Annotated in this window: 41 protein-coding genes and 2 tRNA genes (2 of these 43 cut by a window edge); 20 read left to right on the forward strand and 23 right to left on the reverse strand. The window is 68.5% G+C overall.

Annotation, left to right across the window (positions count from 1 at the left end; genetic code table 11):
* Both NAM01S_RS14895 and NAM01S_RS14900 read left to right on the forward strand, forming a co-directional pair.
* A protein-coding gene (locus NAM01S_RS14895) for a nitronate monooxygenase (protein WP_084482948.1) crosses the window boundary here: on the forward strand, nucleotides 1-12 show its 3' portion. The gene continues 1053 nt to the left of window position 1, outside the view; 12 of the gene's 1065 nt are visible here — the last part of the coding sequence; the start codon falls outside the window, past its left edge; the stop codon is at nucleotides 10-12.
* A gap of 68 nt (nucleotides 13-80) precedes the next feature.
* The gene (locus NAM01S_RS14900; RefSeq protein ID WP_067785391.1) at nucleotides 81-473 is read left to right on the forward strand and encodes an SCO5389 family protein; all 393 of its coding nucleotides are present in this window, start codon (nucleotides 81-83) and stop codon (nucleotides 471-473) included.
* 167 nt (nucleotides 474-640) lie between these two features.
* On the opposite strand, the gene NAM01S_RS14905 is transcribed toward NAM01S_RS14900, so the two are convergent.
* Nucleotides 641-2104 carry a flavin-containing monooxygenase gene (locus NAM01S_RS14905; RefSeq protein WP_067785394.1) on the reverse strand — a complete coding sequence of 488 codons (1464 nt, stop codon included), beginning with the start codon at nucleotides 2102-2104 and terminating at the stop codon, nucleotides 641-643.
* A gap of 114 nt (nucleotides 2105-2218) precedes the next feature.
* Here NAM01S_RS14905 and NAM01S_RS14910 point away from each other — a divergent pair, with 114 nt between their 5' ends.
* The 3 genes from NAM01S_RS14910 to NAM01S_RS14920 all read left to right on the forward strand — a co-directional run bounded on the left by NAM01S_RS14910 (nucleotide 2219) and on the right by NAM01S_RS14920 (nucleotide 5620).
* Nucleotides 2219-2611 (forward strand): ArsR/SmtB family transcription factor, encoded by a 393-nt coding sequence (locus NAM01S_RS14910; protein ID WP_067785484.1) that lies wholly within the window; start codon nucleotides 2219-2221, stop codon nucleotides 2609-2611.
* Between the two features lie 278 nt (nucleotides 2612-2889).
* Nucleotides 2890-3825: a cation diffusion facilitator family transporter gene (locus NAM01S_RS14915; RefSeq protein WP_067785487.1), complete on the forward strand. Its 936-nt coding sequence runs from the start codon at nucleotides 2890-2892 to the stop codon at nucleotides 3823-3825.
* 157 nt (nucleotides 3826-3982) lie between these two features.
* Nucleotides 3983-5620, forward strand: coding sequence for a long-chain fatty acid--CoA ligase (locus tag NAM01S_RS14920; protein ID WP_067785490.1), 1638 nt, complete (start codon nucleotides 3983-3985; stop codon nucleotides 5618-5620).
* A gap of 342 nt (nucleotides 5621-5962) precedes the next feature.
* Here the strand turns inward: NAM01S_RS14920 and NAM01S_RS14925 are convergent, their stop codons facing one another.
* Entirely contained in the window at nucleotides 5963-7204 is a 1242-nt protein-coding gene (locus NAM01S_RS14925; RefSeq protein ID WP_253798651.1) for an AI-2E family transporter, read from the reverse strand.
* A gap of 228 nt (nucleotides 7205-7432) precedes the next feature.
* Nucleotides 7433-8278, reverse strand: coding sequence for an alpha/beta fold hydrolase (locus NAM01S_RS14930; RefSeq protein ID WP_067785399.1), 846 nt, complete (start codon nucleotides 8276-8278; stop codon nucleotides 7433-7435).
* A gap of 53 nt (nucleotides 8279-8331) precedes the next feature.
* Between NAM01S_RS14930 and NAM01S_RS14935 the strand changes: the two genes are divergently transcribed.
* A complete protein-coding gene (locus tag NAM01S_RS14935; RefSeq protein ID WP_253798648.1) occupies nucleotides 8332-8943 on the forward strand; it encodes a TetR/AcrR family transcriptional regulator in 612 nt (203 codons plus the stop codon).
* A 56-nt stretch (nucleotides 8944-8999) separates the two neighbouring features.
* Here NAM01S_RS14935 and NAM01S_RS14940 read toward each other — a convergent pair whose 3' ends face one another.
* The 4 genes from NAM01S_RS14940 to NAM01S_RS35960 all read right to left on the reverse strand — a co-directional run bounded on the left by NAM01S_RS14940 (nucleotide 9000) and on the right by NAM01S_RS35960 (nucleotide 12740).
* Nucleotides 9000-9473 carry an ASCH domain-containing protein gene (locus NAM01S_RS14940; protein ID WP_084482950.1) on the reverse strand — a complete coding sequence of 158 codons (474 nt, stop codon included), beginning with the start codon at nucleotides 9471-9473 and terminating at the stop codon, nucleotides 9000-9002.
* A 58-nt stretch (nucleotides 9474-9531) separates the two neighbouring features.
* Entirely contained in the window at nucleotides 9532-11601 is a 2070-nt protein-coding gene (locus NAM01S_RS14945) for a GNAT family N-acetyltransferase (protein WP_067785402.1), read from the reverse strand.
* Nucleotides 11602-11817: 216 nt separating this feature from the next.
* Nucleotides 11818-12342, reverse strand: coding sequence for a Uma2 family endonuclease (locus NAM01S_RS14950; protein WP_253798703.1), 525 nt, complete (start codon nucleotides 12340-12342; stop codon nucleotides 11818-11820).
* A gap of 236 nt (nucleotides 12343-12578) precedes the next feature.
* Nucleotides 12579-12740, reverse strand: coding sequence for a hypothetical protein (locus tag NAM01S_RS35960; protein ID WP_174554808.1), 162 nt, complete (start codon nucleotides 12738-12740; stop codon nucleotides 12579-12581).
* Between the two features lie 140 nt (nucleotides 12741-12880).
* On the opposite strand from NAM01S_RS35960, the gene NAM01S_RS14955 reads away from it, so the two are divergent.
* A complete protein-coding gene (locus NAM01S_RS14955; RefSeq protein ID WP_253798646.1) occupies nucleotides 12881-13264 on the forward strand; it encodes a hypothetical protein in 384 nt (127 codons plus the stop codon).
* 13 nt (nucleotides 13265-13277) lie between these two features.
* Here the strand turns inward: NAM01S_RS14955 and NAM01S_RS14960 are convergent.
* The 7 genes from NAM01S_RS14960 to NAM01S_RS14990 all read right to left on the reverse strand — a co-directional run bounded on the left by NAM01S_RS14960 (nucleotide 13278) and on the right by NAM01S_RS14990 (nucleotide 33440).
* Nucleotides 13278-13353: transfer RNA gene (locus tag NAM01S_RS14960), tRNA-Arg, on the reverse strand.
* A gap of 195 nt (nucleotides 13354-13548) precedes the next feature.
* A complete protein-coding gene (locus NAM01S_RS14965) occupies nucleotides 13549-28968 on the reverse strand; it encodes a non-ribosomal peptide synthetase (RefSeq protein ID WP_084482952.1) in 15420 nt (5139 codons plus the stop codon).
* A 468-nt stretch (nucleotides 28969-29436) separates the two neighbouring features.
* A tRNA-Arg gene (locus tag NAM01S_RS14970) sits at nucleotides 29437-29509 on the reverse strand.
* A 69-nt stretch (nucleotides 29510-29578) separates the two neighbouring features.
* A complete protein-coding gene (locus NAM01S_RS14975) occupies nucleotides 29579-30367 on the reverse strand; it encodes a hypothetical protein (RefSeq protein ID WP_067785411.1) in 789 nt (262 codons plus the stop codon).
* Nucleotides 30368-30484: 117 nt separating this feature from the next.
* Nucleotides 30485-31102, reverse strand: a complete 618-nt coding sequence (locus NAM01S_RS14980) for a C40 family peptidase (RefSeq protein WP_084482960.1) — start codon at nucleotides 31100-31102, stop codon at nucleotides 30485-30487.
* A gap of 608 nt (nucleotides 31103-31710) precedes the next feature.
* A complete protein-coding gene (locus NAM01S_RS14985; RefSeq protein ID WP_067785414.1) occupies nucleotides 31711-32718 on the reverse strand; it encodes a hypothetical protein in 1008 nt (335 codons plus the stop codon).
* Nucleotides 32718-33440: a ParA family protein gene (locus tag NAM01S_RS14990; protein WP_067785417.1), complete on the reverse strand. Its 723-nt coding sequence runs from the start codon at nucleotides 33438-33440 to the stop codon at nucleotides 32718-32720. Before NAM01S_RS14990 ends, NAM01S_RS14985 begins: the two co-directional genes overlap by 1 nt.
* A gap of 268 nt (nucleotides 33441-33708) precedes the next feature.
* Here NAM01S_RS14990 and NAM01S_RS14995 point away from each other — a divergent pair, with 268 nt between their 5' ends.
* The 3 genes from NAM01S_RS14995 to NAM01S_RS15005 all read left to right on the forward strand — a co-directional run bounded on the left by NAM01S_RS14995 (nucleotide 33709) and on the right by NAM01S_RS15005 (nucleotide 37236).
* Nucleotides 33709-35169 carry an aminotransferase class I/II-fold pyridoxal phosphate-dependent enzyme gene (locus tag NAM01S_RS14995; protein ID WP_067785420.1) on the forward strand — a complete coding sequence of 487 codons (1461 nt, stop codon included), beginning with the start codon at nucleotides 33709-33711 and terminating at the stop codon, nucleotides 35167-35169.
* A 108-nt stretch (nucleotides 35170-35277) separates the two neighbouring features.
* Nucleotides 35278-36279, forward strand: coding sequence for an adenylate/guanylate cyclase domain-containing protein (locus NAM01S_RS15000; RefSeq protein WP_174554809.1), 1002 nt, complete (start codon nucleotides 35278-35280; stop codon nucleotides 36277-36279).
* Between the two features lie 189 nt (nucleotides 36280-36468).
* The gene (locus NAM01S_RS15005) at nucleotides 36469-37236 is read left to right on the forward strand and encodes an RluA family pseudouridine synthase (RefSeq protein ID WP_067785423.1); all 768 of its coding nucleotides are present in this window, start codon (nucleotides 36469-36471) and stop codon (nucleotides 37234-37236) included.
* A gap of 204 nt (nucleotides 37237-37440) precedes the next feature.
* Here the strand turns inward: NAM01S_RS15005 and NAM01S_RS15010 are convergent, their stop codons facing one another.
* A complete protein-coding gene (locus NAM01S_RS15010; protein WP_067785426.1) occupies nucleotides 37441-38076 on the reverse strand; it encodes a TIGR03086 family metal-binding protein in 636 nt (211 codons plus the stop codon).
* A gap of 51 nt (nucleotides 38077-38127) precedes the next feature.
* Between NAM01S_RS15010 and NAM01S_RS15015 the strand changes: the two genes are divergently transcribed.
* Entirely contained in the window at nucleotides 38128-38568 is a 441-nt protein-coding gene (locus NAM01S_RS15015; protein ID WP_067785429.1) for a MarR family winged helix-turn-helix transcriptional regulator, read from the forward strand.
* Between the two features lie 167 nt (nucleotides 38569-38735).
* A complete protein-coding gene (locus NAM01S_RS15020) occupies nucleotides 38736-39515 on the forward strand; it encodes a metallophosphoesterase (protein ID WP_084482954.1) in 780 nt (259 codons plus the stop codon).
* Here NAM01S_RS15020 and NAM01S_RS15025 read toward each other — a convergent pair whose 3' ends face one another.
* A complete protein-coding gene (locus NAM01S_RS15025) occupies nucleotides 39516-40571 on the reverse strand; it encodes an AraC family transcriptional regulator (RefSeq protein ID WP_255284311.1) in 1056 nt (351 codons plus the stop codon).
* An 85-nt stretch (nucleotides 40572-40656) separates the two neighbouring features.
* Here NAM01S_RS15025 and NAM01S_RS15030 point away from each other — a divergent pair, with 85 nt between their 5' ends.
* The 6 genes from NAM01S_RS15030 to NAM01S_RS15055 all read left to right on the forward strand — a co-directional run bounded on the left by NAM01S_RS15030 (nucleotide 40657) and on the right by NAM01S_RS15055 (nucleotide 47227).
* Nucleotides 40657-42123: a flavin-containing monooxygenase gene (locus tag NAM01S_RS15030; RefSeq protein WP_067785435.1), complete on the forward strand. Its 1467-nt coding sequence runs from the start codon at nucleotides 40657-40659 to the stop codon at nucleotides 42121-42123.
* Between the two features lie 45 nt (nucleotides 42124-42168).
* Nucleotides 42169-44307: an ABC transporter ATP-binding protein gene (locus NAM01S_RS15035; protein WP_067785438.1), complete on the forward strand. Its 2139-nt coding sequence runs from the start codon at nucleotides 42169-42171 to the stop codon at nucleotides 44305-44307.
* Nucleotides 44304-45041: an energy-coupling factor transporter transmembrane component T family protein gene (locus tag NAM01S_RS15040; protein ID WP_067785441.1), complete on the forward strand. Its 738-nt coding sequence runs from the start codon at nucleotides 44304-44306 to the stop codon at nucleotides 45039-45041. The genes NAM01S_RS15035 and NAM01S_RS15040 overlap by 4 nt, the downstream gene beginning before the upstream one ends.
* A gap of 405 nt (nucleotides 45042-45446) precedes the next feature.
* Nucleotides 45447-45959: a YbaB/EbfC family nucleoid-associated protein gene (locus tag NAM01S_RS15045; protein WP_067785444.1), complete on the forward strand. Its 513-nt coding sequence runs from the start codon at nucleotides 45447-45449 to the stop codon at nucleotides 45957-45959.
* A complete protein-coding gene (locus tag NAM01S_RS15050; protein WP_067785447.1) occupies nucleotides 45956-46279 on the forward strand; it encodes a DUF2563 family protein in 324 nt (107 codons plus the stop codon). The genes NAM01S_RS15045 and NAM01S_RS15050 overlap by 4 nt, the downstream gene beginning before the upstream one ends.
* Nucleotides 46280-46591: 312 nt before the next feature.
* Nucleotides 46592-47227 (forward strand): DUF8020 domain-containing protein, encoded by a 636-nt coding sequence (locus NAM01S_RS15055; RefSeq protein ID WP_067785450.1) that lies wholly within the window; start codon nucleotides 46592-46594, stop codon nucleotides 47225-47227.
* Between the two features lie 309 nt (nucleotides 47228-47536).
* Here the strand turns inward: NAM01S_RS15055 and NAM01S_RS15060 are convergent, their stop codons facing one another.
* Nucleotides 47537-48781: a lipase family protein gene (locus tag NAM01S_RS15060; protein ID WP_169810857.1), complete on the reverse strand. Its 1245-nt coding sequence runs from the start codon at nucleotides 48779-48781 to the stop codon at nucleotides 47537-47539.
* Between the two features lie 183 nt (nucleotides 48782-48964).
* Here NAM01S_RS15060 and NAM01S_RS15065 point away from each other — a divergent pair, with 183 nt between their 5' ends.
* Nucleotides 48965-49612: a cysteine hydrolase family protein gene (locus NAM01S_RS15065; RefSeq protein ID WP_067785454.1), complete on the forward strand. Its 648-nt coding sequence runs from the start codon at nucleotides 48965-48967 to the stop codon at nucleotides 49610-49612.
* Between the two features lie 173 nt (nucleotides 49613-49785).
* Here the strand turns inward: NAM01S_RS15065 and NAM01S_RS15070 are convergent, their stop codons facing one another.
* Genes NAM01S_RS15070 through NAM01S_RS15085 form a run of 4 tightly spaced genes read right to left on the reverse strand, consistent with a single transcriptional unit; the run spans nucleotide 49786 to nucleotide 54374 of the window.
* Nucleotides 49786-52152 carry an ATP-dependent DNA ligase gene (locus NAM01S_RS15070; RefSeq protein ID WP_067785457.1) on the reverse strand — a complete coding sequence of 789 codons (2367 nt, stop codon included), beginning with the start codon at nucleotides 52150-52152 and terminating at the stop codon, nucleotides 49786-49788.
* A gap of 54 nt (nucleotides 52153-52206) precedes the next feature.
* Entirely contained in the window at nucleotides 52207-52452 is a 246-nt protein-coding gene (locus NAM01S_RS15075) for an antitoxin (protein WP_067785460.1), read from the reverse strand.
* A 51-nt stretch (nucleotides 52453-52503) separates the two neighbouring features.
* Nucleotides 52504-53646, reverse strand: coding sequence for an MBL fold metallo-hydrolase (locus NAM01S_RS15080; protein WP_067785514.1), 1143 nt, complete (start codon nucleotides 53644-53646; stop codon nucleotides 52504-52506).
* Nucleotides 53646-54374, reverse strand: a complete 729-nt coding sequence (locus tag NAM01S_RS15085; RefSeq protein ID WP_067785463.1) for an enoyl-CoA hydratase — start codon at nucleotides 54372-54374, stop codon at nucleotides 53646-53648. The genes NAM01S_RS15080 and NAM01S_RS15085 overlap by 1 nt, the downstream gene beginning before the upstream one ends.
* A gap of 90 nt (nucleotides 54375-54464) precedes the next feature.
* Between NAM01S_RS15085 and NAM01S_RS15090 the strand changes: the two genes are divergently transcribed.
* Nucleotides 54465-55580, forward strand: a complete 1116-nt coding sequence (locus NAM01S_RS15090; RefSeq protein ID WP_067785466.1) for an NAD(P)-binding domain-containing protein — start codon at nucleotides 54465-54467, stop codon at nucleotides 55578-55580.
* 290 nt (nucleotides 55581-55870) lie between these two features.
* Here the strand turns inward: NAM01S_RS15090 and NAM01S_RS15095 are convergent, their stop codons facing one another.
* Nucleotides 55871-56722, reverse strand: coding sequence for an aldo/keto reductase (locus NAM01S_RS15095; protein WP_067785469.1), 852 nt, complete (start codon nucleotides 56720-56722; stop codon nucleotides 55871-55873).
* A 136-nt stretch (nucleotides 56723-56858) separates the two neighbouring features.
* On the reverse strand, nucleotides 56859-57671 hold the end of the coding sequence (locus tag NAM01S_RS15100; RefSeq protein WP_067785472.1) for an acetyl-coenzyme A carboxylase carboxyl transferase subunits beta/alpha. It continues 837 nt past the right edge of the window; only the last 813 of its 1650 coding nucleotides appear in the window; its start codon lies beyond the right edge, outside the window; the stop codon is at nucleotides 56859-56861.

A 57671-nucleotide genomic window follows, 5' to 3' on the forward strand; every position in this document is an offset into this window, starting at 1 on the left:
CAGGATTGTTGACAACCACTTTCGATTAGACTTCAGGGGCATCGCACCGCCATCCACCCCTTCCCAAGGAGGAGAGCGCCATGTCTCTCGATGTTCCCGCCGCACTGCTCGAACGCGCCGAGCGTGGCGAAATCGACGACGCCGAATTCGTCGAATGTGTCCGGAACTCGCTGCCCTACGCCTGGGAGGTCGTGAGCCGGGTGGCCGGTGAATTGAAGTCGGGCACGGCCGAATTCGCCGACAACGTGGTCCCGCCGCCGGACGAGGTGGCCCGTGGCCAGCTGCTGCGCGCCCTGGCCTCGGACGCCATCCGCGGCGGCCTGGAGCGGCACTTCGGCGTGAAGCTCGCCTTCCAGAACTGCCACCGGGTGGCGGCCTTCCCGATCGCGGCGGTCGGCGGCGAGACCTACCGCACCTTCATCGGCCCACGGGCTCAGCTACTCAACCAGAGCCCGGAGCTGCGCAACTGCTGATGGGCTCCGCCGGATGCACTGGCGCACGGCCGCAGCGGTCGTACGTATAGTCGTTCGGCACGCACGGGGGCTGTCGGCGGTTGGGGCCGACAGCGCCCGTAGGGCAAGCAGATTCGCCCCCGTTCGGTCGGTGCAGGAGGACGACCGAACGGGGGCGTTTCGCGCGTTCAGACGCCGACGCGGGCCTCGTCGTAGTCGGACGGGTCGAAAGTCCTTGTCTTCCAGCGATAGAGGACCGTGGCGCCCGGCCAGTTGTTGGTGATGCGCCCCGCCGCGTTGCGGTACCAGCTGGAGCAGAAGTTCCACGGGGTGTCCTTCAGCCGCCGTTGCAGCCAGTCGTCCCACTGCTGTTCGACGTTCACGCGGGCGGCGAGGAAGCGGCCAGGGTGCTCGGCCAGGTACTCCACCACCTGCCGGATGTAGCGGGCCTGCGATTCCAGCATGTAGATGATCGAGCCCGAGCCGACATTGGTGTTCGGTCCGTACATCATGAACAGATTCGGGAAGTTCGGAACCGAAAGGCCCAGGTAGGCACGGGCTCCCGCGTCACCCCAGACATCGGCGAGCTTGCGGCCGCCGAGGCCGTAGATGTTCATCGGAGCGAGGAACTCGGTGCCCTTGAATCCGGTGCCGTAGACGATCACGTCGACCGGGTGCTCGACACCGTCCACGGTGCGGATGCCGGTCGGCGTGACCGCCTCGATCGCCGTCGTCTCCACCGTGACGTTGGGCTGGGCCAGCGCCGGAAAGTACTCGTTGGAGAACAGGCCGCGCTTGCAGCCCGCCGCGTAATCGGGGGTCAGCTTCGCGCGCAATTCCGGGTCGGGGACCTGCTTTTCGCGGTGCCGGTCGGCCAGCGCGATCACCGGGGACTTGATGGCCGGGATGTCGGTCAGCGCGAGCGCGAGCACCTCGAAGAACGACCAGATCGCGAACCGCTCGGCCCACCGACTCGGCGGAAAGTACTTGAACAGTGCGTGGTGCAGCGCGCTGTACTCGACATCCGGCTTGGGCAACACCCAGGCCGCCGAACGCTGAAAGAGGGTGAGGTGCTCGACCTTCGGCTGGATGCGCGGAATGTATTGGATCGCACTGGCTCCGGTGCCGATGCAGGCCACCCGCTTGCCGGTCAGGTCGACGTCGTGGTTCCACTCGGCGGAGTGGAAGGCCACGCCGGTGAAGGTGTCGATGCCGGGCAGGTTCGGCAGCGCGGGCCTGGACAGCTGGCCGACCGCGGGGATGAGGATGTCGGCGTCGAGCTGCGCGCCGTCGGCCGTGCTGACCCGCCAGCGGCCGGTGCTCTCGTCGAATTCGGCGTCGGTGACCTCCGTGCCGAAGCGGATGTAGCGGGCAAGGTCGTGCTTGCGCGCGACGCCACGCATGTAGTCGTGGATGTCGCGCTGCTCGGAAAAGCGCCGCGGCCAATCGGATTTCGGCTCGGCGGACCACGAGTACAGCGGTGAGGGCACATCGCAGGCGGCGCCCGGATAGGTGTTCTCCCGCCAGACCCCACCGAGATCGGCGGCCCGTTCCAGGATGGTGAAATTCTCCAGCCCGGCGCGCCGCAGCTCGAGCGCCATGCCGAGCCCCGCGAACCCGGCCCCGATGATGATGATGGACGGCGTTGACATGGTTCGAGCGTAAAGCGGGCGACGTCCGTCACCGAGGCATCAGCGGTCACCTAATCGACATTTTCGGCCACATTGTCCATGGCTCAGCCGAGTTTCCTGTTCTATTATCTGCGTATGAATGCAGATAGCGAGCAACCGCGGTTGCCGCTCGCCGAGGATCAGGTCGGGCTGGTCGTCGAGGTGTTCAGGATGCTGGCCGAGCCGACCCGCGTGCAGCTGCTGTGGGCGCTGGTCGATCGCGAGCTGTCGGTGAACGACCTGGCCGGCGCGGTCGGCAAGCCCGCGCCGTCGGTCTCGCAGCACCTTGCGAAGCTGCGGATGGCCCGGCTGGTGCGGCCGAGGCGGGCGGGCACCACGATTTTCTACAGCTTGGAGAACGAGCACGTCCGCCAGCTGGTGGTGGACGCGGTGTACAACGCCGAGCACGCCGGACCCGGCGTCCCGCCGCACCACCGCGGCGACGGCGCGGTGGTCGAACTGCCGAATCGGAATCGAGCGACGCGGTGAGTCATACGAAACGGCATGCGGGACAGGGGTTGTCGTCGCCGACCGATGCGGGGCGCGAGGCAGAGCACGGCCGTGTCCACCGAGTCGGCCACGACCGCGCGCACGACGACCACTTGCGCGGCAACGATCACAGCCACCAACTCGGCGATGAGCACGAACACGGCGACGACCATGAGCACGGCCGCGTCTCTGCGGACGAGCAGAGCCGGGGCAAGGGCGAGGGCCACGGGCACGGACACGGGCACGGGCACAGCCACGACCACGATCACCCCGGCGGTCTGCGCGGCGCGCTCCGCGAGATCTTCGTCCCGCACAGCCACGACGCCGCCGACAGCATCGATGACGCGCTCGAGGCCAGCGCGATCGGCATCCGCGCCGTCAAGCTCAGCCTCGCCGTCCTCGGCATCACCGCCGTCCTTCAGGCGCTCGTCGTCGCGGCCTCCGGGTCGGTGGCGCTGGCCGCCGACACCATCCACAACTTCTCCGACGCGCTCACCGCGGTGCCGCTGTGGATCGCGTTCGCGCTCGGCAGGCGGCCGGCCACCCGCCGATACACCTACGGCTTCGGTCGGGCCGAGGACCTCGCCGGGCTGTTCGTCGTCGCGATGATCGCGCTCTCGGCGCTGGTCGCCGGGTACGAGGCGGTGCGCAGGATCATCCATCCGGTGGCGATCGACCACCTCGGCTGGGTCGCGCTGGCCGGGCTCATCGGGTTCCTCGGCAACGAGACGGTGGCGCTCTACCGCATTCGGGTCGGGCGGCGAATCGGGTCGGCGGCTCTTGTCGCGGACGGATTGCACGCGCGCACAGACGGTTTCACCTCGCTCGCGGTGCTGCTCGGCGCGGGCGGTGTGACACTTGGCTTCCCGCTCGCCGATCCGATCGTCGGGCTGCTGATCACGCTGGCCATCCTCGCCGTGCTGCGCACCGCGGCGCGCGATGTCTTCCACCGGCTGATGGACGGGGTCGAACCCGGGCTGGTGGCGAGCGCGGAGCGGGCGCTCGCGGCCGAGCCAGGCGTCGAGGGCGTGCGCAGCGTCCGCATGCGCTGGATCGGGCACCGGCTGCACGCGGACGTCGAGCTGGACGTCGCGCCGACCATCACGCTGGCCGACGCGCACCGCCTCGCGCACGAGGCCGAGCACACCCTCACGCACGCTGTGCCGAAGCTCGACACCGCACTTGTCCACGCTTATCCGGCCCACATTCGTTGACAGATCACGTTTTTCGATTGCCGCGCTGACCTGGGAAAACTGAGGGCATATGCCCCTCCTTTTGATTTCCGTCACGGCCGCTCGCGGTGTGACCGCCGTTCGGTAGCATCGCCGATGTGACGTGGCTCATGTCGGCCACGCGGATAAGGAGTACCCGATGTTGAGCACCATGCAGGACGAGCCGCTCTCGCTCGCGACGCTGTTGAAGTACGCCGCTACCTTCCAAGGCGACAGCACCGTGTCCACCTGGACCGGCACCGGCGTGCGCACCATGACCTACCGCGAGATGGGCACCGAGGCGGCTCGGCTGGCGAATGCGCTGCGCGGGTTCGGCATCGGTGTCGGTGATCGGGTCGGCACCTTCATGTGGAACAACAACGAGCACATGGTCGCCTACATCGCGGTGCCCGCGATGGGTGCGGTGCTGCACGCGCTCAACATCCGGCTGTTCCCCGAGCAGTTGGTCTACGTGGCCAATCACGCCGAGGATCAGGTCGTCATCGTGGACGGCACGCTCGTGCCGATGTTCGCCCAGTACCTGCCGAATTTGAAGACGGTGCGCCATGTCATCGTCGCCAATGGTGACGCGTCGGCGTTGCAGGCTCCCGAGGGTGTGCAGGTGCACTCCTACTCCGAGTTGCTTGCCGCTCAGCCCGACACCTTCGACTTCCCGGTGATCGACGAGAAGTCCGCTGCCGCAATGTGTTACACCTCGGGTACCACCGGCGACCCGAAGGGTGTGGTGTACTCGCACCGCTCCAACTGGCTGCACGCCATGCAGGTCTGCTCGCCGATGGGCATGGGCTTCAGCGGCGCCGACAACGTGCTCGCGATCGTTCCGCTGTTCCACGCCAACGCCTGGGGCCTGCCGTACGCGGCGCTGATGTCGGGCGCGAATGTGCTGATGCCCGACCGGTTCCTGCAGCCGGGTCCGCTGCTGGAGATGATGGCCGATCAGAAGCCGACCTTCGCCGCGGCCGTGCCGACCATCTGGGGCGGCGTGCTGGCGGGTCTGGCCGCCAAGCCGCAGGACATCTCGCACCTGCGCACCGCGGTGGTCGGTGGTTCGGCGGTGCCGCCGTCGATGATGCGTGCCTTCCAGGAGCAGCACGGCGTGCGCATCCTGCACGCGTGGGGCATGACCGAGACCTCGCCGCTGGGCAGCGTCGCGCACCCGCCCGCCGGGGTCACCGGCGAGCAGGAGTGGGAATACCGTTACACCCAGGGCCGTTTCCCGGCCAGCGTGCAGGCGCGGCTGGTCGGCGACGACGGCAGCGTGGTGCCCAACGACGGAGAATCGCTCGGCGAGTTGGAGGTTCGCGGTCCGTGGATCACCGGCTCCTACTACTCCCCCGAGGGCGGAGTCATCGACCCGGACAAGTTCGACGACGGCTGGCTGCGCACCGGCGACGTCGGCAAGATCAGCCCGAACGGCTACCTCACGCTGGTGGACCGCTCCAAGGACGTGATCAAGTCCGGCGGCGAGTGGATCTCCTCGGTGGACCTGGAGAACGCCGTCATGGGTCACCCGTCCGTCGCCGAGGCCGCCGTCATCGGCGTGCCGGACGAGAAGTGGGACGAGCGGCCGCTGGTGGCGATCGTGCTGAAGGAAGGCACCGAGGCCAAGGCCGAGAAACTGCGCGACTTCCTCGCCGACAAGTTCGCCAAATGGCAGCTGCCCGAACGGTGGACGTTCATCGCGGAGGTGCCCAAGACCAGCGTCGGCAAGTTCGACAAGAAGCGCCTGCGCGCCCAGTACGCGGATGGTGATCTGACCGTCACCACGCTGTCCTGAGGTAGCCCGAAGCCCGGTCCCGTTGTGCGCCAGCGGGATCGGGCTTCGCGCTGTCAGCGACATGTTCCGCCCGCCGATCGGATTCCGGCTTCGCCGCGCGCCACCGCAACCAGGCCTCGCGCGGTCAGTGCCCCGGACTCGCTGCGCGCAACCGGGCTCGAGCCTTGCGCTGGTGCCGCGTCGAGAATGGTCGGCACGTAACCGACCGAAGGCACCCTTCATCCCGCCAGACCGACTGAAGGCGACCTTCACTCACCTGAACTGTCCCTATGAACCGGCCGAGGGCGGTCTCGACCGTGGTGGGCGGGGGCTGTGTGGGTCGCTGGGAGCGGGCGAATGGTGTCAGGGTGGTGGGTCGGCTGTGGCCCGGCGGGCGCGTTTGGCTTGGGCGCGGTCGATGCGTGGGTCTTCGGTGACCTCGTAGCGTTTCAGGTAGAGGCTGACGAAGGACTGCGCGGTGGCGGTGGCCGGGATGGCGAGTAGTGCACCGACCGCGCCGAGCAACGCTCCGCCCGCGAGCACGGCGAGCAGGGCGACGGCCGGATTGACGTCCACGGTGCGCGCGGTGAGCTTCGGTTGCAGCACGTAGTCCTGGAACTGCTGGTAGACGATGGCGAACAGAATCACCCAGACCGCGTCCAGCGGCCGGATCGTGAGCGCGACCAGCACCGGAAGCACGCCGGCGAGATAGGTGCCGACGGTCGGCACGAACGAGGCGACCACGCCGAACCACACGCCCATGGCGATCGCGTTCGGCACGCCGAGCACCGCGAGGAAGACGCCGTGCGCGACCGCGGAGATCACCGCGAGCAGCGCGCGGGAGTAGAGATAGCCGCCGGTCTTCTGGATGGCGAGATCCCAGGCGCGCAGCACAGCGTCCTGCCTGGTCGGCGGCAGCAGCGAGCACAGCGATCGCCGCAGCCTCGGCCCTCCCGCAGTGAGATAGATGCTGAACAGGGCGATCAGCAGCAGTTTGGCCAGCCCGCCGACGATTGTGGCGGACAGTCCCCAGGCGTGGTTCGCGGCGCGCTCGGCGTAGCCGGTGAGGGTGTCGGTGTCCTTGGTCAGCTGTTCACGCAGCTGATCGAGGGTGAAGTCCTGGCCGAAGGTGCGGTTCACCCAGTCGACCAGATCGTCCACCAGCCGCGGCAGTTCGATCACCAGGTCGTGCACGGTCTCCACCAACAGGACTCCGAGCGCAGCGACGAACCCCGCGACGAACAGGAACACCAGCACGAACACCACCGCCGTGCCCAATCCTCGGGACATCCCGCGCGCGGCCAGGCTGTCCACCGCGGGTTCCATCGCCAGCGAGACGAAGAACGCCACGAACAGCACGACGAACAACCCGATCAAGCGGTGCGCCGCCCAGTCGAGCAGTTGGAAAGCACCTAGTAAAAGGAAGGCGAGTATCAGCGCCCTCGGCAGCCAGGCGGGCATCCGACTGCGCTCGGTCGTCCGGCTCTGCTCGGTCGACCGGCTCTGCTGAGTCCCCTCCTCCGGCTCCCCGCGCGCCGCAACCTCGGAGCCGGTGGGCTCCGATGCCTCGGGACCCGACTCGGCGTCGGGCGGGTAGGCGGCCACTTGCCCAGTGTGGTCGATTCCGCCCCGAATCCCCGGTTGCGACCCGCGCCGGATGCGCACCGCCCTCACTACCGCGCGCTGCGCCGCCAATAACACCACGGCTGGTGCCGCGTCCAGAATGGTCCGATGCGGTAACCGACCGAAGGCCACCTTCATCCCGCCAGACCGACTGGACGCGACCTTCATTCACCCAACCTGCGCGCCCCGGGCTGGCCGCACTCAGCCGCCCTACCGTTGCGCCCGGTCGCCGATCAGGAAGTCGGAGATGGCGGCGCCGACCGCGGCGGGTTGGTCGAGCATCGACAGCACGTAGGCGTCCTCGATCTCGACCAGGCGGGCGCGCGGGATCAACTCGGCCAGTCGGCGACCGTGCTCGCGCGGCATCACCTTGCCGGCCGAGGACCACAGGATCAGTGCGTCACCCGAGAAGTCGCGCAGCGATTCGGTATTCGCGATGAGCTCGGGCTTGGCGAACCCGGACTTGGTGTAGGCGAGCAGATCCCGGCGGATCCGCTTGTCGCGCAAACCGGGCTCGGTCCAGCCACGTACCAAATCGTCGGGCAAGGGAGTGCGCGCCATCCAGCCGAACAGCAGCGGCGAGGACCGCAACCACGGCACGCGTAATTGCCTCAGCGCCATCGTGATTCCGCCCGGCAGCGTGGTGGCAAGGGTGGCCATCTTGCCGGGCAGGCCGGGCGGAAAGTTGTCGAACGCCTCGCACGGCAGCACGATCAGCCTGCCGACCCGCTCGTCCAGGCCGTAGGCGGTGAGGAACAGGCCGCCGCCCCAGTCGCTGTGCACGAGGGTCACATCGCGCAGGTCGAGCGCGGCGAGGAAGTCCGCGATGAGCTGATTCAATCCGCGCAGACTCAGGTCGACCCCCGCCTTCAGCGGAATCGGATGCGCGCCGAGCGGCAGATCCGGCAGCACGTACCGGAACCCCTCGGGCAGCCGGTCGAGCACCGCGTCCCACACCGTGTGGTTCATCAGCAGCCCGTGCAGCAACACCACCGGCGGCCCGTCGCCGCGCTCCACATAGTGCAGTTGACCAGCGGGAAGATCGACGGTCGGCATCGGTTTCCTCCATTCGAGCGATCGCTCTAGAGTGTTTGCTCTAGTCTGGAACGGTGACCGAGAAGATGTCAACAGGCACCCGCGACCGCCTCGTCACGGCCATGGCGGAACTGATGCGCACCCGCGGCTACAGCGCGACCAGCGTCAAACAGATCACCGTCGCGGCGGCCGCACCGATGGGCTCGCTCTACCACCACTTCCCCGCGGGCAAGCCCCAGATCGCCGCCGCGGCCCTACGCACCTCCGGCGCCGCCTACGTCCAACTCCTCCCTCTCCTCATGGACCCCTACGACGACCTACGCGAGGCGGTCCCCGCCGCCTTCACCGCCGCCGCCGAACAAATCGTGCAAACCGACTGGATCAACATGTGCCCCGTCGGCACCGTCGCAGGCGAAATCGCCGACAGCGAACCGGAATTGCGCGCGGTCGCGGCCGAGGTCATCGGATTCTGGATCGAGCAAGGAACGGACTACTTCATCCGCCGCGGCATCGCCCCCACCCCCGCCCGCGACCTGATCCTGGCGATCCTCAGCGCCCTGGAGGGCGCTTTCGTCCTGAGCCGGACACTGCGGTCTGCGGAACCGTTGCATTCCGCCGGGCGCGCGATGGCGGCGCGGGTCGAGGAGCTGCTGGCCGCGAGACCCAACGAAGTTCGTTCGCTGTAGCGCGGCGAACCCGAGAATGCGTGCGCTCCACCCCGCGACGGCCCGCGCGTCCTCGCTCAGCCCGACCAAGCCACGGCGAGCTCCGCAAGAGGCGAGGGATCGGTGGGGGCGATATATCGGTAGCTCTGGGGCGGCTGGAACGCCGAATGTGTCCGTAACCAGTTGAGCGTCAACGGTTCTGGCAACGCGCGGGGGGCGATGATAGAAAGAGCGGTGGCATGCTCGGCACCGGCGAGGTATTCGTAGAACTCCGTTCGCGACAGCCCCAGCTTGTTGCGGTATCGGCGCCAGATGGTCGCGGGGCTGGCGGTATCTCGGTCTGCCATCTTTGCCACACCTACTACCGCCATGACTGGGGAGCTGGCATAGAGGACGAGAAGCGTACCGGGAAGTGCGGATACGCGGGTTCGTCGCAATTCGACGGTCTTGGTGCCGTCGAGGATCGCCTGGGCGAATCTGGGGCGAAGCGACAACAGCAGTGGGCGTGTGGCGGGCAGATGTTCGCCTTCGGCTACGCGTGTCGCGATCATGGCACGAACCTTATCTGCAGCCGCGCTCGAACGCACGTTCGACTTACGGATCCGGATGTCACTGGAGGGCAGCAGTTCCGGTCCGATACAGGGCAGCGAACAGCTCCGGCGTGATGGGTTGAGGCCCGTAGAACGTTTTCGGCCCGCCGTGTCGCTCCCTGAGTTGGCTGTATGTGCTCTTGGAGATCGGTCTGTCGAACAGTTCAGTGTCGGAGAACCGCAGGGCTTGTATGGTCGGTCTGCCGTCGGCGAGCTTGTCCAGATGTGGCAGGTCGAGGACACCGTAGTGTTCGAGAGCGGAATGCAGTTTTGCCGGGGTGCCGACGTCGATGGCGTCCAGGAAAGACGTGCCGATGATCTCTGCGGTGGTACGGCGCCCTTGGCTGACTCGCCACAAAACCCTCGCGGGCGCAGTCAGCTTGGCATCGGCGGCCCGATAGTAGACCTGCTCACGGCCCAGGGACAGCTCAACGGGACGAGCTGTGAGCTGGACCGGGTAGCCAAGCAGCTCGCCGCTCCATCTGGGCTGGATTGGAATGACGTAGTGCGGAAGTGCGCTGTCGATGAGTTTGGCCGGCCAGAGCGACCGCTCGACCTCGGCGGCTGCGTGCGGGGGAAGGCCAGGGCGCAGGAGTGGCCCCGGGCCCACGCCGACGAATCGTCGCGCGTCATTGGCGACCTGGCTGATGTCGTGACTGTTCCCGCATACCGGAACGACCCATGCATACTTGTGGTCACCGTGGTGATGGAACGAATCAAATGTCATCGCACGGGTGAGAACGCCGCCCACGTGTCGGTCTGAGACGTCGATGACATGTGCCCCTTGCTCCCGCGCGTCGCGGCGTAGCAACCAAAGGAGTTGGCGGGCGATCGTGTCGGACAACTGGTGTCCGACTGTCCGCAATAGCGGCACTCGCAAGACCTGCCCATCGAGATGTGCTGCGTAGCAGGCGATAGCGGGCTCATCACCCGTGCGGATCAGCCATCGCGGCACCTCCTCTCGTGCGAGCCTACGCAGCAGATCGCGCAGTTCACCGCGGGTCTCGCCGGAAGTCCTGCCCAGGAACTCCTGTAGACGGGGTTCGTCGTCCGCACCGGCTCGGACCTGGTCGTATGTACTGCCTTGGAGCCGTGCGGGTTGGTAGGCCCACCGTCGTGCGACCTTGTCCAAGTGGGTGACAAGGTGGTCCGGGTCCAGGACGTGGAAGGAAGCCAAGGCGGGCACGGTTTGTCGCAGGTGGTCGAACCGCTCGCGCAGCCTACCGTCCCACGTCAGGAGAACGCCGACACCGGAGGCCACAGCCTCCGCAATTTGCCACAGATCCCCTTCGTCCTGGGGCGAGAGTTTCTGGTCGACACCAGTCGATGCGCGGGCCAGCTGTGCGAACAGGTTCTCGGCTTCGCCGACCGCTGCGGTTCGTCGTGGGTATTGACTCGCGGCTTGCTCGATCGGGGTCCGTTGGACTCGAGGACGGTTTGCCAGTTCGCGGTCAACGGCGTTGGTGACGACCAGGCGAAGACGGCCGTCCAGGTGGTCGGCGACCAGCACCTGGGACCGCTGTGAGCCGGGCGCGTCTGCCCGCGTGTGCAGGTCCATGAGAATGTTGAGATCGAGAGCAGCCTCCAGCAGATCCGGCTCGTCTGCCAGCAGTTCGGGTTCAGCGAGGAAGGTGAACAGATCCGCGTGGCCGTGATCCAGCCACCACACCGTCATCGGGTGGCGATCCTTGCTGCGGCCGACGGCGCGACCGCGGGCGCTGAATCCCAACGCCTCCCACATCGGGTTGAGCCCGTAGTCGTCCCGACACTTGGCGCGTATGCCGAGTCGCGAGGAATGCCTGGTCCGGATCTCGGCCACCAACGCGTGGGCCACGCCCGACTTACGTGCCTCGGAGGCCACGCACAGGTGCGACAGCACGATCTGGTTGTTGCGGGGCAGCCGGAACAGGGCATAGCCCACAGGTCGACCATCGATCCTTGCGGCTACCAGGCCGCCCCGGTACGCGGCATCCCAGAACGCGCCTGCTGGCATCATCCCCAACGTCCGGCTGTACCGCTTGGCCAATCTGATGAGCTCATCGACCACCGGATCGCCCGGCTGTACTTCGCCAACCTCGAGCGCGCCCATAAAACGATCACCTTACCGGTCATCATGGCCTGGCCGAGCGGTATTCGACTCTGCGCCACATAGTCTCGCATGTGTACAACGCAGGGGTGCTATGCCTTGTCGTGACGCCATGACCGATCTGTGCAGCCATCAGGAACCGCTAGTCCGCGGACAGCGACTTCGCCCCTCACTCGGCCGCGTCACCGGCAATTGCGAACCGACCCGCAACGCCCGAACTCACAGCACGAGATCGGTCAGCTGTTCCCAGTCGATTTGGATTCGAATCGGAAGGTCGACCGCAAAGGCGGTGCCTGGCTTGAGTATCCGCGCGAGCCGGTAGTGCCCGACGCCGTGGTCGAGGCCGTATGTCTCGATGGAGATCACCTCGGTGTCGGACACGCTGACCAGCCAGTACCAGGGAATTCCGGCGGCAGCGTATTCACTCATCTTCTCGAGCCGGTCGGTTTTGACCTGACTGGGTGAGATGACCTCGACGGCGATCTTCAGGTGTCGCGCGGGCACGGGTCGAACCTCGGACGGCACGCAGTCGAACAGCGCCACATCGGGACGACGAATGGTCGCACGCGGCACTTCCCACAGCACAATGTCGAAGTCGTGGTTCGTGTCCAGACTGGCCGACGGATCTTCGCTCATGCGCTCTTTGGCAGCCGCCTCGAGCATGGCGAGGAGGCGTTGCACGGCCTTCTGATGCGCTCGGGTCGGTGATTCGCTCCGGACGGCATCCCCATTGACCACTTCCACCAAGCGGCAGAACTCTTCCGGCAGCTCGCGCCAGATGTCGACGGTGATCGGTTCGGGCTAGACATTGTCCGGCCGGGCCCAATCGAAGATCGCTGACATGAGTCGAATCCTAGGTGGTGCCAGCCGGGAAGCCGCCGGACTGGCTTCGCCACCCCGGGCACGGGCACAGGACGGCAGCGGGACCGGGGAGGGCCCTGGGCAGGGCGTGCTTTTCCGACGCGGTTCGATGACTTCGTTCAGGACATCGCGGCGCGGATCAGGTCGGCGATTGCGCGATCGATGCGGTCGCGCTCCGCGCTGAGTTCGCCGACCAGTCTGGCTGTGGCGATCGCGGTCAGGCGGCCGTCGGCGTCTCGCAATCGCTCGTCGCCGAACCTGACCTGTAGGCCACGCGACATCCACTGAGCCGATAGTGTTTGTCAGCGAGGGTGGTAGCTCGGAACGGGGGGAACTGATGGCTGGGAGCGAATCCGCCGTGGTGCGCGGGAAGCGCATCTGGGACCGATCCCGGCGGGGGCGTTATCGAGTCGCGGCTTGCTTGGCGATCCTCGGTGCGCTGCTCTGGACCATGCAATCGCTCGGCGCGTGCGTGCAGTCGCAGGAAGGCAAGTGGCAGGACCAGGATTACCTGTCTGTCGGCAACTCGATGATCACCGCCGACAACCTGCTGGCGCTGCTGTGCTTCGCGTTCCTCGGCGTCGCGGGGATGCTGGGCTACGGCGCGGTGCTTGTCTTGCGCGGCAACATGTTCGGGCGCAATCTGGTATCGGCCGGAGCGTGGCTGGTGATCTGCGGTCAGTTGTTCGCGGCAGTCCTGGCATCCATCCCCATCGACGCCTTCTATTACTCCACTCCCGCCAACCTCGTGTTCGCGACGCCATTGGTGATCTTCCCTTTGGTGACGATTCTCTGCCTCACGTAGGTAAGCAGTCACGTGGTGCCCTCGGCAGGATTCGAACCTGCGACACCCGCTTTAGGAGAGCGGTGCTCTATCCCCTGAGCTACGAGGGCTGGCCGGGTGGTTGTGTGCCGAACCGGACGGCGGGGAGTCTACCGGGTGGCGGGGGTGGGAACAGCATGGACGGGTGCGGTGGGAGAGGCGGGTCTCGCCGCTTCTCCCACCGCAGGTCGTGTCCCGCCACCGGTGCGGCCGGGGGTCTCCCCGATCCGCGCCGGTGGGGTACCTCAGGTATGAGGCCGAGCGGATCAGTCCAGGAAGTCGGCGAGGCGCGGGCCGATGATGGCCAGTGCTTCCGGGGCTGTCATGCGCCAGTGCGTGACGGGGACCTGTTCGACGTTGACCGGGCCGTGCACCGCGTGGCGCCAGCTGGCGGGGCCGCGGGTGGCGGTCGGGTCGTCCTGGGCGGCGTTGAAGTACAGCACTTCACCGCGATACGGGCGGGGCCGGTGGGCGCTGCTCAGTTCGAGGGATCGGACCGCGGCGTCGATGACTCGCTCGAGGCGTTGCGCGCCGAAGGAGGTGAAGGGTTCGCCGAGTTCGGCCAGCCTTTCGCCGAGTCCGGCCGCACCCAGGTTCGGGTCGAAGTCGAAGTCGGCCGCGTGCTCGCCGAGCAGTCCACCCAGCAATTCGGACACGGTCGCCGCGGTGTCGCCGGCCTCGGCGTCTGTCGCGGAGTGCAGGTGGCTGTCCAGCATGACGAGCAGCGCAACCGACTCACCCTCGTCGCGCAGTTGCACCGCGATGGCGTGGGCGAGTACACCGCCGAGCGACCAGCCGAGCAGGTGGTACGGACCCTCGGGTTGAACCGAACGCATCTCCTTCACATACAGGCGCGCCCACTCCTCCACCGACGCCGGCATCGGCTCGTCCGCCAAGGCGGGCGACTGCAAACCGAAGATCGGGCGATCCGGGTCGATATGGGCCGCGAGCCCAGCGAACGACCAGGAGATGCCGCCGACCGGGTGGATGCAGAACAGCGGTTCGCGCGTGCCGGTGCCGCGCAGCGGCAACAGCATGTCGAACGCCGTGCTGGCGTCGATCCCACCGGTGGGGCGCAACCGCTCGGAAAGGGCGGCCGGGGTCGGTGCGAGGAAGATGTCCATCACCGTGACCGGCCGGTCCAGTTCCGCGCGGAGGCGAGCGACGAGGGTCGTCGCGGACAACGAGTTGCCGCCGGATTCGAAGAAGTTGTCGTCCAAGCCGAGACCGTCCGAAACGCCGAGGACTTCCGCGAAGGCAGCCACTACGGTGTGCTCGACCGGGGTACTCGGGGCACGGTACTCCCGGGCGGCGAACTCCGGCTCCGGCAACGCCTTTCGGTCCAGCTTGCCGTTGACGTTCAACGGCAACGCCTCCAGCACCACGAACGCCGACGGCACCATGTACGACGGCAACGCCACCGACAACGCCGACTTCACCTGAGCCACATCGACATCCGCCACAGCCGGAACCAAGTAGGCCACCAGACGATCACCGTTACGATCCGACTTCGCCAACACCGCAGCCTGCGCGATCTCCGGCAACGTCAACAACGCCGCCTCGATCTCACCCAACTCGATACGGAAACCACGAATCTTCACCTGGAAATCGGTGCGACCCCGGTACTCCAACTCACCGTCGCCGCGCCAAGCGACCAGATCACCAGTGCGATACATCCGCTCGCCCGGCGCGAACGGGTCGGCAACGAACCGATCCGCGGTCAGCTCCGCGCGACCGAAGTAGCCGCGCGCCAGCTGCGCACCCGCGAGATAGAGCTCACCCGAAACCCCGTCCGGCACCGGCCGCAACCGACCGTCGAGCACATAGACCCGGCTGTTCCATTCGGGCGCACCGATGGACACCGAACCGGAATCGGCATCGGTCACCAGATGGGACGTGATCGACACCGCCGCCTCGGTCGGACCGTAAAGGTTGAACAGCTGAGCATCCGGATTCGAAGCACGGAACCGCTGCGCCACCGACGACGGCAACGCCTCACCGATCGCCAACACCCGCCGCAACGAACCAGCCAGCACCCCACCTGATTCCACCAACAGCGCATCCAACATCGACGGCACCACATGCAACGTCGTCACCCGCTCACGAGCCATCAACTCGTTCAAGTAGCCCGGATCACGATGTCCCTCAGCCGAAGCGATCACCAGACGACCACCCGACACAGCCGCCGACCAGAACTCCCACACCGACAGATCGAACGTCGCCGCAGTCTTCAACAACACCGCATCGCCGACTCCGAGATCGAATGCCGCTGTCTTCCACAGCAACTGGTTGACGATCGCCGAGTGCGGCACCGCCACACCCTTCGGCCGACCCGTCGAACCCGACGTGAAGATCACATACGCGGTATTCGCCGGACGCAACCGGGCAACCCGCTCGAAATCGGTGACCGCACCCCCGTACACACCGGACAGATTTAGCTCGTCGAGCGAGATCAGCGGCGCCGCGTCGGTGGTGAATTCCGCTGCGGCGTTGGTGAGCACACACACCGGCTCGGCCGTCTCGAGAATGTAGCCCGTCCGCTCGGCGGGCTGATCCGGATCCACCGGCACATACGCACCACCCGCGACGGACACCGCGTACATGGCCACCACGAGATCCACCGAACGCCGCAGCGCAAGCGCAACCCGAGACTCCGGACCCACACCCAGCGAAATCAAATGCCGCGCCAGGCGATTCACCCGGCGGCCGAGCTCGTCGTAGGTCAAGGACGGGCCGTACGGTCCGACCAGCGCCACCGCGCTCGGCTCGGCCGCGACGGTCGCCGCCAACATCGACGCCAACGTCGCCCCGACATCGGTCCGGTGCGCGGTCGCATTGCGGGCCGTGAGCAGCTCGGCCCGCTCGGCCGCGGCCAGCAGTTCGATATCGCCGACCGGTGCCGTCGGCGCGGCGACGATCTCGCCGAGTAGACGCACGAACCGATCAACGAAACCTTGCACCGTCTCGCGCTCGAACAGGGCCGTCGCAAAGGTGACCGAGCCATCGATGCCGCACGGCGCGCCCGACTCGTCGTAGTGATCGGCCACGATCCAGTGCAGATCGAACTGCGAGACATCCGCAAGCGCGTCCACACCGGACACGGTCAGACCGGGCAGCTCCAGGCTGGACCGCACGATGTTCTGGAACGACAATCCCACCTGGAACAGCGGGTGCCGCGCCATCGACCGCGCGGGGTTGAGCACCTCGACCAACCGCTCGAACGACACATCGGCGTGGGTGAACGCCTGGAGGTCGCCTTCCCGCACCCGTGCCACCAGATCGACGAAGCTCTCGGCCGCGTCGACCCGCGTGCGCAGCACCAACGTATTGGCGAACATGCCGATCAGATCATCGAGTTCGCGCTCACCACGCCCGGCGATGGGCGTGCCGACGGCGATGTCGTCGGTGCCCGACAGCCGAGCGAGCAGCACCGACAGCGCGGCGTGCACCACCATGAAGATGGTCGCGTTGTGTCCGCGCGCCAATTCCGTGAGCGCCGCGTGTGTTTCGGCGTCGATCCGCACGTCGACGCGCTCGCCCGCGAAGGACTGCACCGCAGGACGCGGCCGATCCGACGGCAGCTCCAACTGGTCCGGCAGTCCGGCGAGCGCCTGTGTCCAGTACCCGATCTGCTTGGCCGACAACGATTCCGGATCGCTCTCGTCGCCGAGCAGCTCGCGATGCCAGACACTGTAGTCGGCGTACTGCACCGGCAACGGCGCCCAGCCCGGCTGCGCACCGGCCGAGCGTGCCGCGTACGCGACCATCAGATCGCGAGTCAGCGGAGCGACCGACGAACCATCGGCGGAGATGTGGTGGACCACCATCGCAAGCACGTATTCGTCTGCGGCGCCGTCGATTTGGAACAGCTCGACCCGCAGTGGCACCTCGACGGTGACGTCGAACACGGTGGCGCCCAGCTCTCGCACCGCCCGCTCGATCCGATCGGCGGGCACCACGCGCACGGTCAGCTCGGGGATGGCGTGCCCGGGAGACAGAATCGACTGCACAGGCCCACGGTCGGTCTGCGGGTACATGGTGCGCAGGATCTCGTGACGTGCGATGAGATCCGCGACCGCGGCGCGCAGAGCGTCGACATCGAGCGCACCCGACAACCGCACCGCCACCGGCACGTTGTAGGCCGCGGAGTGACCATCGAGCCGGTTCAGGAACCACATACGCTGCTGCGCGGGCGACAGCGGAATGGACTCCGGACGAGTGACGGACGTCAACGCGCGATGTCCGCCCGCACCGGCCAGCTTGCCCACCAGCGCGGCGAGACCGGCCACGGTGGAGGCTTCGAACAGCGCGCGCACCGGCACCCGCGTATTTAGCGCCGCACCGATCCGGGCGGCCACCTGGGTGGCCAGCAGCGAGTTGCCGCCGAGACTGAAGAAATCGTCGTCCGCGCCGACCCGGTCACCGCCGAGGACATCCGCGAACACGCGCGCCACGATCTCCTCGATCGGAGTGGACGGGGCGCGGAAAGCGGTCGACTCGAACTCCGGCTCCGGCAGCGCTTTACGGTCCAGCTTGCCGTTGACATTCAACGGCAACGCCTCCAGCACCACGAACGCCGACGGCACCATGTACGACGGCAACGCCACCGACAACGCCGACTTCACCTGAGCCACATCGACATCCGCCACAGCAGGAACCAAATAGGCCACCAGACGATCACCGTTACGATCCGACTTCGCCAACACCGCAGCCTGCGCGACCTCCGGCAACGCCAACAACGCCGCCTCGATCTCACCCAACTCGATACGGAAACCACGAATCTTCACCTGGAAGTCCGTACGCCCCCGGTACTCCAGCGCACCGTCACCGGTCCAGGCCACCAGGTCACCCGTGCGGTACATACGGGAACCGCTGCCATCGAAAGGATTCGCGACGAAACGATCCGCGCTCAGATCCGGACGCGCGAAGTAGCCGCGCGCCAACTGCGCACCCGCGAGGTACAACTCGCCGGATACACCGACCGGCACCGGCCGCAGCCGGGCATCGAGCACGTACACGCGACTGTTCCATTCGGGCGCACCGATGGACACCGAACCCTGATCCGCATCCGAGACAAGGTGCGAAGTGATCGACACCGCAGCCTCGGTCGGCCCGTACAGGTTGAACAGCTGAGCATCCGGATTGGCCACACGGAACCGCTGCGCCACCGACGACGGCAACGCCTCACCGATCGCCAACACCCGCCGCACCGAATCCGCGAGGACGCCGCCGGATTCGACCAACAGCGCGTCCAGCATCGACGGCACCACATGCAACGTGGTCACCCGCTCACGAGCCATCAACTCGTTCAAGTACCCGGGATCGCGATGCCCATCGACGGACGCGATCACCAAACGACCACCCGACACGGCGGCCGACCAGAACTCCCACACCGACAAGTCGAACGTCGCCGCGGTCTTCAGCAACACCGCGTCATCCGCCCCCAAACCGAATTCGGCGGTCTTCCACAGCAACTGGTTGACGATCGCAGAGTGCGGCACCGCCACACCCTTCGGCCGCCCCGTCGAACCCGACGTGAAGATCACATACGCGGTATTCGACGGACGCAACGGCGCAACCCGCTCGACATCCGTAACCGGCTCAGCGGCAAAGGTTCCCAGAGACAACTCGTCCAGGCGCACAACCGGCGCGAGATCGGTCACGAAGCCGGACGCGGTGTCGGTGACCACGCACACGGGTGCGGCGGTCTCCAGGATGTATCCGGTCCGCTCGGCGGGCTGATCCGGATCCACAGGCACGTACGCACCGCCGGCGACCGACACCGCGTACATGGCAACCACGAGATCCACCGAACGCCGCAGCGCCAGCGCAACCCGCGTCTCCGGCCCCACACCCACCGAAATCAGGTACCGCGCGAGGCGGTTGACGCGATTACCGAGTTCGCCGTAGCTCAGCGCGAGCGAACCCTCTGGCGTGTCCGCCGCCAGCGCCACCGCATGCGGTGTGGCCGCGGCGCTCGCCGCCAGCAGCGAAGCCAGTGTCGCTGAGGTGTCCACGGCCCGTGCCGTGTCGTTCCAGTGGTCGAGGATGCGAACACGCTCGTCCGCGGCCAGCAGTTCCAGCTCACCCACCGGCGCGTCGGGCGCCGCGACAATGGCCTCGAGCAGCCGCGTGAAGCGATCCACGAAGCCCTGCACCGTATCCCGGTCGAACAGCGCGGACGCATAGGTGACGGCGCCGCCGATACCGCGCGGCGCGCCGGACTCGTCGTAGCCGTCCGAGACGACCCAGTGCAGATCGAACTGCGAGATCTCCGGGAAGATATCGAGCCCGGAGACCGCGAGTTCCGGCAGTTCCAGGCTCGACTGGGCCAGGTTCTGGAAGGACAGACCCACCTGGAACAACGGATGCCGCGCGGTGGAGCGCACCGGGTTGAGCACCTCCACCAGACGCTCGAACGGCACATCCGCGTTGGCGAAAGCCTCGAGGTCCTGTTCGCGGACCCGCGTCAGCAGATCGGTGAAGCTCGCTGCTGCGTCGACCTGGGTGCGGAAGACGACCGTGTTGACGAACATGCCGATCAGGTCGTCGATTTCGCGTTCCCCGCGTCCCGCGATCGGTGTGCCGACGGCGATGTCGTCGGTGCCCGACAACCGCGCGAGCAGCACCGACAGCGCGGCGTGCACCACCATGAACATGGTGGCGTTGTGCCTGCGCGCCAAGTCCGCGAGCGCACCGTGGGTTTCGGCGGAGATCCGCACGTCCACGCTGCCGCCGTGGAAGGACTGCGCGGCCGGTCGCGGCCGGTCGGTGGGCAGTTCGAGTTGATCAGGCAGACCCGCAAGCGCGTGCTTCCAGTAGCCGATCTGCTTGGCCGACAGCGACTCCGGATCGCTCTCGTCACCCAGCAGCTCGCGCTGCCAGATGCTGTAGTCGGCGTACTGCACCGGCAGCGGCTCCCAGGCGGGTTCCATTCCGGCGGCCCGCGCGGAGTAGGCGACCATGAGGTCGCGGGTCATCGGCCCCGAGGACGAGCCGTCGCCCGCGATGTGGTGGATCACCATGGCAAGTACGTATTCGTCTGCGGCGTCCTCGATTCGGAAGATCGCGACGCGCAGCGGCACCTCCGCGGTGACGTCGAAGGTGGTGGAGAACAACTCCAGCACAGCCGATTCCAGTTCCGCGGCGGCAACGTCGCGCAGCGGAAGTTCGACGGTCACTTCGCCGACCGGCAGGATCACCTGCACCGGCCCGTCCTCGGTCTGCGGGTAGACGGTCCGCAGGATCTCGTGCCGGGCGATCAGATCCGCGAGCGCCCCGCGCAAAGCATCGATATCGAGCGCACCGGTCAGGCGCACCGCGACGGGCACGTTGTAGGCGGCCGAGGTGTCGGTGTCGAACTGGCTCAGGAACCACATGCGCTGCTGCGCCAGCGACAGCGGAATGCGCTCCGGACGCGGACCGGCCACCAGGTCCTTGCGATCACCGGCGCCGGCAAGTTCGCCGAGGCGAGCCGCTAGCTCGGCCACCGTCGCGGCCTCGAACAGCAGGCGCACCGGCACCCTGGCGTCGAATTCCGCGCCGAGTCGCGCCATCACCTGGGTGGCGATGAGCGAGTTGCCGCCGAGCTCGAAGAAGTCGTCGTCCGCGCCGACCGGCTCGATACGACCGAGTGCCTCGGCGAAGACCGCAGCGACGCGCTCCTCCATCCGTCCGCTGGGAGCGCGAAACTCCTTGGCGCGCAGGACAGGAGCGGGAAGCGCGGCGCGGTCCAGCTTGCCGACGGGGGTCAACGGGATTTCGTCGAGCACCGTGACGACGGTCGGCACCATATGGGCGGGCAGGTGACGAGCGGCATGCTCGGTGAGCTCGTCGGCATCGGCCGACGCACCCGGCGCGGCATGCACGTAGGACACCAGAATTGTCGCGCCGGTGTCCAGGGTGTGCCCGATGGTGACCGCGAAGTCGACGCTGTCGTGTCCGGCGAGCACCGCGTCGATCTCGCCGAGTTCGATACGGAAGCCGCGGATCTTCACCTGGAAGTCGTTGCGCCCCAAGTAGTCGATCTCCCCCGTCGCGAGCCGACGGACCAGATCTCCGGTGCGGTACAGCCGGGAACCGGGCGGTCCGAACGGATCGGCTACGAAGCGCGCGGCGGTCAGGCCCGGCCGCTCGTGATATCCGCGCGCCAGCTGGGCGCCGGAGATGTAGAGCTCACCCGCGATCCGGTCGGGCACCGGATGCAGCCGGTCGTCGAGCACGTATTCGGTGACCGCGCGGATCGGCGCGCCGATGGTCACCGGCTCACCCGGCGTCAGCGGCCCGCCGACATTGGTCATGATGGTGGTCTCGGTGGGCCCGTACCCGTTGAAGAATTCCCGGGTACGGCGACCGGCGGGAATCGCCCAGCGCCGCACCAGTTCCGGCGGGCACGCCTCGCCACCGGCGACCACGACGCGCAGCCGGTCGAGCCCCTCCGGGTCGACCGAGGCCAGCGCGGCAGGGGTGATGAAGGCGTGCGTCACCCGCTCCCTGCGCAGCAGCGCGGCAAGATCCGCGCCGCCGTAGACGGTGGGTGCGACGACGACCATGGTGGCCGCGCCGCCCACGGCGAGCAGCAGCTCCAGCACCGAGGCGTCGAAGGACGGCGACGCGAAATGCAGTGTGCGCGAACCGGTGGTGACCCGATAGCGCTCCCGCTGTTCGGCGCAGAAGCCGCTCAGACCCGCGTGCGTGACCACGACGCCCTTGGGCTTCCCGGTGGAACCGGAGGTGTAGATGACGTAGGCCGGATGGGCGGCGCGCAGCGGGCGCACCCGATCGGCGTCGGTCACCGGCGTGGCCGGATAGCCGGCGGTGTCGGCGGCGGCGATATCGATCCAGTCGATCCCCTCGGGCAAGCCTGAGCGCACCGCATCGACGGTGAGCCCCAGTACCGCATTGGAATCGGTGACCATGTGCGCGACGCGGTCGACCGGGTAGTTGGGGTCCACCGGTACGAAAGCCGCACCGGCCTTGGCGACCGCCCACACCGCGAGCACCGATTCGATCGAGCGCGGAATACCCACCGCTACCGTGGTCTCCGGGCCGACACCGCGGTCGATCAGCAGGCGTGCCAGGCGGCTGGACTGCTCGTCGAGTTCGACATAGTCGATCTCGGACAGGGTTTCGGTGGCGTCGGCGAAGATCACCGCTACGCCGTCCGGGTTCTCCTCCACGGCCGCGTCGAGCAGGTCCGGCAACAGGCGTACCGGCGCGGAGTCGACCGGGGCGCTCGGCGCGACGGCGGCCAGGGCCGGGTGGCGCTCCTCGGCGTCGAGAATGTCGATGTCGCCCACCGTGATTCGCGGATCGGCGACGACAGCCGTGAGGATGCGTGCGAAGCGGCGGGCGAAGGCGTCGACCGTCGATTCGTCGAAAAGGTCGGTGGCGTAGGCGAAAACGACGGCCAGTTCGCCGGGAGCACCGTCGGCGCCGAGCCGTGGCTCGACATTCACCTGAAGGTCGAACTTGGCCGCGACCTCACCCGTGTCGAGCGCGGCGACGGTCAGACCCGGCAGCTCGAGGCTCGCCTGTTCGGTGTTCTGGAAGGCCAGCATCACCTGGAGCAGCGCGGTCTGGGCGCCCGCACGGTCGGGGGCGACCGCCTCCACGACCTTCTCGAACGGCACATCGGCGTTCGCGAAGGCGTCGATGTCGATATCGCGAACCCGCTCCACCAGCGCGTCGAAGGAGGCGCCGCGGTCCACCTCGGTACGCAGGGCGAGTGTGTTGACGAACATGCCGACGAGCTCGTCCAACGCCCGTTCGCCACGCCCCGCGATCGGGGTTCCGACGGTGATGTCGGAGGTCGCCGAGAGGCGCGCGAGCAGCACCGCCAGCGCGGCGTGCACGACCATGAAGAGGGTCGAATTGTGCTCGCGGGCGATGTCGGCCAGTCCCGAGTGCACCGGCGCGGGCACCGTGAATTCCACCGCGGCGCCGCGCATCGAGGCGACGGCGGGGCGCGGCCGGTCCTGCGGCAGCGGAAGCAGCTCGGGCATGCCGGACAGCTGCTGCCGCCAGTACGCCAATTGCTGTGCGGCGACCGAACTCTCGTCGTCGTAGGAGCCGAGCACGGCGTGCTGCCACAGCGCGAAGTCGGCGTACTGCACCGACAGCGGCTGCCAGGCCGGAGACGTGGCCGCGGTGCGGGCGACGTAGGCGGTCACCAGATCCCGCGCCAGCGGTGCCAGCGAGGAGCCGTCGGCGACGATGTGGTGCACCACGAGCACCAGCAGGTGCTCGCCGACGGCGGGATCGGTGAACAGCGCGAGGCGCAGCGGCGGTGCGGCGGTGACGTCGAAACCGCTCGCCATCATGGCGGCCACGGCTTCCATGACGTTCGCGGCGCCGTCGTGCACCGGCAGCCCGCCGGGCAGCGCCTCGGCCGCCGACAGGATCTCCTGGTGCGGCGAACCCGAGTCGCCCGCGGGGAAGCGGGTGCGCAGCGCCTCGTGCCGTTCCAGCACATCGGCGACCGCCGCGCGCATCGCGGCGGCGTCGAGCGCGCCGGTCAGCCGAATGGCGAAAGGCAGGTTGTAGGCGGGTGATTCGGGGTCGATGCGGTTGATCACCCACATGCGCTGCTGGGCGAGCGACAGCGGCAGTCGGTCGGGGCGCGGCGCCGCGACCAGCGGCGGCCTGGCATCGTCACCCGCGCCCGGCACGATACGGGCCGCGAGCGCGGTCACGGCGGACGCTTCGAACAGCTCGCGCACGGCGACCCGCGCGCCGAGCGCCTCGCCGATGCGCGCCACCACGCGGGTGGCCAGCAGCGAATTGCCGCCGAGAGCGAAGAAGTCGTCGTCCGCGCCGACTTGGTCCACACCGAGCAGCTCGGCGAAGACGGCCGCCACGGCCTCCTCGACCGGCGTCGCGGGAGCACGGAAGGCACGGGCCGCGAAGGTCGGCGCGGGCAGCGCCTTGCGATCCAGTTTGCCGCTCGCGTTCAGCGGGAACGCCGCCAGGGCCACGATGGCCGCCGGAACCATGTACGCGGGAAGGACTTTCGCGATACCGGCGGTCAGCTCGGCCTGATCGACGACCTGTCCCGGCGTCGGCACCGCGTACGCCACCAGCTGCTCACCCAGCGGCGTTGCCACCACAAGGGCGGCGGCCTGGGAAACCGAAGGCTGTGCCAGCAGCGCGGTTTCGATCTCGCCGAGCTCGATGCGCTGGCCGCGGAACTTCACCTGGAAGTCGGTGCGGCCGATGTACTCCAGACGCGCGGGCAGGTCACCGCTCGGCGCCCGCCACACCACCAGGTCGCCGGTGCGGTACATGCGCGCGCCGCCGCCGAACGGATTGGCCACGAAGCGATCCGCGGTCAGATCCGGCCGACGCACATAGCCGCGCGCCAGCTGGTCACCGGCCAGGTACAGCTCGCCGGGCACTCCGGCGGGAACCAGTCGCAGGCGCGAATCCAGCACGTACACCCGGCTGTTCCACTGCGGCAGGCCGATCGGCACGGTACGGGTGTCGCGGCCGTCGGCGAGCCAGTAGGTGATCGACACCGCGGCCTCGGTGGGGCCGTACAGGTTGTGCACACGGGCCTGGGACATGGCGTGCACCGCGGCGACCGTCTCCGGCGGGAGCGCCTCACCGATGACGAAGATGTCGCGCAGCGTCGGCACGCTGCCCGCCGCGACGTGCGCGGCGAACACCGTCAGCATGGACGGCACGAAGTCGGTGACCGTAACGCCTTGCGCGGCAATGGTTTCGGCAATGTAGGCCGGATCGCGGTGGCCGTCGTGGGTGGCGACGACCAGTTTCGCGCCCGCCCGCAGCGGCATGAAGTAACCCCACAGCGAGACGTCGAAGGTGGTGGCGGTCTTCTGGAAGTACACGTCCGAAGGACCCAGCGGGTACTGCGCCAGCATCCATTCGGTCTGATTGTGGATGGCGGCGTGCGATACCGCCACACCCTTGGGGCGACCGGTGGAACCCGACGTGAAGATCACGTAGGCGGGGTGCTCGGGACGTACGGGGCGCAGCAATTCCTCCGCCCGCACCGGAGCGGCGTCGACAATGGCCGTATCGAGGGTGTCCAGGTAGAGCACCGGAATACCGCCAGGCACCGCGACGGCGTCGGCGATCGTGGTCAGCACGCAGGCGGGCCGCGCGGTATCGAGGATGTGCGCGATGCGCTCGGCCGGATGATCGGGGTCGAGCGGTACGTACGCACCGCCGGCCGTGACGATGGCGTACATGCCGACGACCAGGTCGAGCGAACGCCGAATGGCCAGGCCGACCAGCGATTCCGCGCCGACACCCTGATCGATGAGCACCCGGGCCAGGCGATTGACCCGCTCGTCGAATTCACGGTAGGTGAGTTCGCTGCCCTCGTAGGCCACCGCGATGCGGTCCGGGTGGGTCGCCACCGCCCTGCGGTAGCCGTCCAACAGCAGTTCGGGGGCGACCAGGTGACCGGTGTCGTTCCAGTCCACCAGCATTCGCCGACGTTCGGAGTCGTCGAGGAGTTCCAGGTCGCCGACCGGGCGCTCCGGTGTCGCCGCCACGGCGACGAGCAGGTCACGCAGCCGCTGCGCCAGCAGCGCTACGGTGGCTTCGTCGAAGAGATCCACCGCGTAGGTGATGGAGGCCGACATGCCCTCGGGCTTGCCGTCGGTTTCGCGCGGCGCCACCGTGAAGTCCAGATCGAACTTCGCCAGCGGCACGTCCATGTCCACACCCGTGACGGTCAGTCCGGGCAGTTCCAGTTCGGTGGGCGTGAGGTTCTGGAAGCTCAGCATCACCTGGAACAGCGGGTGCCGAGCCGCCGAGCGGGCGGGCTCGAGCAGTTCCACCAGTCGCTCGAACGGCACGTCGGCATGTGCGAAGGCGGCGATGTCCGCGCGGCGCACCTCGCGCAGCAGTTCGTCGAAAGTGAGCGCCGGATCGACCCGGGTGCGCAGCACGAGGGTATTGACGAACATGCCGATGAGATCGTCCAGTTCGGCTTCGCCGCGACCGGCCACCGGGGTGCCGATGGCGATGTCGTCGGTACCCGACAGCCGGGCGAGCAGCACCGACAGGGCCGCGTGCACCACCATGAACAGCGTCGAATTGTGCTGCTGCGCCACGGCATAGAGCGCGGCGTGCAGATCGGCGTCGATCTCGAAGTCGAAGGACGCCCCGCGCCCGGACGCCGTCGCGGGCCTCGCACGGTCCGACGGCAGGTCCAACTGCTCAGGAACACCGGCCAGCTCATCGCGCCAGTAGGCGATCTGGCGGGCAAGCAGCGAGCTCTCGTCGGATTCGGAACCGAGCGCCTCACGCTGCCACAGCGCGAAATCGGCGTACTGGATACCGAGCGGATTCCATTGCGGTGCAACGCCATTCGTGCGCGACGCGTACGCGGTCATGAGATCGCGGGTCAGCGGAACCAGCGAAGCGCCGTCACCGGCGATGTGGTGGATCACGCACACGAGTACGTACTCGGTGTCGTCGAGGCGAAGTACGCGCAGCCGGACGGGCGGCGCGGCCGTGACGTCGAAGCCCGCGACAACGGCGGCGGCGATCCGGGCAGACAGTTCGTTCTCGGCACAGTCGATCACCGAAATATCCGGCGCCGCAACGGGATTCGAGACAGCAAGCACCTCCTGGAACCCCTCGCCGTCCACCTCGGGGTAGCGGGTGCGCAGCACCTCGTGCCGCTCGACGAGGTCCGCTGCGGCGGCACGCAGCGCCGCAAGATCGACCGCGCCGGAAAGCCGCACGGCCAGCGGGATGTTGTTGATCGCGCTGGCCGGGTCGAAGCGGTTGAGGAACCACATCCGCTGCTGCGCGAACGACAGCGGAACGCGCTCGGGGCGTGGCATGGGTCGCAGCGCCGGACCCGACGCGGCCTCCTGCGCCTCGGCGTAGCGCGCCAGCGCCGACACCGTCGAGACGTCGAACAGCACGTGTACCGGCACCTGGACGCCCAAAGCTGTCCCGATCCTGGACGCGGCCCTGGTGGCCAGCAGCGAGTTGCCGCCCAGTTCGAAGAAGTCGTCGTCGGCGCCGACCCGGAGGGGATCCGCGCCGGGCGGGGTGAGCAGTGTCGCGAAGATCTCCGCGACGACCGTCTCGGCGGGGGTGGACGGCGCACGGAACTCACGTGCCGCGAACACCGGTTCCGGCAGGCGAGCGCGGTCCAGCTTGCCCGCAGGGGACAGCGGGATCTCGTCGAGCACCATGATCGAGGCCGGAACCATGTAGGCGGGCAACGATTCTCCGACGAAGGCGGCCAGCGCAGCGGGAGCGACGTCGGCGCCGGAACGCGGCAGCACGTACGCCACCAGTGCGGCGGCGCCGGTCGGCAGGGTAACGCCCAGCGTCACAGCGAAATCCACATCCGGATGCGCGGTCAGCGCGGAGTCGATCTCACCAAGTTCGATGCGCAGACCGCGAATCTTGACCTGAAAGTCGGTGCGGCCCTGGTATTCGAAGACGCCGTCCTCGGTGCGTCGCACCAGGTCGCCGGTGCGATACAACCGCGAGCCCGGCTGTTCGGTCTCCGCTCCGAAGGGGTTGGCCACGAACCGTTCTGCCGTCAGGTCGGGACGGTTCAGGTAGCCGCGTCCCAGCGCCGCACCCGTCAGATACAGCTCGCCGACCACACCCGTCGGCACCGGCCGCAGATGCGAATCCAGCACGAACGCGCCGATTCCCGGCAGCGCGGCGCCGATGTGCGTGCCCTCGCCGGGCCGCAGGGCATCGGTTCCGGTGGCGATGACGGTGGCCTCGGAGGGGCCGTACTCGATGTGGAAGGCACGGCCGTGCACCGCCCAGCGGTCCACCAGCGTGGGGCTGACGCGCTCGCCACCGCTCATCACGACCCGCAGATCGTCGAGCCCGGTCGGATCGAGCGATTCCAGCGCGGCCGGGGTGATGCACAGGTGCGTGATCCGCTCCCGCCGCAGCAGTTCGGTGAGCTCCTCGCCGCCGAAGACGGTGGGCGGCACCACGACAAGCGTCGCACCCGCCGAGAAGGTGTACAGCAGCTCCACGATGGAGAAGTCGAAGCTCGGCGTGGTCAGGTTGGTCAGCCGCGATTCACCGGTCACCTGGCGGCTCTCGCGCTGCGCCGCCAGTGCGCCGACACCCGCGTGGGTGATCGCCACGCCCTTGGGCTTACCGGTGGAGCCCGACGTGTAGATGACGTAGGCGAGGTGCTGCTCGTGCAGCGGTCGCACTCGGTCGGCGTAGGAGATGGGGTGCGCGGGCCGCGCCGCGATGCTCTCCCGCCGCACCGGGTCGTCCAGTTCGATCCAGTCGATCGAGGAGCCGAGCGAACCGCGGTGCGCGGAGGTGGTCAGGCCGAGGGTCGCGGCAGAATCGGTGAGGATGTGCTCGATACGGTCAGCCGGATAGTTGGGGTCCACCGGCAGGTAGGCCGCGCCGGTCTTGGCGATGGCCCACACCGAGAGCACGAATTCGACGGAGCGCGCGATGCCCATGGCGACCAGATCACCCGGGCCTATCCCCCGCTCGATCAGCTCGCGCGCCAGCTGCGAGGACCGCTCGTCGAGTTCCCGGTAGGTGAGTTCGCGTTGGTCGGCCGGGTCACCCGTGGGGTTGTACCGGACGGCGATGGAGTCCGACGCCGAGTCCACCGCCGCGGTGAGCAATTGCCCGAAAGACAGGGTGCCGGAACGGCGACGCCTGGCTCCACGCGCGGAACGGCGAACAGTACTCATCAGGTGTCACTCCTTGATTTCCCCATCCCCCGCCAATGGCGCAAAGCCACGGGGTACCCACAAATCCTATCCAGGACACTTGACGCCACATGCAGTGCGTCCGGACCTGTGCCGGTGAACTCACATACGCTGGCAAAACGATGGAAATATGACTTGCCTCACAGTCATCGGGACCGTTGGCGCGCCCGTCTGGAACCTCGTACCAGCAGGGCGCTTTCGAGCAGGTTCACGATGCGACGCGCCACCGTACCACTGGACGGACGGTATCCATCGCAACGGCGCCGTCGGCCGCGCTCGACTGGGCGTTTCGAATCGGCCGAACCGACGAAGATGTGCCGATAGACCTGGATTTGGTGGCGGTGCGCACGAGAACGCTTGCGTAGCAAGGCATTTCGCGGTACGACAACACGCGAACCGGATCGCCACCGGATAGGGGGCAAGGATCGGCCCCCGGGCGCGATCCAAGGGTGCCCTCGGCAGGATTCGAACCTGCGACACCCGCTTTAGGAGAGCGGTGCTCTATCCCCTGAGCTACGAAGGCTGGTTAGGCGGGACGGTCGCAGTCTACCGGGTCGAGCGCCAGGGAACAGCATCGCGCCGATCGCTCCGCTCAGAATCCGCCGTCGAAGCCCCCGCCGTCATAGCCCCCGCCGTCATAGCCGCCGCCCTCATATCCGGCGTCGTACCCACCCCCGTCGTACGGCGCGGTATCCGATCCCCACTCGTCACCCGCCGCGACGCCATCCTGGTACCCCTCCCCGTAACCGCTCTCGAACCCCTGCGCGCCGTATCCCACGCCCGACATTCCCGCGAACAGCGAGGTGAACAAGAGCGCGGAGCCGATTCCCCACGCGCCGCCGATGAGCGCGGGCTTCCACCAGGGTTCGGAGTACCAACCCGCGGGCACCGGCCGTCCGGCGACGCGGCCGCCGGGATAGTAGTTCGGCGTGGCCGAGGACGGATTGGGCGATGCGGCGATCTCTCTGCCCTCGTAGGCGATGACCCGATCCTCGCTCACCCGCCCGGCCACGGCCTGGCCGTCGAGCTCGGGAATCGACGGGCCCTGGTCCATTCCCATCGCGGAACGGGCGGCCCGTATGTAGTAGAGACCTTCGAGCGCAGTCTGTTTCGCGAGCCTGGCCTGGGCGGGCGTTGCGGCCTGGTCGAGCTGCGAGCCCGCGGCGGCGTATCGCTCCGAGGCGTCCACGAGAGCTTGCTTCGCCGCATCGTTGCTGCCGCTCAGGTTGTAGATCTGACCCGCGAGCCGCTCGTTCACCTGACGGGCGTCGGCGAGCGCGTCGGCCAACTCGGTCGCCGTCCGCTGCTTCCCCTCGCGCCCACGCATGAGCAGCAAGATCGCCACGGCCACGACCACTATCAAAACCAGCAGCCACTCCATCGTTCGCCCGCCTTCCGTACACGGATGGCCCCGAGTCCGAGTTTACTGACGGCTTGCTGATCGGGGGATGGGCGTCCACGCCCCGCACTGCCCACAAGCCGAGCCACCAGGCGACCATCAGTATCGGCGGGCGCCCGCGTAGGGCATCGAGGAGATCGGCGACATCACGACACCCGTGCCGTACGTCGACGCGTGGATCACTTGGCCGTCCCCGGCGTACAGACCCGAGTGGCCGCCGCCGTAGAAGGACACCATGTCACCAGGTTCGAGTTCGTCTTGCGACACCGGCGTGCCCGAGGACAACTGTTGATAGCTGGTGCGCGGTACGTCCACGCCTGCCTGCTCATAGGACCACTGCACGAGCCCGGAGCAGTCGAAGGCGTCGGGGCCGGTCGCACCCATGCTGTAATTCGAGCCGATCTTGCCGCGCGCGGCCTCGACGGCGACCTCGCCGGGTGACGGTTCCTCGACGACCTGCGGCACGAAGGGGGCCAACGGTGCGGGCAAAACCGGCTCGAGCAGTTCGGCCAGGTACGGGAGATGGGTGCGCAACAGATCGACGGGCGTCGTCGGCACGGTCTCCGGCTTCGCCGGCGTCGCCGGGGTCCCCGGGGTGGCCGCGAATTCGATCACCGCGATCGGGGTGGTGTAGACGACCTCGGCGGGTTCGGCGAGCGCGGGCGCCGGTGTCACCGGGAGGGCGGGCGGGTCCGCCACGTAGATGATGTCCGACATATCCACCGCCGGGATATCGGCGGCCGGGATTTCGATCAGCGTCGGAATATCGGTGGAGCGATCCACAACGGCCGGAACGACTTCGGCCGGGTCCACCTGAATATCTGGATAATCGATTTGGGAGAAATTGGGCGGTACCGGAATGACATCCGGAACTTCGAAAGCGCCTATGCCGGGAATTTCGATCGGCTTGGCCGATGCCTGTCCGGCGCCAAGGAGCAGGGCGCCGAACGCGGCCGCGGCGGCGGCCAGGCTCCAGAAAATCGCGCGTCGCACGAAGCGCGAATATCGACCCTCAGCGGTTGATGCCATGATGCGGTCCTCCGATGCTCATATCGAAGACCTTCGGCTCATATCGTGCGGCGCCGGGTGCTCCGGCGGGGCAGGACATCACCTAGACCTTCGAATTCGATTCGAAAACCATCACGGTGTTCAGTCCAGCGGATCCGAGCGTTCATCTTGCACAGATAAACGGCGCCGGTAAACCCCAACACGCAAATTGATGATAACAAAACAATAACCAAAAGAAACTCTTTTTCTCCCGACCGAAATACGACGGCGCCCCGCACGGATCGGATTTCCGTAGCGGGGCGCCGTTTCGCGCGGAATCAGGCGGTGATCTGCTCCTCGATCTGTTCGGCGAGCGTGCGCAATCGGGCCGCGAATTCGCGGGCCGCGGCCGGGTCGCCGCTGGAACCCTTCACGACCCGCCTGCTCAGCGCGACCAGCCGCGATTCCATCGTGGAGAACAGATCCACCGACCGATCGCCGCCCGTTTCGGTCACTTCGCCGCGCAGCCAGGCCTGCAATCGCTCGACCACCTCCGCCTCGTCGAATCGCTCCGGCAGCAACGCGATCGCCTCGCGCAGCTTGCCCGCCGTGACCTTCCCGCCGGGGCCGCCCGCGATCGTCGTGTACACGGTGACCGCCGCGTCCTCGCCGTGCTCCGCGGCCACCGGAAGCAGCTCGCGAACCTGCCCCTCGTTGATCGTCGGCGCGACCGGGTGCAGCCGGGCGGCCAGCGGCCACGCGCGAATCAGCTTGTGCGCGTACGACCGCTGCATGTCCCAGCGCTGCTCGACGTAGTCGTCGAACGTGGCGTACCGAGCGCGGTAGAGACGCCCGTCCCGCACGATCTGCAACGCGCGGCCCGCCGCCCAGAACGCGATGCGCAGCGAGTCGATCGAGGACTCGCACGCGCTGAGCTGCTCCTGTTCGCGCCGGTTCAGCGGACCGTCGCCGGCCGCGGGCAGCGGCATGGTGAGCACGTCGGCCAGCTTCTCCGTCGCCGTCGACGTCGGATTCGCGATCACCGGCGGCCGCACCGGCGGATCCGCATTCGGTTGCGGCGCGGGCCCGTTCGGGATGGGCGCGGCTTGCCGGAGCGATTGCGCCTCGCCGGGCCGCTCCGCCACCGGCTCGCGGGACGGCGAATCCGGCGTAGCCGGCGGGGTTTCCGTGCCGCGCGGTTCCGCGAGCACCTCCGCGACCGGCCGGAGCCGCTCGGAGCGCCATTCGGCGTCGCGCAGCGGCGAGACGGGCGGTGTGTGTTCGGCGTTGTCGGACAGTGGATTCGCGGACCCGCCGATGGAACCCTTCCTACGTTGTGGAGGCATCAGGCCGACACCTCCACCGCGACGCGGTACGGAGCGACCAGTTCGTCTCCGACCTGCCGGTACTCACCGAGATCCGCGATGGGGTTCTCGGCGCCGTCGCCGACCTCACCGTCGGCGGCCTCGCGGTACCACTTCCACGCGCTCAGATACGAGGCGAACACGTCGTAGCCCGCGTCTTCCAGATTGCCGCGCTGCGTTCGGTATTCGGTGGAGACGTTGACGCCGTTCTTCATGGTGACCGGCACCTTCGTCATCAGCACTCGCACCCGGATTTCCCGGTCGGTCCCCGCGGCGGCCTCCGCGGCGGCCCGGTAGGTACTCGGCACGCGCTTCACCTCCGACGGACTCACACTGGTCAGCAATATCAATTCGTCGCTGGCCGGAATCGCCGCCTTGAATATCTCCGCCGATTCACCGCCCGCGTCGACGATGACCACGTCGTATTTGTTCGCGTTGTCGTGTATGCAGTCGTCGACGTGCCGGGACGGAAAGGCGATCAATTCGAACGGCACTTCGACCCGGCCTTTGAGCAGCCTGCGGTACCAGGAATATCCGGTCTGGCTGAGCGGGTCCGCGTCGATGACCAGCACGCGCAGCTCGTGCACCCTGGCGAAATAGCAGGCCAAGAAGAAGGCCGAGGTCGTTTTTCCGACACCGCCTTTGAGATTCCCCAAAGTGATCACCAGGGGTTTGGGCAGGTCGAGCGCAACAGAATTCGTCATGGACAGTCCTCCGAGTGTGAGGAGTGCAAGAAACTCTGGCGGAACGAGTCTTACACAGCACAAGCGAAGTACCGTTGATTGAGACACGTCTTTTTTCGGCGACCGTGTCCAATTGGACACAGCGGCCGATGGTGGTCGGCGCCAGCAAACCCGGATAGGGCTGACATACGGGAGCCGATTTAATTAGCAAAGCTAACAATTCTCCTGGTGGCGTCCTCCCCCAGGTCAGCCAGCGATTAGCCCGCAACACAGCGGGTAGCTCCCGACCATGGACCACTCACAAGCTCCCCTGGTGGACGCGCTCGCCGCGTACCACCGCGCGGGCCGGTACGGGTTCACCCCGCCTGCGCACCGGCAGGGACGCGGCGTCGACGAGCGCGTGCTCGACGCGATCGGGCGGGACGCGTTCCGCTCCGATGTGCTGGTCGGGCCTGGTCTCGACGACCGCCTGGCCCGCGGTGGCTTTCTGAGCGAGGCGGAGGCGCTGATGGCCGACGCGGTGGGCGCCGACACCGCCTTCTTCTCCACGTGCGGCAGCTCGCTGTCGGTGAAGGCCGCGATGATGGCCGTGGCGGGCGGCCAGGGCGGCGGTTTGCTGGTGGCCCGCGACAGCCACAAGTCCATCGTCGCAGGCCTGATCTTCGCGGGCGTGCGGCCGCACTGGATCACCCCGCGCTGGGACGCCGAGCGGCACTTCTCGCATCCGCCCTCGCCCCAGCAGGTGCGCGAGGCGTGGGAGCGCAATCCCGACGCGGCGGGCGCGCTGATCGTCAGCCCGAGCCCCTACGGCACCTGCGCCGATATCGGCGGCATCGCCGCGGTCTGCCACGAGCGCGGCAAACCGCTGATCGTCGACGAGGCGTGGGGCGCGCACCTGCCGTTCCATCCGGCGCTGCCCACCTGGGCCATGGATGTCGGCGCGGATCTATGCGTGGTGAGCGTGCACAAGATGGGCGCTGGCTTCGAGCAGGGTTCGGTCTTCCACCTGCAAGGCGACCTGGTCGATCCGGCGCGGCTCAGCGCCTGCGCCGATCTGCTGATGACCACCAGCCCGAGCGTGCTCGTCTACACCGCGCTCGACGGCTGGCGCAGGCAGATGGTGCAGCACGGACGCGAATTGCTCGATGCCGCACTGCGCGTCGCCGACCAGGCCCGTATCGAGCTGGACGGGATACCCGGCATCGACGTGATGGAGGACGAACTGCTCGGCGTGGAGGCCTCGCACGACCTGGATCGGCTCCAGGTGCTGATGGATGTATCCGCAACGGGCGCAATGGGTTACGACGCCGCCGACTGGCTGCGCGAACACCGGAACCTCGACATGGGGCTCGCCGATCACCGCCGGGTCCTCGCGACGTTGTCGATGGCCGACGACAAGGACACCGTCACCTCGCTGGTCGAGGGCATGACCGCGTGGCGCGACCAGCTGAAAGACCCTCGGCCGCCGGACATCCGGCTGCCCTCCCCCGAAGAGTTACAGCTCGAAACCGTCGAATTGCCGCGCGACGCGTTCTTCGGTGAGGTCGAGGTGGTCCCGATCGGCAAGGCGCCGGGACGGATCGCGGCCGAGCAGCTCACGCCGTATCCGCCGGGCATTCCGGCGGTGGTGCCCGGCGAGCGGCTCAACGAGGCGGTCGTGGACTATCTGAAGTCCGGTCACGAAGCGGGGATGAACGTGCCCGACGCCGCCGATTCCCGCCTCGACACGGTGCGCGTCGTGCGTGATTGAGACGTGACGAACCCACGTTCGGCACGGGGGCACCCGCGCGCTCCTGTGAGGTCCCCCAACGCTCCGACTACGGACTCCACCCGCGCGCGGCGTGGCCGTAAGGTGGCGATCATGTCGACGACCGAGATTTCCGAGCTCGTCCAGTCCGTCGTTGAGGCGTACTTGCTCGCCGGCGAGCGCAGGTACAACCGCGCCGAGGTTGCCGAGCGGTCCGGGGTGTCGCCGTCGATCTCCAAGCGGCTGTGGACCGCGCTCGGCTTTCCCGAGAATCCCGACGACGCCGTCGATTACACCGATGCCGACGTCGACGCGGTGCGGCACTTCCGCGGGCTGAAGGTGGTCGCCGCCTCCGATGTGCGCCAGCAGGCCGCGGCCGCGCGCACCCTCGGTCAGTCGATGGCCCGGCTCGCGGAATGGCAGGCCGATCTGGTGCTCGCCGAGATCGCGGCCAAGGTCGCCGACGCCTCCCGCGACGGCACGACCGACCCGGCCGAGATCGCCAGGATCGCCACCGAGGAGACGGTCTCGGTGCTCGAGGAGTTGCAGACCTACGCCTGGCGCAGGCACCTGGCCGCCGCCCTTGCCCGCTCCTTCGACAGCGAGAGCCCCGCCGAGGATTCCACAAGGGAGCTGGCGGTCGGCTTCGCCGACATGGTCGGCTACACCAGGTTGACCAGGCACCTGCACCCCGACGAGCTGTCCACGCTGCTTGAGGCGTTCGAGTCGACGACCACCGAGGCGATCAGCGAGAACGGCGGCTGGGTGATCAAGCACGTCGGCGACGAAGTGATGTTCGCGGCGGAGACGGCGCAGGCGGGCGCGCGCATCGCGCTGGCCATCCAGGAGTCGACCATGATGGTCGGCGGCACCCCGGACCTGCGGGTCGCGCTGGCCTACGGCCCGGTGCTGCAACGCTTCGGCGACCTGTACGGGTCGGTGGTGAACATCGCGTCGCGCCTCACGGGCGTCGCCCGTCCCGGCACCGTCCTCATCGATGACAAGGCCGCGGCCGAGCTGGCCGACGACCCCGAGTTCGCCGTGCGCCACCTGCGCAGCGTCCGAGTCCGCGGTTTCAACCGCCTCCGCCCCCACGCCCTCCGCCGCCCCTGACCACCGCGGTCGCTGTGGTGCCGCGCGAGCACTTGGCCCAGCACCGTGCGGCGGGCGGCAGGGTGCCACACACTTTCCGTACGCCTCACACAGGCGATGCCTATGTGCGGCGTATACGGCGTATGTGGCAGCGCGGTATGGACCGGGGATGGCGCGGGCCGTGGGCGGTGCGGACGTAAGGTCGTGCGGGTGGATACCGAGTGGGCGCAGTTGCGGGAGCGCTGCCTGGTCGCCGAGGACGAGGCGATTCTCGCGCTGAACAAGCCCGCGGGGATTTCGGTCACCGGGGAGCGGCACGACACCGACATCGTGGAGCTGGCCGCGGCGGCGGGCGAGACGCTGTACCCGGTGCACCGGATCGACAAGGTGACCTCGGGTTTGGTGCTGCTGGCCAAGGATCTGGGCGCGCACGGCCAGCTGACCAGGCAATTCAATAAGCAGACGGCGGAGAAGGCGTACCTGGCGGTCGTCGATTCGACCGGGCTGCCGGAGCGCGGTGTCATCGATCTGCCGCTGAGCGTCGGCCGGAAGAACCGGGTGCGGATCGCCGCGCCACGGGAGAGCATCAAGACCGAGGACGATCGCTGGTTCGTCGACGAGGCCGACCTGCTCGACACCAAGAACTATCCGTCGCTGACCCGTTTCGCGACCGTGCTGCGCACCGAGCAGCGCACCGTGCTCGCACTGCGTCCGGTGACCGGCCGCCGCCACCAGATTCGCGTGCACCTGGCCTGGATCGGCCACCCGATCGTCGGCGATCCGCTCTTCGACAAGTCCGGCGCCTATCCGCGCGCCCACCTGCATTCCTGGCGACTCGACCTGGCCGCTTCCTGGCGAACCCCGCCCGAACTGAATTTGGAAGCTCCGCCCGGCGAGGACTTCTGGGTGCCGGTAGCACCGGCCGATCCCGCCGGGGTCCTCGATCGCGCGAACGAAGTCCTCCGCGTGGACCGCTGAGCGCGGCCCGTACCCGCGGCGACCAACGGCTCCACATCGAGCCGACTCCGCCGCCACGACGCACCACCCCCCGGGAAACCGCCGGCCCCGGAATGCTCGGACCGAGCCCGCTGACGCTGCGCCCAAGCCCAAAGGCGAGCTACCGCCGCGAACTCCGGCGACTGTTCCCGCATATTCCGGGCTGCTCGAGTACACCCGAACCGTCTACGCGCGCGACGAGGTCGGCGCCCACTCGGGCGAGCGGCCGAGCTGACGCAGCACCCGATCCAGGAGCGAACCCGAGTCGGCCCCGGCGACGACCGGCGCGAACGCCGCTCCCGGCTCCGATCGGAACGGCCCGTCCGGAACCGCCTCCGCTATCTCGAGCGCCATCAGCGCCACCTCCCGATCCGGGTCGATCGTCTCGCCGATCGAACGCGCCACGTCCCACGCGTGCACGACGCTGTCGACCAGGTGGAACCGGATGGCGGTCGCGGCGGGAAACCGGTGCTCGCTCGAGACTTCCGGCAGCAACACGGTGCGCTCGAAGACGTCGGGCTCGGCGAAGGCGGCGGTGACCTCCTCCGCCGCGGCCAGGTAGTCGGCGACCGGATCCGCCGCGACCCGCACCTCCCACGCGCCGGGGTCCTCGGAACCGCGCACCGCCCCCGCGAAACCGCGGTCCTGGGTGGCCATGTGCGCCAGTAGGGCGCGCAAATCCCAGCCCGCGCAGGGTGTTTCGGCTGAGAGCCGGTCGGTGTGCACGCGCGAGACGGCGTCCGCGCACAACCGAACGGCGCGGACGTGCAGTCCGCGTAGTCGCTCGTTGGATTCGGCCTTTCCTTCGAATATCGTACTCATATGCTTATCGTAAGCGTCTGCCTATAATCTGCCAAGCAGTATTTTCTAGGCATGCCAGACCCCGACCGACCGGATCTCGCGGCAATGGTCGTGCCACTCGGCCGCGCCCTCGTCGCCGCCGAACTGCCCGTCCTGGAACGCAACGGCCTCACCATGTGGGCCTACGGAGTGCTGCTCGGCCTGGAACCGGAGCCGGTGTACACGCAGGCCGCGCTGGCCAAGGCCATCGGCGCGGACAAGACCCGGATCATCGGCGTCCTCGACGACCTGCAACGCCGCGGCCTCATCGAACGCGCGCCCGACCCCGCCGACCGACGCGTCAACCTCGTCTCGCTCACCGAGGAAGGCAAGGCGCTGCGCGCCCGCACCCAGCGCGAGATCCGCGAACAAGAGGACGAGCTGCTGGCAGCACTCCCCCAGACGGATCGCAAGGCTTTCCTCCGGGCGCTGCACATCCTGTGGTCGAACGCCACCGCGGCGCGCGACTCGTAGGCGTACCACTAGTGACGAGCACCACTCCCAACCTAGGACCTACGGCCCGGTGGCGAGCCTCATGAAGACGGACAATGCGCAGGTCATCTAGCCTGAGAAAGTGCCGAGCACACGATGATGGCACCCTCTGACGCAACGGAGCGATCCCTCAGAGAAAGCGAACACCGATGATCCTGGTGGCTCAGGTCAGCGATACACACTTCGATCTCGGCACCCGCAACGCCGAACGCGTCGAGCGGGTGATGACCTTCCTGGCCGACCTACGCCGCAAGCCCGACGCCATCCTGGTGACCGGCGACATCACCGACTCCGGCAAGGCCGAGCAGTACGCCGAGGCGCGCGTCGCGCTGGTCTCCGACATCCCGGTCTATCCGCTGCCGGGCAACCACGACGACCGCGCCAACTTCCGCACCGCGCTGCTCGGCGAACCGGCCGCGACCACCCCGATCAACAACGCCCACCGGATCGGCGAATTGACTGTCGCCCTGCTGGATTCGAGCGTTCCCGGCGAGGCGGGCGGCGCGCTGAGCGAGGAGACCTACGACTGGCTTGCCCGCGTGCTCGCCGACGCGCCCGCCGACGGACCGATCCTGCTCGCCATGCACCACCCGCCCGTACACCTGCACAGCCCGATCATCGACGGCATCACCCTCGCCGATCCCGAGCGCCTCGCCGCGCTGGTGGCCGGTGACGAGCGCATCCTCGGCGTGCTCACCGGGCACGCCCACAGCGCGGCGACGACGACGTTCGGCGGCCGCCCGCTGCTGGTCGCGCCGAGCACGGCCTCGGTGCTCGGCGGCGAGTGGGAGCTCGAATTGCCGTACCACGTCATGGATTACGCGCCGGACCCGGCGATCGCGCTGCACGTCATCGACGAGAACCACAACCTGACAACACATTTCCGGCCAGTTCCGATGGGCGGCTACGTGGGCGTTCAGCCCGACTGATCAGCGCACCGAAATCCGCTCGCGCCGATAAGCAGCCGGTGTCACGCCGGTCCAGCGCTTGAAGGCGTAGATGAAGGTCGATGACTCGGCATAGCCGAGCCGGATCGCCACGTCGCTCACCGAAAGCGGTGTGGCGGTGAGCATTTCCTCGGCGAGCGCGCGGCGCACCTCGTCGAGCAGAGCGCGGTAGCTGGTGCCCGCGGCGTCGAGGTGCCTGCGCAGCGTCCTGGTGCTCATGTTCAATTCGCGCGCCACCAGATCGATGCCGGGCGGTGCGGCGAAACCGTCGGCCCCGCCGGGGACGAGCAGTTCGCGCACCTCCGCCGCGATGCCGGTCCGGGCGCGGCGGCGGTCGACCAGCTGACGGCACTGCGCGAGGCACATGGCCCAGGTGTGCTCGTTGGCCTGCGGCAGCGGCTGTTCCAGCATCGCCGGGTCGATGGTGAACACGTTGTGCGCGCGGGCGAAGCCGGGGCGGACGCCGAGCACCTCGGTCATCCGATCGGCGTATTCCGGCTCCGCGAAACGGAATTCGGCGCGCAGCAGCGGCACCGGGCGTCCGAGCAGATCGCTCATCACCTGGTACATGGCCGTCACGTCGCGTTCGACGAGGAACTGGCGCACGTCGGCGGGCACCGACTCGTCGTGCACCCGCGCGACGAACTCCCCGGCCTCCCAGTGCGCGACCGGCAGGCAGAAGGTGAAGCTCAGATCCAGGAAGCGCAGCGCGAAGGAGATCGCCTCGCCGAGGGTCGGGCTGCTCACGCAGGCGAAGCCGAAGATGCCGAAGGTGGTGATCCGGTACCGCCTGCCCAGTTCGACGCCGAGCGCGGGCGCGTCGACCTCGCGGACCAGATTGCGGATCACCGCGAGCTCGGTGTGCGCGTCGATCTGGGCATCGGGATCGCGGAGCATGGCCTCGGTCAATCCGGTACCGGCCAGCATCCGTGCCGCGGGCACACCGTGCTCGCCCGCGTACCCCACCATCAGGGCCACGCTGGCGATGCCGCGCGGGAAGTTCCAGTCGCGGATTCCGGTAGCCAGCACCCGCTCCACAGCCCACATTATGGCCGAAAGTCTCGATGCACCCGGCGGCGCCGGTTCTAGAGTGGAGTCAGTTCGACATGGTGAGGAGTGTCACATGACAGCTGGTGGCCGGCCATCGGTTCTCATCATCGGCGCGGGTTTCGGCGGCATCGGCATGGCGATCGAGCTGCGGCGCAACGGGATCCGCGACATCACGATCCTGGAACGGGCCGCCGATCTCGGCGGGGTGTGGCGGGAGAACACCTACCCCGGCGCGGCCTGCGACGTGCCGTCACCGCTCTACTCCTTCTCGTTCGAACCGAAGCCGGACTGGCCGCAGCGCTACTCCGGCCGCGACGCCATCCACGACTATCTGCGCGGCGTCGCGCGCAGGCACGAGCTGCTCGACGACATCGTCTTCGGCGCCGAGGTGACCGACGCCGAATTCGACGAGCAAACCGGCCGGTGGACGGTCCGCACCGCCGACGGCGCCGCGCGGACCGCCGACGTGCTGATCTCCGCGGTCGGCCAGCTCTCGAGGCCCGCGCTGCCGGACATTCCCGGCATCGACACCTTCGCGGGCGCGTCCTTCCACTCCGCCGAGTGGGACCACGACGTGCGACTGGAAGGCAAGCGGGTCCTCTGCGTCGGCACCGGGGCGAGCGCCATCCAGTACATCCCGGAGATCCAGCCGAAGGTCGAGCATCTGACGCTGTTCCAGCGCACCGCGGCCTGGGTCATCCCCAAATTCGACACCGACTACAGCCCGCTCCAGCACAAACTGTTCGCCAAGCTGCCAGGTGCGTTACTGGTGGAGCGGTTCGGTTGGTGGTCGACAGGCGAGTTCGTCTCGCTCGGGCTCGTCGAGTTCCCGGCGATCGCGCGCGGCGTCGCCCGGATCGCCGAGCGGCACCTGCGCAAGCAGGTTCCCGATCCGGAGCTGCGGGCCAAGCTGACCCCCGACTACCCCATCGGCTGCAAGCGCGGGCTCTTCTCCAACGACTACTACCCCGCGCTCACCCAGCCCAATGTCGCGGTCGAGACCACCGCGATCACCGAGGTCGTGCCCGAGGGCGTGCGCACCGCGGATGGACGACTGCACGAGGCCGACGTGATCATCTACGGCACCGGCTTCAAGGGCACCGAATTCCTCTGGCCGATGCAGATCTACGGCCGAGGCGGTCGCAAACTCGCCGACACGTGGGCCGACGGCGCGCACGCCTACCTCGGCATCGCCGTGCCCGATTTCCCGAACCTCTTCCTGGTCTACGGGCCGAACACCAACCTCGCCGCGGGCTCGATCATCTACATGATCGAATCCCAGGCCCGCTACATCCGCCAGGCCGTGCGGCTGCTCGCCGAGAACCCAGGCCACTGCCTCGAGGTGCGCGGCGAGCAGGAGCGCGAATTCAACGACGCACTCCAGCGGCGGCTGGCCCGCACGCCGTGGAACTTCTGCACCAGCTGGTACCGCACCGCCTCGGGACGCATCACCAACAACTGGCCAGGGACGGTGTCCAGTTATCGCCGCCGCACCCGTCGGCTGGACCGCGACGACTACACCCTCACCAGGGCCGCCTGATCCGGCGAACCGGCCCTGCGCCGCCGCCCCTGGCAGACTTGTCACGTGAGTGATCTGCCCACGGCCGACGGCCGGACCGGTGTCGAGGAGCGCGGGCCGCTGCGCCCGATCGAACTGGCCACCGGTGCGGTGCTGGGTGGCGTGACGGTCGGGCTGGTCACCGTCGGATCCGTGGTTCCGCTGGCAGCCGCCCTGCAAATCGTCGCGGCCGTGCCGATGGGCATGCTCGCGCACCGCTACCGGCCGCGCGCGCTGGTCACGGCGACCGCCTCGGCCACCCTGGTCACCTTCGTCGCGGCGGGCGTCATGCCCGCGCTCGGCGTGGTCGGGTCGGCGACGATCGGCGGCATCATCGGCGGGGTCAAGCGCCGCGGCGGCGGGCTGATCTCGGTCTTCGTGCTCTCGGTGCTGGCAGGCGCGCTGTGGGGCGCGTTCAGCGTCGGGTCGCTGCTGGTGGCCGAGCGGACCCGGGAGCTGCTGTTCGACACCATCCGCAACACCGCGAACGGTGTGCAACGGATCGCCGCGCGACAGCCTGCACTCGAGCCGCTCGGGCGGGCCGCCGCGGATCTGACCGATGCCGTGCTCACCTGGTGGTGGGTTTATGTCGGCGGCGGCGTCCTGCTCGGCGTCGTGGTGAGCGCGCTGTTCTCCTGGTTCGTGCTCGGCTCGGTGCTGGACCGGCTGGCTTGGCTGCCCACCAGGGACCGGCTCGACGCGCCGGTGGACGATCGACCGATCGCGCCGCTCCCGGTGACGCTGCACGCGGCGGGATTCCGCTACCCGGGCGCGCACACCGACGCGCTGCGCGACATCGACCTGAGCGTGCGGGTCGGCGAGTTCGTCGCGATCGTCGGCCACAACGGCTCCGGCAAGTCCACCCTCACCCGGCTGCTCGCCGGTCTGCCGCCCACCTCGGGCACGGTGGAACGTCCCGGCTCCGCGGGCTTGGGCCACCTCGGCGGGACGGCCCTGGTTTTGCAACGACCCGAAAGCCAGACCCTCGGCGTTCTGGTCGCCGACGACGTGGTCTGGGGGCTCCCTCCGGATCTGGCCGCCGAAGTCGACACCGAGGCACTGCTCGGCGAGGTCGGTCTGGCGGGCATGGGCGACCGTGAGACCGCGACGCTCTCCGGCGGACAGCAGCAGCGCCTCGCCGTGGCTGCGGCGCTCGCCCGTCGCCCCGCGCTGCTCATCGCCGACGAGGCCACCTCGATGATCGATCCCGATGGCCGCCGCGAACTCGTCGCGCTGCTCGGCGAACTGCCGCGCCGCCACCCGATGGCAGTGGTGCTGGTGACTCACCACGAGGCCGATGCCGCGGCCGCGCACCGCGTGGTGCACCTGGCGGGCGGCCGCACCGTCGAGCGGTTGCCCTTCTGGCCGCAGCCGGTGCGCGACACCCGGCGCAGGCCCGTCGGGCAGACGATCCTCGAACTGCGCGACGTCCGGCACACCTACAACCGCGGCACGCCGTGGGAGGCGCCCGCGCTGCACGGCGTCGACCTGGTGGTGCGCCGCGGCGAGGCGTTGCTCGTCGTCGGCGGCAACGGGTCCGGCAAATCGACGCTGGCCTGGATCATCGCGGGCCTGATCCACCCGACCTCGGGACGCTGCGATCTCGGCGGCCGCCCGGTGACGCGCCAGATCGGCCGGGTGGAGCTGGCCTTCCAGCACTCCAGGCTGCAATTGCAGAAGCAGACGGTCGGCGCGGAGATCTCCGACTGGGGCGGGCGCGCCACCGGGTCCGGCGCGGTCGGCCGGGCGCTGGACGCGGTCGGCCTCGACCGCGCGCTCGCCGCCCGCTCCATCGAGGAACTCAGCGGCGGGCAGGCCAAGCGCGTGGTGCTCGCCGCCATCGTGGCCAGCCACCCGCAGGTCGTCGTGCTCGACGAACCGCTGGCCGGACTGGATCCGGAGGGCCGCGCCGACATCGTGGAACTGCTTGCCCGGCTGCGCGATTCCGGGCTGACGCTGATCGTCATCTCGCATGACGTAGCGGACATGGCGGCCGTGTGCGATCGCACCGTGCACCTGAGCTCGGGTCGCATCCTGGAGACGCAGCCGGTCACGGACGCCGCGCCCGTGGCGCATCGCATCGATCCGCACCGCGACCCGCGATCGGCCGCACCGCCGCGGCCGGGCGACGCGGCGTGGCGCTTCGGACACGGAGGTGCCGAATGAGCACGGTCTTGCTTCGTCAGGTCCCGGTGTCCAGCCCGGTGCACAACCTCTGGGCCGGCACCAAGATGATCGCCGCGTTCCTGATCAGCGTGCTGCTGATGGTGTGGCCGACCTGGCCGGTGCTCGGCGCGATGGTCGTCTTCCTGCTCGCGATCGGTCTGCTCGCCCGGCTGCCGCTCGGCACGCTGCCCAGACTGCCGTGGTGGTTCTGGGCGCTGCTCGGCGCCGGCGCGCTGATCAACCTCCCGGTGGGCGGCGCCGCGGTGCTGCGCTACACCCAGGTGCTGATCTTCGGCCTGATCCTGGTGGCCGCGTCGTTCTTGATCGCGTGGACGACGCCCATGGGCGAGATCGCCCCTGCCCTGGCCAAATTGGGCGCGCCGCTGCGCAAACTGAAGATCCCGGTGGACGAGTGGGCCGTGGTGGTGGCGCTGACGCTGCGCGGACTGCCGCTGCTGCTCGAGGAGATCCGGGTGCTGCGCGCGGCGCGCAAACTGCGGCCCAAGGACCGGCTGCTCGACCGAGCGTCCGACAGCCCGATCATCGACATCCTCACCGCGGCCATGGCCGTGGCCACCCGCCGAGCCACCGAGCTCGGCGAGGCCATCACCGCCCGCGGCGGCACCGGGCAGCTCACCGCGCGGCCGAGCGCGCCGGGTCGCCGCGACGCGGTCGCGCTGAGCCTCGTCGTGCTCGTGTGCGCGGGCTCGGTGCTGCTCGACGTGCTGCTCTGAGCGGGGCGCCGCGTCGAACTCGAGCGGGCGTCGGCGGCCGGGATTCCGAGCAGATCGCGGCAACCGGGATTCCGAGCAGGTCACGGCAACCGGGATTCCGAGCAGATCGCGGCAACCGGGATTCCGAGCAGGTCACGGCAGCCGAGGTTCCGAGCAGATCGCGGCAACCGGGATTCCGAGCAGATCGCGGCAACCGGGATTCCGAGCAGGTCACGGCAGCCGAGGTTCCGAGCGGATCACGGCGGCCGAGGTTCCGAGCGCGCAGCGGCGGCCGAGGTTCCGAGCGCGCAGCGGCGGCCGGGACGACGCGGCGAACCGCGGCACGGCAAACTGAGGGGAACCGATCTTCGGCGCGGTGCGTCGAAATCCATGACAAACCGGAACTCGAACGAGCGGGGGTGGCCGATGGCCGACAGTGAACGCGCGGCGCAGCTGGCGCGCAACGAGGCGCTGCGCGGCGAGATCGACGACCTGATGGAAGTTTTCGAGCAGCAGCGCAGGGAGTTGGCCGAGACGAGCGCACGGCTGGCTGCGGCAACGGTCACCGCGTGGTCCTCGGACAACCTGGTCCGGGTCACCAGCAACTCCGCGGGCGTGCCGGTCGATGTGCACATCGAGCCGGACGCCTTCAAACGCTCGACGCCGCAGAAGCTCGCCGCGGCGATGACCGAGGCGACCCAGGCCGCCGCACGGTTGGCCAGCGAGGAAGCACAGCGGGCCTTCGGCGCGTTCGAGCAGGTCGGCGCGAACATTCCCGATCTGCCGGATCTGGTGCCCGGCGCGCCGAGCATCAAGGACCTGATGAATTCGCTGTTCCCCGAACCCGCCTCGGTCGAGGCCACGGTCCAGCCCGCGGAGATGGACGACGAAGACGAGGACGAGTACTACCGCAACCGCGGATACCTGGAGGGGCGATGAGTAGCTTGCAGGTCGACCCCGATGCCCTCCGCTCCACCAAGCCCGGCTTCGCCGCGGCCGCGGAAAAGGTGCTCGAGGCGGTCCGAAACGTGCAGACCACGGTCGCGGCCGAGGGCGAGTGCTGGGGCAGCGACGAGATCGGCCAGAACTTCGCCAAGGAGTACACGCCGGGCGCCGAGGACGGCATGAAAGGCATCGAGGGACTCGGCAAGTCGATCGAGGCGCTCAGCGGCGGAGTCGACGCGATCGCGTCGGCCTTCCAGCAGCAGGACGAGCTCAACGCCAAGGCGCTCGAAAAGATCAGGAACTCCGTCGAATAGGGCGCGCCACCCCTCGGCGCGTCGCGTATCAGGTGTTGTAGCAAACCTTCAGCTGCTCGCAGAATGGGCTTTGACGTGCCCATATAACCAAGTGGCATAGCGAATTAGGCGACCGCCGGGCAACCGATCCCGATAAGACCAATGATTACCCCCGATTTCGGGTTCCAAACAAGCAATCGCCCAGTAATGTGACAGTCGGCGCAGCTGTTCTCTAGATCACATCAAGGCTCCGCACGTGTTGAGGGGGAAGGTTTTTCGGCGTGCGGGTTGTTCGTAGGGCATGAAAACCTGATGCAGATTGGAACTTCGGAAATGATTCTCCGCAAGATCACCGCGGCCGTCGTACCGCTCGTCGCCGCCGTCGCCGTCGGCGCGGGCACTGTGCACGCACAACCGGCCGCCGCCCCCGTCCCGAACATCGGGTACGAGGCGAAGCTGGTCGGCGACAAGATCATCACCACACTCACGGACGGCTCCTTCGAGCTGACGGGCAACTCCGTGGACATCAACGACTCCGCCGGAAACGCGGTCCTCACCCTGCCGCTCTCGGTCCGGCAGGACGGACTGGAATTCCCGCTGCCGCACGAGATCCGCGACGGCGGCCGGGTGCTGGAGCTGACGGCGGTCAAGAACGTCGCGCAGGCGCGCCCGGCCCAGGCGATCCCCGTCGCCTCGCCCGCGGAGAACCAGAAGGCGATGGACGCGTTCATCTCCCAGTTCGGAATCGCCACCGCGGTCGGCGGTTTCATCGGCACCGCGCTCGGCGCTCTCATCGGACTGACCGGCATCGTCGCCGGTCCCGGCGTGATCGCCAGCGTGATCGCGGGTGCGGCGGTCGGTGGCATCATCGGCACCATCGTGGTGGGCGGTCCGACACTGCTGGTCGCCGGTATCGACCTGATCAGCACCTTGGCAGGCCAGCCTGGCACCACCAAGTGGGCGGAGTAGGCCGGACGCCCGGCTGAGCCACCCTTTCCGAACGCGGCGCGCACCGACGACCCCTCGAGTCGGTGCGCGCCGCTCTTCGTGTGCGGCAAAGTTCTCGGCGAGCACCGCGGGCACCACCGAGTCGGCGATCTCGACACCGCGCCGACCTTCGTCCTGCCGAGACGACCTGGCGCGGACAGTCCTTTTCGCGGCCGCGGGCTATGTGACTGTCGCTCCGGACTATCTCGGGCCGGGCGCCGTTCCGTGTCAGCCGCGCCGATGAAGTTCGCGACCACAACTCGACGCTCGACGACGCCGGGGGCACACGGCTCAGCGCGCGCGGCACCCCGCCGCGACCGGCACACCCGCGAACCGATCGGCGAGATAGTTCATCGCACCGAACGCCTCCACGATCGCGGTCGGATTGTGCCCCGGCAGCGTCGAATGCGCGAAGGTGATGTCCGCGCCGAGCGCGCAGTAGCGGTCGAGCAGCGCGGTGAAGCCCGCGACGGGAATCACGTCGTCGGTGATGCTGTGGTAGAGGTAGGCCGGTACCCGCGGCGCGCTCGCGCCGAGCTCCTGCGCGTCCGTCGCCGCGCGGAAGGCCGGGTGCGCCAAGAGGTCCGGCTCGATCGCGAAGTCGTCGACGCGCGCGCCGATGTACTTCAGCACCAGGTCCGACCCGCACGCCGAGCCGTCCTCGGCAAGCATCGCGTGGCCGCGCTCGTTGAGCAGCTCCGCGACGCCGAACTCCGGGTGGTCGCGGGCGATCGCGAGCACGATCAGCAACGCAAGCCCGGCCTGCACGCCGCCGTCGACGCCGCGGGCGATGGCGGGCCAGTCGGCGGGCACGCCGCCGGAGGTGATGCCCGCGAACCGGACGTCCGGTGCGTAGTCCGGTTGCAGCTGGGCGGCCCACAGCGTCGCGAAGGCGCCGCCCGAATACCCGTACGCGCCAATCGGACTCGCCGGCCCGACGCCGCCCGCGCCGAACGCCCGCGCCGCCCGGATGCCGTCGAGCACACCGCGCCCGGAGTTCACCCCGTCCAGGAAGCGGGACCACGGCCCCTCGTAGTCACTGACCACAACCGCCCAACCCCGGCGCAGCGCGTCCGCGATGAAAGGCGTGTCGATGTAAGTGGTCACGCCGCTCAGTTCCCAGCCGCCGCGCAGTGCGTAGGAGGGCGCGCAGTGGCTGCCGAGGCTGTCCTCGGGCACCTGATAGGACAGCAGCGGCCGCTCCCCCTGGCCCAACCACGGCAGATTCGGGACCATCACCGTGGCCATGCCGGGGATGGGCGCGTCGCCCGCGTCGTTGGTCCGGTACTGCACCTGCCAGGCTGAAACCGGCAGCGGCAGACCGAGCAGCGCGATCGGCCGCGATCGGGTGACGGCTCCCGCGGGGTAGTCGGCGAGGTCGGCGGGCGCGGCGTAGAACGGGTCGGCGTCGGGCCGAGGGATCGCCGCGCTCGGTGCGGCATGGGCGAGCAGACTGAGCGAAACCATCGCGGCGACCGCGAATCCCCGGAGAAGCACGCCGAAAGCCGGGAACGGACGACCGTATTTCGTGCTCATCCCAGCTCCAGCGCTCACCGAGGCGCACCCGACCTTGGCCTCGACACACTCGACGGTACTGCCGTGGCGGCCGACCGGCAACATCCTTGGCGCCCGTGATTACAGTGGTGCGAAAGTTCCCTCAGCGCAACCGAATCGCCGCCAAGCGAGCAGGGCGAAGCGCATTCGAAAAGGAGACTGACCATGCGGTACGGCAACGGACTGGACATTCCCGAGGGGCTCGCCGACGTGTGCGGTCCGGACCGGATGGCGGTGATCGTCTACGACATGCAGGTGGGCGTGCTCTCCCAGTTGCCGGACGGCCCCGAGATCATCCAGCGGGTGGTGCCCGTGGTGGAGGCGGCGCGGCGCGGCGGCTACCCGGTCATCTTCCTGCGGCACTTCTTCCTGCCGCACCGGCTCAGCGGCAAGTTCGCGCTGCGGATGGCGATGTCCTGGCAGGGTGTCGACTCGGTCGACGAGCTGAAATCCATTCTCCAGCGCGACACCCCGGCCTTCGAGCTGGTGCCTGAGCTGCGGCCGCGGCCCGACGAGGTCGTCTTCGACAAGACCTCGATGTCGGCCTTCGAGGGCACGCCGCTGGCGAGCACGCTGCGGGATCTCGGCATCAGTGCGTACGCCATCATGGGCGTCGCGATGGAGATCGGCATCGCGCCGACCATCGCCCACTCCACCGACCTCGGGTTCATCCCGGTGGTGATCAGCGACGCGTGCGGCGGCCGCGATCAGGACGCGATCGCGCGCAACTACGCGGATTTCGAGTTCCAGGGGCATGCGATCGTGACGGATTCCGCGACCATCACGCCGCTGCTGGCGGGCGAGAAGGAGTGACCCGTGCCGTCGTCCCGGCGCGCGCCGGGACGACGGGGATCGGTCAGCCTTCCTTTCGGATGGCCTTTTTCGCGGCGTCCTGGGCCGAGTCGAAACAACCGCGGATTCACGATACCCAGCCAACGCCGGACCGGCCTGGCTAACTCCTGGCGATCGCCGTCACAGCGCGGGCGTCAACCGGATTCGCCGACCCAGCCCGGATGCCAGAGCCGTCCGGTCTCGGTCCAGTTCATGAAGCGCACGGTGCCCGCGATCTTCGGCGACACCCACACCGCTTCCTTGCGCTCCTCGGCGGACAGCGGATTGTCGAACGGGCTCGTCTTGCGTTCCAGCTTGCGCAGCCGTTCGGCCAGGTCCCGCATGCCCGCGTCGTCGAAACCGGTGCCGACCCTGCCCACGTAGATCAGCCGGTCCTGGTACGGAATGCCGACGAGCAGCGACTTGAACTCGCGCGCCTCGCTGCGCCGCCAGCCGCCGACCACCACCCGCTGGGTGCGCCAGTTGCGCTGCTTGACCCACGAATGTCCGCGCTTGCCCGGCAGATACACCGAATCCCTGCGTTTGGCGACGACGCCCTCCATGCCGTGCTCCTGGCTGTAGCGCAGCGCCGTGGCGCCAGGGCCATCGAGGCGGGGCGGCACGCGCAACGACGGGGCGTTCGCGGCAAGCGCCTCCAGCACCCGCCGACGGTCCGAATAGCGTTTGCGGACCAGCGAAGTGCCGTCCAGATACAGCACATCGAACGCGACGAAGACGGCGCGGGCCGCATCCGCTTGCAGCAGGCCCAGATTCGCGACACCGTGATCGTCGAAGACCACCGCCTCGCCGTCGAGCACGACGCGGTGTCCGTCCAACTCCTTCGCCAGCACGCCGATACCCGGGTAGCGGGAGGTCACCACGTTGCCCGCGCGGCTGCGCAAAGTCACCGCCCCGGAATCGATCTCGGCGATGAGCCGGAAGCCGTCCCATTTCGTCTCGAAGCACCATTCGACGTCGTCCAGCTCGGCGACGTCGCCGGAGATCGCGAGCATCGGCGCGAGACCGCGGGGAAAAGGCGCGGAACCGCCCGGCGGTGCAGCCGTTGCGATCGGTGCCTCGCCGACCGATTCGTCCGCGGCGCCGGGCTTGCCGCGAGACCCGTTCGAGGACGCGGCCGAATCCTGTTCATCCGCAATCTCTTCCGTCTCCTGCTGCTGATCGCGCATGAGGTGCATCAGCCACTGGTTGCCGTTGGTCTGGATGAACGCGTAGCGGCCGGTGAGTCGCTCGCCGTGGAAGCGGACGATCACCTCGTCGTCGCGCCACTTCTCGGTCTCGTAGGTGCCGGTATCCCAGATGGTCATCTCCCCCGCGCCGTACTCCCCCTTCGGGATCTCGCCGTGGAAGTGCAGATACTCCAGCGGATGGTCCTCGGTGTGCACCGCGAGCCGGTTCTGCCGCGACGACGTCGGCGGACCCTTCGGGACGGCCCAGGACACCAGCACGCCGTCGCGCTCGAGCCGGACGTCCCAGTGCAGCCTGCGCGCGTGATGCTCCTGCACCACGAACCGGTCTCCGGCACTCGGGGCGGGCGGCGCGGACGGCACCGGCTCCGGTGTGCGCGCCGGATCGCGCATCGAGCGATACTTGCTCAGCGCGTCGGTGCCGCCACGGGAGTCCGGCGGGTCGAGCTCGGCGAGCAGGTCACCGTCGTCCCGCCAGCGCGCGAGCACCTCCTCGAAACGTAAGTGCCGCAGCTTCTTTCGATTCTCGATCTCGGCCCAGGTGCGTGGCGCCGCGGCGTTGGGCTCCGCGCGGCCGCGCATCGAATAGGGGGCGATGGTGGTCTTGGCCGGGTTGTTCTGGCTCCAGTCCAGGAAGACCTTGCCGCGCCGCACGGACTTGGCCATCGTCGCCGTGACCAGTTCCGGGTGCAGCTTCGCCAGATTGGTGGCCACCTGTTTGGCCACCGTCGACGCGCCACCGGGGCTCAGCACCCGGTCCAGCGGAACGTAGATATGAATGCCCTTGCTGCCGCTGGTAACCGGGAACGCGTGCAGTCCGATCCCCTCGACCATCTCCCGCACGGCGAGCGCTACCGTCGCGCATTCCGGCAGACCGACGCCCGGCCCCGGATCCAGATCGAAGACGATCCGGGTCGCCGGACCCATCTCGTCGCCGTCGAAACGCCATTGCGGCACATGGACTTCCAGCGAGGCCTGCTGCCCGATCCAGGCCAGGCCCGCCTCGGAATCGATCAGCGGATAGGCCACCCGCCGATCGGAGTGCGCGAGCGTGCGGCGCTCGATCCAGGACGGCGCGTGTTCGGCGAGGTTCTTTTCGAAGAAGGAGGGTTCGTCGACCCCGTTGGGCCAGCGCTTTCTGGTCACCGGGCGCCCAGCGATATGCGGCAGCATCGCCGGGGCGATGGCCGCGTAGTAGGCGATCACCTCGCCTTTGGTGGTCCCGGTCGCCGGATACAGCACCTTGTCGAGATTGCTGAGTTCGACCTCGATACTCGGTCGGCCCGGACCACCACCGAATGCACGGCGGGACACCATGACTCGATAGTACGGCCGGGGACCGACAGGTGGGCGGTCCCCGGCCGTGCGTCCTCAGGGATTGGGCGTCGGCCCCGGACCCGGCTGGCCGGGCTGCCCTGGCTGGCCGGGGTGTTCGGGCGGAACCACCTTCTTGGCGGCCTCCTTGCCCTTCTCGATCTTGTCCGTGTACTTCCCGTGGGTCTTCTGGTCGATGAAGTCACCGGCCTTGTCGACCGCCTGGTTGATCTTGTCGGCGTTCTTGGCCGCCGCGTCCTTTCCCTTACCGACCAGGCCTTTCAAAGTGTCCGCCAGGCTCATCGCCGTCGTTCCTTTCCTGTCGCCAATCGGGATGTCGGAGATACCGACAGGTCAACCTACATTTTCCCACCAGGAATCGCCGGGAGGGAGCGCATGCGGCAACAAGCGTTGTCCCGGCATCGGCACCGCGACCGAGGTACCCGCCTCCTTCGCCGCGTCGACCATCCGGTGCACCGGTTCCGACCACCCGTGGAAGGCCAGGTTGAACGTCGCCCAGTGGATCGGCACGAGCAGGCCGTGGCCGGGATCGCCGACGCACAGGTCGGCGTGCGCGCGCACCGCCTCCTCCGGGTTCATGTGCACGTCGGTCCAGCGCTCGTCGTACGCGCCGATGGGAAGCAGCGTCAGGTCGAAGGGACCGAGCGCCGCGCCCGCCTCGGCGAACGCCTTGGTGTAACCGGTGTCGCCGCCGAAGTAGACCCGCCGAGTCGGGCCGACGATGGACCAGGACGCCCACAACGTGGTGTTCCTGACCAGTCCGCGGCCGGAGAAGTGCCTGGCCTCGGTGCAGGTGAGCACCAGATCGGTACCGTCCCGTTCCCGGCCGAGTGCCGCGAGGGAAACCGAACCGCCCCAATCCAATTCGACGATGCGATGCTCAGGAACGCCCCAGTGCCGCAGGTGCGCGCCGATGCCCATCGGCACCAGGAACGGCGTGGACTGGGCGACCACCAGCGCCCGGATGGTCTCCTTGTCGAGGTGGTCGTAGTGATCGTGCGAGATGATCACCGCGTCGACCTGCGGAAGTTCCGCGAGCGGCACCGGAACCGGATGCAGCCGCGCGGGCCCGATCAGCGGGGAAGGCGAAACCCGTTCGCTCCATACGGGATCGGTGAGAATCCGGTATCCGTCCACCTCGATCAGCGCCGACGCGTGGCCGTACCAGGTCACCGCTAGATCGGCGGCCTCGGCGGGCGACTGCGGCTTCTGCAGCGGAACCACCCCGCGCGGGCGGCCGATATTGCGCTTGGTAAACGCCGAATACAGCAGGGAGGGAACCGAACCCGCGACGATCTGGGTGCTCGGCTCGGTGTTGTGGAATTGGCGATTGCGGTAGCTCACCGACCCCGTCGCGTACGGATGGATAGCCGACATCGAGGCGCCGATCGATGACGGTATGTCCCACGCGGCCCGCACCACCCAGGTGAGCCCGACCGCGCCCGCCGCGTAACCGAGCAGTCGTTTGATACGCATCATCGCCCCACGAACTTCGCCGCGCGCTTCTCCTGCCGTGCCACACGCCCCTCCTGAGCATCGGCGCTTGTCCACGCGGCCTCCAGAGCGGCGCGCTGTTGCGCGGACTCCGGATCGCGGGTGCCGTCGTCGTTGAACACCAGCTTCAGGTGCCGCAGCGAAAGCGGCGCCAAATCCGCGATCGACTTGGCCCACGCCTGCGCGTCGGCAAGGGTGCCGATCTTGTTCGCGAAACCGAACGAGTAGCAGTCGGCGGCCTGAATCGGTTCGGCGCCAATGAGAACGGTGCGCGCCGGGCCGCCGCCGATCAGCGAGACCAGCCGCCGCACGGTCCAGCGGTCCACGGTGATGCCGAGTTTGGCGGCCGGAATGGCGATGTAGGCCTCCGGCGCGATCACCCGCAGGTCCGAGGCGAGCGCGAGTTGCACGCCCGCGCCGAGCGCGCCGCCGTTGATGGCGGAGATGACCGGCACCGGCACCGACTCGATGGTGTGCAACATGTCGAGCAGGCCGGAGAGGAAATCGTCGGAGTAGACGCCGGACAGATCGGCGCCCGCGCTGAAGATCGGGCCGCGCCCGGTCAGCACGATCACCCGTGCGCCATCGGCGACGGCGGCTAGGACGGCCTCGCGTAGCCGGGTCACGAGTTCGCTGTTGAGCGCGTTGCGTCGCTCCTCGCGTTGTAATTCGATGGTGACGACATCACCATCTCGGCTAACACCGAGCATGCATCCTCCCCAACTGAACGTGTCGTTTGGTTACTCTCACTCTGCCACAGGCGGTGGCGGGAGACGCCGAAGGCGATACGATCGGCGGCTGTGCCGACCGACTTCGACATCCTGGTGATCGGCGCTGGTCAAGCGGGACTCTCGGCCGGCTACCACCTCCGCCGCCTCGGACTACGCCCCGAACGCGATTTTCTCATCGTCGACCACGCACCGGGACCCGGCGGCGCCTGGCAGTTCCGCTGGCCCTCGCTGACACTCACCACCGTCAACCGGGTGCACGACCTGCCCGGCATGTCGTTCGCCGAGACCTTGCCGCCCGGCTCGGAGAGCGCACCCGCCGCCACGGCCGTTCCGCATTATTACGAGTTGTACGAGAAGCGCTTCGATCTTCGGGTGCGCAGGCAGGTGTCGGTCGACGTGGTCTGCGACCGCACCGAGGACGGGCAGCGCTGCGACGGGCGCGGCACTGTGCTCAACGCGGAGACCGACAGCGCGGGCACGCTCCGGGTCCGCGGGCTCATCAACGGCACCGGGACCTGGGAGCGGCCTTTCATCCCGCGCTACCGCGGGCAGGAGAGCTTCGCGGGCCGTCAGCTGCACACGCGCGACTATCGCACCGCCGAGGAATTCGCCGGGAAGCACGTCGTGATCGTCGGCGGCGGCATCTCCGCTGTGCAGTTGCTCGACGAGATCTCGAAGGTGACCGCGACCACCTGGGTCACGCGGACCGAACCGGTGTTCCGCGACGCGGAGTTCACCGACGAGACGGGCCGGGCCGCGGTGGCGATGGTCGAGGACCGCGTGCGCAACGGGCTCCCGCCCGGCTCGGTGGTCTCGGTGACCGGCCTGCGCTGGGACGATCGGCTGCGCGCGGCCGACGCGCGCGGCGTGCTGCGCAGGCGGCCGATGTTCGACCACATCGAACCCGACGGCGTGCGCTGGGCGGACGGCACTTTCCAGCGAGCCGATGTCATCCTGTGGGCCACCGGGTTTCGCAGCGCGCTGGACCATCTGGCCCCGCTGCGGCTGCGCGGACCCGGCGGCGGGATCACCATGACCGGGCAACTCGCGACGCAGGTCGCCGTCGATCCGCGCATCCATCTGATCGGCTACGGCCCGTCGGCGAGCACCATCGGCGCGAACCGCGCGGGCCGGGCTGCCGCCGTCGAGTTGACCGAGCATCTGGGCATCGGCGTCCGCGGCTGAACTGCGGCTCGGTGATCGCGCACGCACCGTGGCACCGCTCCCGGGTCTGGATCGGCACCGGCCCGCGGCTCACCGATCGACACCGCGCCCGAGCTCCACAACCAGCACCGACCTGCGGCTCAGCGACCAGCACCAGGCCGCGGCGTCACGACCAGCACCGGCTTGCGCCTCAGCGACCAGCAGGCCAGAGGTCAGCGACCGACAGCAGGCCCGCCTCAGCGACCAGCACCAAGCCGGAACTCAGCGACCGACAACGGGCCCCACCTCGACTACCGGCAGCGCGCTTCGCCTCAGAGACCGGCGGTGAAAGTGTCCGGGTTCGGACCGATGCGGCCGCCGCGGTCGAGGGCGTTGATCGCGTCCATCTGCTCGGCCGTCAGCTCGAAGCCGAACACGTCGAAATTGGCGGCAATCCGCGACGGTGTGACCGACTTCGGGATGACGATGTTGCCGAGCTGCAGGTGCCACCGAATGAGCACCTGGGCCGGCATGCGGTCGAGTTCGGCGGCGATGACGGTGATGGTCCGGTCCTCGAGCAGCGTGCCCTGGCCGAGCGGGCTCCACGCCTCGGTGGCGATCGCGTTCGCGGCGTGGAAATCGCGCAGTTCGCGCTGGGCGAGGCCGGGGTGCAGCTCGATCTGGTTGACGGCCGGGATCTCGCCGGTCTCTTCGATCACCCGGCGCAGGTTCGCCTCGGTGAAGTTGGACACGCCGATCGACCGGACCCTGCCCTGCCGCTTGAGCTCCTGAAACGCACGGAAGGTTTCGACGAACTTGTCGGCGATGGCCACCGGCCAGTGGATCAGGTAGAGATCCAGGTAGTCCAGGCCGAGCTTGTCCATGCTCGCGTCGAAGGCGCGCAGCGTGGCGTCGTAGCCCTGATCGGCGTTCCACAGTTTGGTGGTGACGTAGACCTCGTCGCGCGGCAGCCCGAACGCCCGGATGGCCTGCCCGGTGCCCTGCTCGTTGCCGTAGATCGCGGCGGTATCGATGCTGCGGTAGCCCGCATCGAGCGCGGCGGTCACGACATCGAATACGTCCTCGGGCGGCACCTGGAACACGCCGAATCCGAGTTGCGGGATGACGTTGCCGTCGTTCAGCACGATCGACGGCACGGCGGAGGTCTCGCTTCGGAAGCTCACCCGATCGACCGTAGAAGTGCGGGGGCGAACCGTCAACGACGCTTACGCGCGTGTTGACACCCGCCAAAACGCGTGAACCAGCCATTTCGCTCGACGGTTAGGTCGAACGGGTCGCTCCGCGCGGTCCTGGTCCGGTTCAGCGGCCCGCCGGAAGGCCGAGCCTGCGGTAGCGCTGATGCCGTGCGCGCTCGAGATCGTGCAGGGGCAGGCCGCGCAGACGGCTGAGCTCTTCGCCGATGGCGGCGACCATGCGGCGGGCGAAGTCGACGGGTTCGTCGGCGGCGTCGGGGCGTTCCGGGACGATGCGGTCGACGATGCCGTCGGCGAGCAGCGCGGGGGCGCTGATGCGTTGCGCGGCGGCGAGTTCCGGCGCGTGTTCGGTGTCGCGGAAGACGATCGCGCTGGCGCCTTCTGGTGGCAGCGGGGCCAGCCAGCCGTTCGTGGCGGCCAAGACGCGGTCGGCGGGCAGCAGCGCGAGCGCGCCGCCGCCGGTCCCCTGGCCGAGCAGCACCGAGACGGTCGGGGTGTCCAAAGTCACCAGATCACTGATGCAGCGGGCGATTTCGGGGGCGAGACCGCGCTCCTCGGCCTCCTTGGACAGCGCCGCGCCGACGGTGTCGATCACCAGCACCAGCGGCAACCGCAACTCCTCGGCCAACGCCATGCTGCGCCGCGCCTCGCGCAACGCCGCGGGTCCCATCGTCTCGCCGAGGCGTCCGGTGCGGTCGTGCCCGAAGACCACGCAGGGCTGTCCGCGGAACCTGGCGAGCGCGTGCACCACGCTGCGATCGGTCTCGCCCTGACCGGTGCCACTGAGCGGAACCCGTTGCGTGACGTGGCGCAGCAGATCGCGCAGGCCGGGGCGGTCGGGGCGGCGCGAGGCGAGCACCGACTGCCAGGCAGCGTCGGAGGTCGACGCGGACCGGGCGGGCTCCCCACTCGCGACCGC

It is taken from the genome of Nocardia amikacinitolerans NBRC 108937 (genome assembly GCF_001612615.1).
GTDB classification, from domain to species: Bacteria; Actinomycetota; Actinomycetes; order Mycobacteriales; family Mycobacteriaceae; genus Nocardia; species Nocardia amikacinitolerans.

Coding starts and splice junctions, on each gene's coding strand:
- NAM01S_RS14900 (WP_067785391.1), top strand. CDS start 81: ATGTCTCTCGATGTTCCCGCCGCACTGCTCGAACGCGCCGAGCGTGGC.
- NAM01S_RS14905 (WP_067785394.1), bottom strand. CDS start 2,104: ATGTCAACGCCGTCCATCATCATCATCGGGGCCGGGTTCGCGGGGCTC.
- NAM01S_RS14910 (WP_067785484.1), top strand. CDS start 2,219: ATGAATGCAGATAGCGAGCAACCGCGGTTGCCGCTCGCCGAGGATCAG.
- NAM01S_RS14920 (WP_067785490.1), top strand. CDS start 3,983: ATGTTGAGCACCATGCAGGACGAGCCGCTCTCGCTCGCGACGCTGTTG.
- NAM01S_RS14930 (WP_067785399.1), bottom strand. CDS start 8,278: ATGCCGACCGTCGATCTTCCCGCTGGTCAACTGCACTATGTGGAGCGC.
- NAM01S_RS14940 (WP_084482950.1), bottom strand. CDS start 9,473: ATGATCGCGACACGCGTAGCCGAAGGCGAACATCTGCCCGCCACACGC.
- NAM01S_RS14945 (WP_067785402.1), bottom strand. CDS start 11,601: ATGGGCGCGCTCGAGGTTGGCGAAGTACAGCCGGGCGATCCGGTGGTC.
- NAM01S_RS35960 (WP_174554808.1), bottom strand. CDS start 12,740: ATGTCGCGTGGCCTACAGGTCAGGTTCGGCGACGAGCGATTGCGAGAC.
- NAM01S_RS14965 (WP_084482952.1), bottom strand. CDS start 28,968: ATGAGTACTGTTCGCCGTTCCGCGCGTGGAGCCAGGCGTCGCCGTTCC.
- NAM01S_RS14975 (WP_067785411.1), bottom strand. CDS start 30,367: ATGGAGTGGCTGCTGGTTTTGATAGTGGTCGTGGCCGTGGCGATCTTG.
- NAM01S_RS14980 (WP_084482960.1), bottom strand. CDS start 31,102: ATGTCGGACATCATCTACGTGGCGGACCCGCCCGCCCTCCCGGTGACA.
- NAM01S_RS14985 (WP_067785414.1), bottom strand. CDS start 32,718: ATGCCTCCACAACGTAGGAAGGGTTCCATCGGCGGGTCCGCGAATCCA.
- NAM01S_RS14990 (WP_067785417.1), bottom strand. CDS start 33,440: ATGACGAATTCTGTTGCGCTCGACCTGCCCAAACCCCTGGTGATCACT.
- NAM01S_RS14995 (WP_067785420.1), top strand. CDS start 33,709: ATGGACCACTCACAAGCTCCCCTGGTGGACGCGCTCGCCGCGTACCAC.
- NAM01S_RS15010 (WP_067785426.1), bottom strand. CDS start 38,076: ATGAGTACGATATTCGAAGGAAAGGCCGAATCCAACGAGCGACTACGC.
- NAM01S_RS15015 (WP_067785429.1), top strand. CDS start 38,128: ATGCCAGACCCCGACCGACCGGATCTCGCGGCAATGGTCGTGCCACTC.
- NAM01S_RS15020 (WP_084482954.1), top strand. CDS start 38,736: ATGATCCTGGTGGCTCAGGTCAGCGATACACACTTCGATCTCGGCACC.
- NAM01S_RS15030 (WP_067785435.1), top strand. CDS start 40,657: ATGACAGCTGGTGGCCGGCCATCGGTTCTCATCATCGGCGCGGGTTTC.
- NAM01S_RS15040 (WP_067785441.1), top strand. CDS start 44,304: ATGAGCACGGTCTTGCTTCGTCAGGTCCCGGTGTCCAGCCCGGTGCAC.
- NAM01S_RS15045 (WP_067785444.1), top strand. CDS start 45,447: ATGGCCGACAGTGAACGCGCGGCGCAGCTGGCGCGCAACGAGGCGCTG.
- NAM01S_RS15050 (WP_067785447.1), top strand. CDS start 45,956: ATGAGTAGCTTGCAGGTCGACCCCGATGCCCTCCGCTCCACCAAGCCC.
- NAM01S_RS15055 (WP_067785450.1), top strand. CDS start 46,592: ATGATTCTCCGCAAGATCACCGCGGCCGTCGTACCGCTCGTCGCCGCC.
- NAM01S_RS15060 (WP_169810857.1), bottom strand. CDS start 48,781: ATGAGCACGAAATACGGTCGTCCGTTCCCGGCTTTCGGCGTGCTTCTC.
- NAM01S_RS15065 (WP_067785454.1), top strand. CDS start 48,965: ATGCGGTACGGCAACGGACTGGACATTCCCGAGGGGCTCGCCGACGTG.
- NAM01S_RS15070 (WP_067785457.1), bottom strand. CDS start 52,152: ATGGTGTCCCGCCGTGCATTCGGTGGTGGTCCGGGCCGACCGAGTATC.
- NAM01S_RS15075 (WP_067785460.1), bottom strand. CDS start 52,452: ATGAGCCTGGCGGACACTTTGAAAGGCCTGGTCGGTAAGGGAAAGGAC.
- NAM01S_RS15080 (WP_067785514.1), bottom strand. CDS start 53,646: ATGCGTATCAAACGACTGCTCGGTTACGCGGCGGGCGCGGTCGGGCTC.
- NAM01S_RS15085 (WP_067785463.1), bottom strand. CDS start 54,374: ATGCTCGGTGTTAGCCGAGATGGTGATGTCGTCACCATCGAATTACAA.